Source organism: Methylobacterium sp. 22177, assembly GCF_052045615.1.
Classification (GTDB): Bacteria; Pseudomonadota; Alphaproteobacteria; order Rhizobiales; family Beijerinckiaceae; genus Methylobacterium; species Methylobacterium radiotolerans.
On the sequence record NZ_JBQEPK010000016.1, the window covers coordinates 1 to 56,176 of the forward strand.

Annotated in this window: 48 protein-coding genes and 2 pseudogenes (1 of these 50 cut by a window edge); 29 read left to right on the forward strand and 21 right to left on the reverse strand. The window is 66.9% G+C overall.

Annotation, left to right across the window (positions count from 1 at the left end; translation table 11 throughout):
* Window positions 1-88: 88 nt before the first annotated feature.
* Window positions 89-505, reverse strand: a complete 417-nt coding sequence (gene tnpA, locus ACTJK8_RS15910; RefSeq protein ID WP_070998920.1) for an IS66-like element accessory protein TnpA — start codon at window positions 503-505, stop codon at window positions 89-91.
* Window positions 506-607: 102 nt separating this feature from the next.
* Between tnpA and ACTJK8_RS15915 the strand changes: the two are divergent.
* From ACTJK8_RS15915 to ACTJK8_RS15925, 3 genes and pseudogenes are all read left to right on the forward strand, one after another.
* Window positions 608-1,123, forward strand: a pseudogene (locus ACTJK8_RS15915) (recombinase family protein); the annotation flags it as partial.
* A gap of 100 nt (window positions 1,124-1,223) precedes the next feature.
* Window positions 1,224-3,152: an ATP-binding protein gene (locus tag ACTJK8_RS15920; protein WP_440762170.1), complete on the forward strand. Its 1,929-nt coding sequence runs from the start codon at window positions 1,224-1,226 to the stop codon at window positions 3,150-3,152.
* Window positions 3,153-3,304: 152 nt separating this feature from the next.
* Complete coding sequence (locus ACTJK8_RS15925) at window positions 3,305-3,655, forward strand: hypothetical protein (RefSeq protein ID WP_440762171.1); 351 nt, start codon at window positions 3,305-3,307, stop codon at window positions 3,653-3,655.
* A gap of 12 nt (window positions 3,656-3,667) precedes the next feature.
* Here ACTJK8_RS15925 and ACTJK8_RS15930 read toward each other — a convergent pair whose 3' ends face one another.
* On the reverse strand, window positions 3,668-4,171 hold the full coding sequence (locus ACTJK8_RS15930; protein WP_440762172.1) for a hypothetical protein: 504 nt from the start codon (window positions 4,169-4,171) through the stop codon (window positions 3,668-3,670).
* 49 nt (window positions 4,172-4,220) lie between these two features.
* On the reverse strand, window positions 4,221-4,616 hold the full coding sequence (locus tag ACTJK8_RS15935) for a hypothetical protein (protein ID WP_440762173.1): 396 nt from the start codon (window positions 4,614-4,616) through the stop codon (window positions 4,221-4,223).
* A 138-nt stretch (window positions 4,617-4,754) separates the two neighbouring features.
* On the opposite strand from ACTJK8_RS15935, the gene ACTJK8_RS15940 reads away from it, so the two are divergent.
* The 7 genes from ACTJK8_RS15940 to ACTJK8_RS15970 all read left to right on the forward strand — a co-directional run bounded on the left by ACTJK8_RS15940 (window position 4,755) and on the right by ACTJK8_RS15970 (window position 11,360).
* Window positions 4,755-5,567 carry a hypothetical protein gene (locus ACTJK8_RS15940; protein ID WP_440762174.1) on the forward strand — a complete coding sequence of 271 codons (813 nt, stop codon included), beginning with the start codon at window positions 4,755-4,757 and terminating at the stop codon, window positions 5,565-5,567.
* An 11-nt stretch (window positions 5,568-5,578) separates the two neighbouring features.
* Window positions 5,579-5,911, forward strand: a complete 333-nt coding sequence (locus tag ACTJK8_RS15945; protein WP_440762175.1) for a hypothetical protein — start codon at window positions 5,579-5,581, stop codon at window positions 5,909-5,911.
* Window positions 5,912-5,958: 47 nt separating this feature from the next.
* Window positions 5,959-6,285, forward strand: a complete 327-nt coding sequence (locus ACTJK8_RS15950; RefSeq protein ID WP_440762176.1) for a hypothetical protein — start codon at window positions 5,959-5,961, stop codon at window positions 6,283-6,285.
* Complete coding sequence (locus ACTJK8_RS15955) at window positions 6,282-6,509, forward strand: hypothetical protein (RefSeq protein WP_440762177.1); 228 nt, start codon at window positions 6,282-6,284, stop codon at window positions 6,507-6,509. Before ACTJK8_RS15950 ends, ACTJK8_RS15955 begins: the two co-directional genes overlap by 4 nt.
* Window positions 6,506-9,154 carry a transglycosylase SLT domain-containing protein gene (locus ACTJK8_RS15960; RefSeq protein ID WP_440762178.1) on the forward strand — a complete coding sequence of 883 codons (2,649 nt, stop codon included), beginning with the start codon at window positions 6,506-6,508 and terminating at the stop codon, window positions 9,152-9,154. Before ACTJK8_RS15955 ends, ACTJK8_RS15960 begins: the two co-directional genes overlap by 4 nt.
* A gap of 91 nt (window positions 9,155-9,245) precedes the next feature.
* The gene (locus tag ACTJK8_RS15965; protein WP_440762179.1) at window positions 9,246-10,784 is read left to right on the forward strand and encodes a hypothetical protein; all 1,539 of its coding nucleotides are present in this window, start codon (window positions 9,246-9,248) and stop codon (window positions 10,782-10,784) included.
* 60 nt (window positions 10,785-10,844) lie between these two features.
* The gene (locus ACTJK8_RS15970; RefSeq protein WP_440762180.1) at window positions 10,845-11,360 is read left to right on the forward strand and encodes a hypothetical protein; all 516 of its coding nucleotides are present in this window, start codon (window positions 10,845-10,847) and stop codon (window positions 11,358-11,360) included.
* 47 nt (window positions 11,361-11,407) lie between these two features.
* Here the strand turns inward: ACTJK8_RS15970 and ACTJK8_RS15975 are convergent, their stop codons facing one another.
* On the reverse strand, window positions 11,408-11,713 hold the full coding sequence (locus tag ACTJK8_RS15975; protein ID WP_440762181.1) for a helix-turn-helix transcriptional regulator: 306 nt from the start codon (window positions 11,711-11,713) through the stop codon (window positions 11,408-11,410).
* A gap of 415 nt (window positions 11,714-12,128) precedes the next feature.
* Here ACTJK8_RS15975 and ACTJK8_RS15980 point away from each other — a divergent pair, with 415 nt between their 5' ends.
* Together ACTJK8_RS15980 and ACTJK8_RS15985 are read left to right on the forward strand one after the other, a co-directional pair.
* Window positions 12,129-12,359 carry a helix-turn-helix transcriptional regulator gene (locus tag ACTJK8_RS15980; RefSeq protein WP_440762182.1) on the forward strand — a complete coding sequence of 77 codons (231 nt, stop codon included), beginning with the start codon at window positions 12,129-12,131 and terminating at the stop codon, window positions 12,357-12,359.
* Window positions 12,359-12,799 carry a helix-turn-helix transcriptional regulator gene (locus ACTJK8_RS15985; RefSeq protein ID WP_440762183.1) on the forward strand — a complete coding sequence of 147 codons (441 nt, stop codon included), beginning with the start codon at window positions 12,359-12,361 and terminating at the stop codon, window positions 12,797-12,799. The genes ACTJK8_RS15980 and ACTJK8_RS15985 overlap by 1 nt, the downstream gene beginning before the upstream one ends.
* 562 nt (window positions 12,800-13,361) lie before the next feature.
* Here the strand turns inward: ACTJK8_RS15985 and ACTJK8_RS15990 are convergent.
* On the reverse strand, window positions 13,362-14,312 hold the full coding sequence (locus ACTJK8_RS15990) for a hypothetical protein (RefSeq protein WP_440762184.1): 951 nt from the start codon (window positions 14,310-14,312) through the stop codon (window positions 13,362-13,364).
* A gap of 296 nt (window positions 14,313-14,608) precedes the next feature.
* On the opposite strand from ACTJK8_RS15990, the gene ACTJK8_RS15995 reads away from it, so the two are divergent.
* From ACTJK8_RS15995 to ACTJK8_RS16010, 4 genes are all read left to right on the forward strand, one after another.
* A complete protein-coding gene (locus ACTJK8_RS15995) occupies window positions 14,609-14,989 on the forward strand; it encodes a hypothetical protein (protein WP_440762185.1) in 381 nt (126 codons plus the stop codon).
* Window positions 14,989-16,032 (forward strand): hypothetical protein, encoded by a 1,044-nt coding sequence (locus tag ACTJK8_RS16000; protein ID WP_440762186.1) that lies wholly within the window; start codon window positions 14,989-14,991, stop codon window positions 16,030-16,032. The genes ACTJK8_RS15995 and ACTJK8_RS16000 overlap by 1 nt, the downstream gene beginning before the upstream one ends.
* Before the next feature lie 153 nt (window positions 16,033-16,185).
* A complete protein-coding gene (locus ACTJK8_RS16005; protein WP_440762187.1) occupies window positions 16,186-16,815 on the forward strand; it encodes a ParA family protein in 630 nt (209 codons plus the stop codon).
* A 149-nt stretch (window positions 16,816-16,964) separates the two neighbouring features.
* On the forward strand, window positions 16,965-17,141 hold the full coding sequence (locus ACTJK8_RS16010) for a hypothetical protein (RefSeq protein WP_440762188.1): 177 nt from the start codon (window positions 16,965-16,967) through the stop codon (window positions 17,139-17,141).
* Between the two features lie 31 nt (window positions 17,142-17,172).
* Here the strand turns inward: ACTJK8_RS16010 and ACTJK8_RS16015 are convergent, their stop codons facing one another.
* Window positions 17,173-18,387, reverse strand: a complete 1,215-nt coding sequence (locus ACTJK8_RS16015; RefSeq protein ID WP_440762189.1) for a tyrosine-type recombinase/integrase — start codon at window positions 18,385-18,387, stop codon at window positions 17,173-17,175.
* Between the two features lie 273 nt (window positions 18,388-18,660).
* Here ACTJK8_RS16015 and ACTJK8_RS16020 point away from each other — a divergent pair, with 273 nt between their 5' ends.
* Window positions 18,661-20,187 carry a DUF6538 domain-containing protein gene (locus ACTJK8_RS16020; protein ID WP_440762190.1) on the forward strand — a complete coding sequence of 509 codons (1,527 nt, stop codon included), beginning with the start codon at window positions 18,661-18,663 and terminating at the stop codon, window positions 20,185-20,187.
* A gap of 550 nt (window positions 20,188-20,737) precedes the next feature.
* Window positions 20,738-22,369, forward strand: a complete 1,632-nt coding sequence (locus tag ACTJK8_RS16025) for a hypothetical protein (RefSeq protein ID WP_440762191.1) — start codon at window positions 20,738-20,740, stop codon at window positions 22,367-22,369.
* Window positions 22,370-22,587: 218 nt separating this feature from the next.
* Here ACTJK8_RS16025 and ACTJK8_RS16030 read toward each other — a convergent pair whose 3' ends face one another.
* Window positions 22,588-23,142, reverse strand: a complete 555-nt coding sequence (locus tag ACTJK8_RS16030; protein ID WP_440762192.1) for a hypothetical protein — start codon at window positions 23,140-23,142, stop codon at window positions 22,588-22,590.
* 837 nt (window positions 23,143-23,979) lie between these two features.
* Between ACTJK8_RS16030 and ACTJK8_RS16035 the strand changes: the two genes are divergently transcribed.
* Window positions 23,980-25,794, forward strand: coding sequence for an ATP-dependent nuclease (locus tag ACTJK8_RS16035; RefSeq protein WP_440762193.1), 1,815 nt, complete (start codon window positions 23,980-23,982; stop codon window positions 25,792-25,794).
* Complete coding sequence (locus ACTJK8_RS16040; protein ID WP_440762194.1) at window positions 25,781-27,604, forward strand: ATP-dependent helicase; 1,824 nt, start codon at window positions 25,781-25,783, stop codon at window positions 27,602-27,604. The genes ACTJK8_RS16035 and ACTJK8_RS16040 overlap by 14 nt, the downstream gene beginning before the upstream one ends.
* Before the next feature lie 80 nt (window positions 27,605-27,684).
* Here ACTJK8_RS16040 and ACTJK8_RS16045 read toward each other — a convergent pair whose 3' ends face one another.
* From ACTJK8_RS16045 to ACTJK8_RS16075, 7 genes are all read right to left on the reverse strand, one after another.
* Entirely contained in the window at window positions 27,685-28,794 is a 1,110-nt protein-coding gene (locus tag ACTJK8_RS16045) for a tyrosine-type recombinase/integrase (RefSeq protein ID WP_440762195.1), read from the reverse strand.
* A gap of 1 nt (window position 28,795) precedes the next feature.
* Window positions 28,796-29,206, reverse strand: coding sequence for a helix-turn-helix domain-containing protein (locus ACTJK8_RS16050; RefSeq protein ID WP_440762196.1), 411 nt, complete (start codon window positions 29,204-29,206; stop codon window positions 28,796-28,798).
* 598 nt (window positions 29,207-29,804) lie between these two features.
* Complete coding sequence (locus tag ACTJK8_RS16055) at window positions 29,805-30,062, reverse strand: hypothetical protein (protein ID WP_440762197.1); 258 nt, start codon at window positions 30,060-30,062, stop codon at window positions 29,805-29,807.
* Complete coding sequence (locus ACTJK8_RS16060) at window positions 30,052-32,076, reverse strand: AAA family ATPase (RefSeq protein ID WP_440762198.1); 2,025 nt, start codon at window positions 32,074-32,076, stop codon at window positions 30,052-30,054. The genes ACTJK8_RS16055 and ACTJK8_RS16060 overlap by 11 nt, the downstream gene beginning before the upstream one ends.
* A gap of 498 nt (window positions 32,077-32,574) precedes the next feature.
* Window positions 32,575-34,602: a hypothetical protein gene (locus ACTJK8_RS16065; protein ID WP_440762199.1), complete on the reverse strand. Its 2,028-nt coding sequence runs from the start codon at window positions 34,600-34,602 to the stop codon at window positions 32,575-32,577.
* A complete protein-coding gene (locus ACTJK8_RS16070) occupies window positions 34,599-39,068 on the reverse strand; it encodes an AAA domain-containing protein (RefSeq protein ID WP_440762200.1) in 4,470 nt (1,489 codons plus the stop codon). The genes ACTJK8_RS16065 and ACTJK8_RS16070 overlap by 4 nt, the downstream gene beginning before the upstream one ends.
* A gap of 172 nt (window positions 39,069-39,240) precedes the next feature.
* Complete coding sequence (locus ACTJK8_RS16075; RefSeq protein ID WP_440762201.1) at window positions 39,241-39,942, reverse strand: hypothetical protein; 702 nt, start codon at window positions 39,940-39,942, stop codon at window positions 39,241-39,243.
* Window positions 39,943-40,084: 142 nt separating this feature from the next.
* On the opposite strand from ACTJK8_RS16075, the gene ACTJK8_RS16080 reads away from it, so the two are divergent.
* Window positions 40,085-40,912 (forward strand): hypothetical protein, encoded by an 828-nt coding sequence (locus ACTJK8_RS16080; RefSeq protein WP_440762202.1) that lies wholly within the window; start codon window positions 40,085-40,087, stop codon window positions 40,910-40,912.
* On the opposite strand, the gene ACTJK8_RS16085 is transcribed toward ACTJK8_RS16080, so the two are convergent.
* The 3 genes from ACTJK8_RS16085 to ACTJK8_RS16095 form a co-directional block, all read right to left on the reverse strand.
* A complete protein-coding gene (locus ACTJK8_RS16085; RefSeq protein ID WP_440762203.1) occupies window positions 40,873-41,130 on the reverse strand; it encodes a hypothetical protein in 258 nt (85 codons plus the stop codon). The genes ACTJK8_RS16080 and ACTJK8_RS16085 overlap by 40 nt on opposite strands.
* 166 nt (window positions 41,131-41,296) lie before the next feature.
* Entirely contained in the window at window positions 41,297-42,121 is an 825-nt protein-coding gene (locus tag ACTJK8_RS16090) for a metallophosphoesterase (RefSeq protein ID WP_440762204.1), read from the reverse strand.
* Complete coding sequence (locus tag ACTJK8_RS16095) at window positions 42,118-42,669, reverse strand: metallophosphoesterase family protein (protein WP_440762205.1); 552 nt, start codon at window positions 42,667-42,669, stop codon at window positions 42,118-42,120. The genes ACTJK8_RS16090 and ACTJK8_RS16095 overlap by 4 nt, the downstream gene beginning before the upstream one ends.
* A 252-nt stretch (window positions 42,670-42,921) precedes the next feature.
* Between ACTJK8_RS16095 and ACTJK8_RS16100 the strand changes: the two genes are divergently transcribed.
* Window positions 42,922-43,635 (forward strand): DNA-binding protein, encoded by a 714-nt coding sequence (locus ACTJK8_RS16100; RefSeq protein ID WP_440762206.1) that lies wholly within the window; start codon window positions 42,922-42,924, stop codon window positions 43,633-43,635.
* A gap of 327 nt (window positions 43,636-43,962) precedes the next feature.
* Here the strand turns inward: ACTJK8_RS16100 and ACTJK8_RS16105 are convergent, their stop codons facing one another.
* Both ACTJK8_RS16105 and ACTJK8_RS16110 read right to left on the reverse strand, forming a co-directional pair.
* Window positions 43,963-45,288 carry a hypothetical protein gene (locus ACTJK8_RS16105; protein WP_440762207.1) on the reverse strand — a complete coding sequence of 442 codons (1,326 nt, stop codon included), beginning with the start codon at window positions 45,286-45,288 and terminating at the stop codon, window positions 43,963-43,965.
* Window positions 45,289-45,629: 341 nt separating this feature from the next.
* Window positions 45,630-46,472 (reverse strand): hypothetical protein, encoded by an 843-nt coding sequence (locus ACTJK8_RS16110; RefSeq protein WP_440762208.1) that lies wholly within the window; start codon window positions 46,470-46,472, stop codon window positions 45,630-45,632.
* 331 nt (window positions 46,473-46,803) lie between these two features.
* Here ACTJK8_RS16110 and ACTJK8_RS16115 point away from each other — a divergent pair, with 331 nt between their 5' ends.
* The 5 genes and pseudogenes from ACTJK8_RS16115 (at window position 46,804) to ACTJK8_RS16135 (ending at window position 52,760) form a co-directional block, all read left to right on the forward strand.
* Entirely contained in the window at window positions 46,804-47,838 is a 1,035-nt protein-coding gene (locus tag ACTJK8_RS16115) for a nucleoid-associated protein (protein ID WP_440762209.1), read from the forward strand.
* Window positions 47,804-49,234, forward strand: coding sequence for a hypothetical protein (locus ACTJK8_RS16120; protein WP_440762210.1), 1,431 nt, complete (start codon window positions 47,804-47,806; stop codon window positions 49,232-49,234). The genes ACTJK8_RS16115 and ACTJK8_RS16120 overlap by 35 nt, the downstream gene beginning before the upstream one ends.
* Before the next feature lie 184 nt (window positions 49,235-49,418).
* Window positions 49,419-50,534 carry a hypothetical protein gene (locus ACTJK8_RS16125; RefSeq protein WP_440762211.1) on the forward strand — a complete coding sequence of 372 codons (1,116 nt, stop codon included), beginning with the start codon at window positions 49,419-49,421 and terminating at the stop codon, window positions 50,532-50,534.
* A gap of 223 nt (window positions 50,535-50,757) precedes the next feature.
* Window positions 50,758-50,878: pseudogene (locus ACTJK8_RS16130) on the forward strand (IS110 family transposase); the annotation flags it as partial.
* A 376-nt stretch (window positions 50,879-51,254) separates the two neighbouring features.
* Window positions 51,255-52,760: an aminotransferase-like domain-containing protein gene (locus ACTJK8_RS16135; RefSeq protein WP_024828598.1), complete on the forward strand. Its 1,506-nt coding sequence runs from the start codon at window positions 51,255-51,257 to the stop codon at window positions 52,758-52,760.
* Here the strand turns inward: ACTJK8_RS16135 and ACTJK8_RS16140 are convergent.
* Together ACTJK8_RS16140 and ACTJK8_RS16145 are read right to left on the reverse strand one after the other, a co-directional pair.
* Window positions 52,734-53,489 (reverse strand): sulfite exporter TauE/SafE family protein, encoded by a 756-nt coding sequence (locus ACTJK8_RS16140; RefSeq protein ID WP_012321668.1) that lies wholly within the window; start codon window positions 53,487-53,489, stop codon window positions 52,734-52,736. The genes ACTJK8_RS16135 and ACTJK8_RS16140 overlap by 27 nt on opposite strands.
* Window positions 53,490-53,511: 22 nt before the next feature.
* Complete coding sequence (locus tag ACTJK8_RS16145; protein WP_440762212.1) at window positions 53,512-55,032, reverse strand: aldehyde dehydrogenase family protein; 1,521 nt, start codon at window positions 55,030-55,032, stop codon at window positions 53,512-53,514.
* Between the two features lie 283 nt (window positions 55,033-55,315).
* On the opposite strand from ACTJK8_RS16145, the gene ACTJK8_RS16150 reads away from it, so the two are divergent.
* Both ACTJK8_RS16150 and ACTJK8_RS16155 read left to right on the forward strand, forming a co-directional pair.
* Window positions 55,316-55,714, forward strand: coding sequence for a nuclear transport factor 2 family protein (locus tag ACTJK8_RS16150; RefSeq protein ID WP_024828596.1), 399 nt, complete (start codon window positions 55,316-55,318; stop codon window positions 55,712-55,714).
* 12 nt (window positions 55,715-55,726) lie between these two features.
* A protein-coding gene (locus ACTJK8_RS16155; RefSeq protein WP_012321671.1) for an NAD(P)/FAD-dependent oxidoreductase crosses the window boundary here: on the forward strand, window positions 55,727-56,176 show its start. The gene runs 939 nt beyond the window's last position; the window shows 450 of its 1,389 coding nt (coding positions 1-450); its start codon is at window positions 55,727-55,729; the stop codon falls past the right edge of the window.

A 56,176-nucleotide genomic window follows, 5' to 3' on the forward strand; every position in this document is an offset into this window, starting at 1 on the left:
TGGACGATCAGGCCGAGACTGGAAAAGCCCTTGCGCATGTCGGTGTGGCCGGTGGCCAGCCAGACCCGGACATTGGCCGGCAGCGGGATCATCGGCCCTCCAGGGCATCGAGCACCCGGCGCAGCGCCGCGGCATCGACATCCCGGTCGACCTTGAGACGACGGCCGCCGCCGAGATCGATCTCGATGACACCGGTCTTGCGCCGTGCGCGACGGGGCTGGGCCGCAGCACCCGGATCATCCGACCGCGGCGCCAAAACCGCCGACGACGGCTCCGGAGTGATGGCCACGGGGACGAACACCGGAGCCTGCCCGTCCCCGCCCAGACGGCCTTGCCGAGCCTGGCGTCGCCACGTGAACAGCAGGCCCTGAGCGATCCCGTTCCGGCGGGCCACCGAACACACCGACACGCCGGCCTCGTACGAGGCTTCGACGATCCGCGCCTTGTCCTCGAACGACCAACGCCGCCGTCGTTCGATCCCCTCCAGTACCTCGACCCGCATCATCCTGACCCGCCGACCTTAACGCCAGCATTAAGGTCAGGCTTCAGCCGAGCGCGCGATGCCTCCGGGGGCGGCCTTCACCGGACGCGTACCGTCGAGGCTCAGCGCCACAGCATCGAGCAGCGGCACAAGGTCGTTGAGTGGTTCGCCGACGAGGGGGTTTCTGGTCTGGTGCGGGCCGCAGATCGGCCTGGCTTCTCCAAGCTGCTGAGCTGGGCGCGGAATGGCGACACACTCATTGTCGGCGCCGTCGATCGCCTGGGACGTGACACGCTCGACGTCCTGGCCACTGTCGAGGCTCTGCAGGCGAAGGGTGTGGCGATCATCAGCCTGCGCGAGGGGTTTGACCTGTCGACGCCGATCGGCAAGGCCATGCTCACAATGCTAGCCGCTGTCGCCGAGCTGGAGCGGGCTAACATCAGGGCGCGGCAGGTGGCCGGTATCCAGCGCGCCAAGGCTGAGGGGAAGGCTCTCGGCCGGGAGAAGGTCATAGACGACGCCACCGTGGCCGCCTGGCGCAAGGAGCACTCAGCCAGCATCGCAGCGACCGCTGCCCAGTTCGGGATCTCCACGGCCAGTGTGAAGAGGGCGTGCAGAGCGCCTTTGGCCCACTGCGGGTAGCAAAACAGCAACAGACACAGGGCGCTCCGGGAAGCCACCACAACGACGGTGGACAGCTTAGAGGCGAGAAGGTCTAACTGCAGGTAAGCGGGAGGGACCGATGGCCGAGCAGGGCGTGCTTTTCGATGAGCGTTTTTTGGAGCGGCACGCCGGCAGCATCATCAGCGACCCAGCAGTCGCGATCATCGAATTGGTGGCTAACGCGTGGGATGCCTACGCAACCAAGGTAGATATTGTTTGGCCTTCGCATGATGCTGATATTCAATTTTCTATTAAAGACAATGGAAAAGGATTGACGCCCAGCCAATTTGACCGGCGGTGGCGTGTGATCGATTACAACCGAACTATGGATGAAGGGCCAAGGGTAGAGGCGCCGCCTACCCTCAAAGATTATCCACCGCGATCGCCTTACGGACGGAATGGTCGTGGCCGGCATGCTGCATTCCGCTTTGGCGACCCGTACCGCGTCCGCACTTGGCGCGATGGGGTCGAGGCTACCTACGAAGTCCGGCGTAGTTCAAAACAGCCTTTCGACATCCGCCTGCTTACGAAACGCAACGGCGTGACGGGGCATGGAACCGAGATCAGCTCATCAGCGCCGGTGCGTATCTCGATGTCTGCTGATGAAGCGCGCGAGATCATCGGGACAAGGTTTTTGTCCGATCCGACCTTCTCAGTCGCGATCAATGGAATTAAAGTCAGTTTTGACGATATACCACCATCGCGCATGCATGAAGTCGAGATTCCTGTCGATCCGTTCGGTATCGCAACACTTATTGTGATCGACACCCAAAAAGCAGATAAGACCACTCGTCATCATGGAATCGCATGGCGGGTGAACGCCCGGTTGGTTGGAGCGCCAGGATGGATTGGGTTCGACCAAGAACGCATTCTTGACGGCCGGACGAATGAAGCAAAGCGCTTCATCTTCATTGTCAGAGCTGACTACCTTGCCGACCGCGGGGCGGTATTGCCGGACTGGACGGGTTTCCAACCAGCAAATTCCGTTTGGATAGAAACGCGCGAGGCTATACATGGAAAAATACGTGAATTTATCGCCTCAGTTACGTCCGGACGGCGAGAAGAAGCGAAGGAAAGCATTCGCGAAAACCTCATGCCTACTGTGAGCAAATTGTCTCCGGCGAGTAGGGACAAGTGGATGGCGTTTGTTGATCAAGTTGTGGATCGATGCCCATCCATAAACACGGAAGAAGCTCAACAAGTTGCAAGCGTACTTGCAAATCTTGAGCTTTCTACCAGTAAATACGGGCTAATACGGCGCCTCCACGACATGAATCCCGGCGACCTCGATGACCTTCACCAGATACTAAGCGACTGGAACGTCCGAACCGCAAAAATCGCATTAGACGAGATACAATCTCGCCTTCAGCTGATAGAGGAGTTAGACAGGAAGCTTCGCGACGAAGCGTCAGACGAAGTTAGGGATCTTCAGCCTCTGTTTGACAAAAGCTTGTGGGTCTTTGGACCGGAATTCGAGTCGATCGAATTCACCAGCAATAGAGGCATGACAGAGGTCATACGAAAAATCTTTGGTAGCGCTGAGACTGGGTCTCGGCTCAGGCCGGATTTTGTTGTTCTGCCCGATAGCTCTGTTGGCTTCTACAGCCGAGATGCGTATGACGCTGCTCATGAGGTAATCGGCGTTGCTCATCTAGTTATCGCTGAGATTAAGCGCCCGGGTGTTCCGATTGGTGGCGAACAAAAGGACCAGGCATGGAAGTACGTTAAAGAGCTGATTAAGAAGGGCCTCGTCACCGAGTCCACGAGAGTCACATGTTTCGTTCTTGGTTCTCTGGTAGAGCAGACGGAGGCCGGGGAACGTAAAGAGTGGGATGGTCGAGTTGTGATCCGTCCGATGGCCTACAACGTATTCATTAGTCGCGCTTCGGCCAGAATGTTGGGACTCCGGCAGAAGCTCAAAGACGCACCATTCATGGTAGACGCTGGCATAGATCCAGAATCGTTCATTAAAACCGCCGCCCCACTTCAAACCGTGATGGCTTTGTAAATTTTTGGCAAACAGCTTGGAGTTCAGTATCGGCGGCGCGTCAAAATCGCACCCGATACCCAGCCGAGGTGCTGTGCACAGCCGCTCCCTGGCGCACTGATGTTGCCAATTTGTTCTTGTCTGAGGACGAGCGCTGAGGCAGATTGGCCCTCATGCGCTCGCTCCTCCTTTCTCTGGTTCTGCTGACCCTCAGCTCGACCCCGAGCAGCGCAGGGCCAGATCCGATCGCGGCCCGCCTGCCGGCTCTGGAGCAGACCTGGCACACCTGCGTCCGTGATGCCTACGGCCGGCAGCCCTTCTCACACACCAAGCAGGCCGCTCAGCTCAGCGCCTTGGATGAGTGCCGCGAGCACGAGGACACCTACGTTGCGGCGCTCATGGCCGCACAGGTCGCTGAGGATGAGGCGGAGTGGCGGCAGACGCAGGTTGCGCCACCGAGTGCAGTCTCCTGGTTCTCGACGATCACTGCCTACTTCACGCCTTCGACAGAGCCGCGCCGGTAGGTCTGTGTGCCGCTACCACGACAGGCGTAGCAAGCTATCCAGCAGCGACATCGCCGGCTGGCCCAGCTGGCACGCGTCCGCCTGGCCGATGTAGGGGTTCCCGGTGTCGTGCTGCGCGCAGGCGGCTGCAGCGTTTGAGGCGTGCTCCCACGCTACCGGCGGGTGCTCACGGTGCCAGGAGAGGTACCGGCGGCGCTCCGCCATGGTGAGTTGCCAGTCATAGCGGCCGTCAGCGTACAGCGCCGCCCTGGCGATGGTGCCGCGCAGCTCTGGGCGCTCGACGGCCTCGCCCGGGTAGATCCTGAAGACACCGATCCTCAGGTGCAGGTCCTCGCGCGCCTGCTGGCTGGCGTCCTTTGGCAGTTCGACAAGGAACACCTCCTCGACACGCCCCATGATGCGCTCAGGCAGAGCGTCGGCGGCGTACAGGCGACCCGTCAGCAGCTCAGCCTCGTCGGCTTGGGCCGTGACGGTACAGAACAGCAGCGCCGCGGTGGCGCAGAAACGATGAAGCATGACGGCAATCTCGCGGTTGTGGAGCCGCTAGGTTGCCGTCACGTGGTGGTCAGTTGGCTGCGAGCTTGCAGCATGCCGCTATCTTGCTGGCGGCCAACTCCAGGGCGCCAGACCTGATGGCCTCCCGCACCGGCGAGCCATAGCCGTGGCTGACACGCTCGTTCCGGTAGAGCCAGTGCACCAGGTGCCGGGCCTGGGCTGCTGACATGGCTGCCACGCACTCCGCCGGCTGGGCGTTGATGCGATCGATGTCGAACGAGGTGCCGTCGGCCGCCAGTTCGCCATGCACCATCTCCTGCCGGTACGCCTGGCTCAGCGCCTCATCGTAGGCCGGCAGCCCGTACCAGGCGTCCAGATCCAGGCGAGCCCCATCGGCCTCAGCAGCCGCCAGCCGCTCAACCGCCTCGGCGAAGCGCTGCGCCTGCGCGTGGGTCGGCAGGGGCACATGTGCTGCTGTCGATCGCTCCATTCCTACCGCCTCGAAGTGTCGTGACGCCACCATTCAATCAACGGTGAGGCAACGGCATAGCAACGGTCCTCGCCGGTAAACACAGCAAATTCATACTATTCCGAGGCACTACAGATGTCGACGCAGATTGACCAACTGAACACCGAACTGAAGGCCGCCCAGGTAGCCTTAGATGCCGCCCTTGTCGCTGGTGAGCCAAGCCGCTCCGACCGCAACGAAGTCGCCCGTCTGGAGGCCGAGCTGGCCACCGCACAGCAGGCTGAAGCCGCCGAGAAGGCCATCATCGCCGCGCAGGAGGCCGAAGAGATCCAGGCCGCGGGGATTGCCCTGGCCGACGCCCAGCATGCCGCCATCGCCCAATCTGGTGCCGCCGTAGCTCTGGCTGAGATTGCCCCCGAGGACACTCCTATCGTTGCATACGACCCCGCCATCGAGAGCGCCGCGCAGCGTGTTGCCACCGCTCAGGCTGCCATGGACAAGGCAGCCGCCGCCCATGGCGAGCTGACGGAGGCCGCGGACAAGCTGCGCGCCACCCTGGCCGCCAAGCAGGGCGCTCTCGCCGAGCTGAAGGCCCGTCGCGCCGCCGGTACCAGTCTCCCGGAAGACGCCCTTGAGGCGCTGGGCCTGCCCGACGATATCGCCGATCTGGAGCGCCTGGTTGCCATCGCTGCCGGCAATGCTGCGAGCGCTCTTCCTACCGCCGAGCAAGCCGAGCTGGCTGCAGCGCAGAAGCTCCTGGCGGAAACCAAGACCGACGCCACCCTACGTGTCGCTCGCGAGCGAATCGCCCTGGCCGAGAGGACCTTTCTCCTCTGCTACCAGGAGCTGCGCGGCGCCGAGCAAGCCTCGGGCCGCTATCAGTTCCGCCCCAGTGGCGACTACCGCGCCTCTAGCGACCTCAAGCTCCTCGTGAGCAGGCACGGTTGAGGGACGCTGACATGACGAACTCCCAGCGCGACGCCAACGGCCGCTTCGGTCCAGGTAACCCGGGCAATCCACGCCCGCACAACGTACTTACTGCCGAGGAGAAGGCCTTCGCAGACTCAATCGATAAGGAAGTCGCCGAGGCCCTGCGCCTTAACCCGACCTTCCAGCGCCTGATCCAGGCCCGCACGCCGGCTCTGATGGTCAAGGCGTTCGACCAGGCCGAGCGCGATGACAGCGTCGTCGGTCCCCTGCTGGCGCTGCTGGCCGAGCAGCAGCGCGCTCGCAACATCGCGGCCGAGGCCCAGCTGATGACTAGCGGCTCGACCCAGACCTCCACCCACTGACCCTTTCATGAGGTCGCCGCACCGGCGAGCGGCCTCGAGGACCTAACATGTCCAAATTCCACCAGCTCGTCAGCCTGCTTCGGGCCGCGAAGGCCAAGCAGGCCGCCACCAAACCCAAGCGCCGCGTCATCCTGGCGAAATCCCAGGCCGCCGAGACGCAGGCTGCCCCCACCGCTGCAGAAGCCTGGGACCGCAAGGCGACCGCCGCCGAACTCCTCAAGCTGCGCGCTGAGCTAGACGACCTGGTTGTCCGCGGCCGGCTGACCGGCAGCGACGCGCAGGCCTTTCTGCAGGCCGTCGAGGCTGGCGTGAAGCCCGATGACGGCGACCTGGTCGTCCGCGTGGGCTCCGTCATGCAGGGGGCTCAGGCATGATTGGTAACGAGACCCGCGAGCAGCTGCGCGCCCGGCTCGCCACCAGCAAGGCTGTCCAGGCCACCGCCCACAAGGCCGCCCTGGCCAACCTGTACACCGCCCTGGAGCGCGCTGTCGCTGCCGGCCAGATCACCGGCCACGACGCTCGCGACATCCGCCAGCAGATCGCGGCCGGCGCCCCGCTGACTGACGAAATGGCTACCCTGCTGGGGGTGACGGCATGAGCGGTATCAAAATCCCCGTCAGCGCGACCCTCAACACCGGCGACGTAAACGGTCAGATCAAGCAGATCGAGGCGGCATTCAACGCCCTCGGTAAGGTCGCCGAGAAGGCCGGCCACTTCAAGTTCCAGCCCATCTCCGGCAGCAGCCTGCAGGACGTCCAGCGCATGCAGAAGGCGTTCGAGTCCATGCAGCGCCTGGGGGCGGGCCTGCGCAAGACGCTCGAAGGCGCTGGCCAGGGCGGTAAGGGCTTCCATCAGGTCGAATGGGACCGGGTCTGGACCAGCGAGAAGCAACGGGCCGGCCATGCCGCGACCATGGTGCGGATGCTCGATCCCTCGGCAATCGCTACCTCAGCGCCATCTGAGCCCACTCCTTCGGGAGCTGGCCGCGGTGCCGGCAATGGTGATGGCCGCCGCAACGGTGATGGCAAGACGCCGGCTTGGCAGAGCTACGTTATGGGAGGCGCTGCAGGTGTCGCCGGCGGTGTTGCCAGTCAGGTGGGCGGGTTGACCGGCGGCGCACTCAGCGGCGCCCTGGCAGGCTCCCGTGCTGGCCCCATCGGTGCCATCGCAGGCGGCGTCCTCGGTGCCGGTACCGCGGTGCTGGGCGGTGTCGGCGAGGCCCGCGACCTGAGCATCCAGATCGATACGCTGAAGCGTGCGCTCGGCGACCTGGGTGTCAGCTTCGACCAGCTCAAGGAGTCCAACCGGAAGCTCGGTCATGAGTACGCGCTCACCGACGAGAAATCCGCCGAACTGCAGGACAGTTACGCCCGCATCGCCGGCCACCAGGGCGACGTCGACGGCCTGCGCGATCGGGTTGGGGTCGGTGTCGGCTTCGCACGCTCCTTCGGGCTCGATCCTGCGGCCGGCAATCAGTTCTTCGGCCACATGGCGGGCCTGGGCATCACCCGCAACGTCCAGGACGATCGGCGGCTCGCAGCCATGCTGGCGGAGGCCATCACCAAGTCGGGCGGCTCCGCCAAGATGGCCGAGCTGGCCGGCGCCATGCAGGGCTATATGGAACGCAGCTCAGCCGCGAACCTGTCCGCAACCGGTGGCGAAGGCTTCCTTGGCCTGCTTTCCGGCCTGAAGAAGACCGGGCTCGCTGGCATGACGGTCGATACCGCCTCGACCATGGTCGGCACCTGGGACGCCGCGGTGCGCAGCGGCGGCAACAACGAAGCCTCGCAGAACTGGATGTTCGCCGTCCAGAACCGTGAGCGGGGCCTGGATCCCTACAACGCCCGCATAATGAACGAGGGCGGCCTGTTCGCCACCGGCGCCAGCGTGTTCGGTGAAGGCAGCGCCTATGCCCTCGCGGCCCGTCGCAACGGGGAGGCCCTGCCGGCCGCAGCCAACGACAACCGCACCAACTATGAGATCCAGATGGCGGCGATTCGGCAGGAATATGCCGGCCGGCCCATCGGCATGATGCTCGACGCCTACACCAACGTCTTCGGCGGCACCCGCCAGCAGGCCGCGGCAGGCTTGGCGATGGACGACAAGGTGGTCGGCAGCATCGGCCGCAAGCTTACTGCGTCGGGCATCGACCTGAACAAGGTCAACAGCACGGCCTGGAACACGATGGGCCAGATCGTCCAGAATGACAGCCTGAGCGACGCCGAAAAGAGCGATCTGCTGAAGCAGGTGGCTGGCCGCAACCAGGAGTCGACCGAGGCGGATGAGGCTCGCCGGGCCCAGATCGCCTCCGCCAAGGTCCTGCAGCACCTGGCCGACAACCTGATCCCGACGCTGACCAACATCCAGAACGCCGTGCTGAAGTGGACCGGCTTCGATCCGTTGGCCGAGCAGCGCGCCAAGCTCACCGATATGTCCCTGAACAAGATCAAGGAGATCGAGGCAGGCCCTGTCGGTCAGGCGTACCGGGACGCTCAGACCGAGTACGAGAAAATCACGCCCTTCGGGCCGCGTGCGACGGGCTGGGGCATGACCGATGAGCAGAGGTTCGCGAAGGATCGCCGCGATGCTGCCAAGGCCGACCTCGACGCCGAGCTGGCGAAGGTCAAGACGCACCAGGAGGACATGACCAAGCAGCTCGAGCGCGGCGCCTCGCTGAACGACGTGGTGCCGGCGGGAACGGGCAGCACCAGTTCCTATGGCCCCTTCTCGGATTCGCAGATGGCCCGCATGGCGAAGGCGGACCAGAAGCTAGGGTTTGAGCCAGGGACCACCGCCGCGATCGCCATGACCGAGTCTTCTGGGCAAGCCGGACGGGTGAGCAAGAAGGGCGCTCAGGGCTACTTCCAGATCATGCCGCAGTATATCGACGCCTACGGTGCCCCGGGCCGCCGCGATCCGAATAATTTCGATCACTCGATCGAGCTGTACGAGAAGATGATGCAGGAACGGAACAGCATCTACGGCGGCGACAAGGACTCGGTGATCCGCTCCTACCATGGCGGCTATGACCGGTCGCAGTGGGGTCGGGAGAACGCTGACTATCTGCCGACGATCGAGAAGTACAAGCGCGAGATCGCCGCCCAGCAGGCGCAGCAGGCCCAGCGGGTCGACGTGCACGTCACCCACGACCCGCTGGTGATCACCGACGCCAACGGCAATCAGATCGCCAGCCCGTCGGTGCCCACCAGCACGGTGCGCCAGTCTGTAAGCGGGGCTAGGTAGCCCTCGGGCGCGGGTTGGCACTTGCTGACCCGCTGCCGCGGTCGTGAAGCGATCCTTGCTCTCAACGCCATGACCTTGAGAGCATCGACCTATGGACGTCGCAGTCCACACACCCAAGTACCAAGTCCTCCTGCACAAGACCATCCGCCGCGATACGGTCGACGGTGTTGAGATGACCTCCAACCGGTTCCGTGGAACAGGGTCGGTCATCGATATGACCCCCTGGTTCGGCGACGGCACCTCGATCGCCACGCGCAAGAGCGTTCACGAGCCGGCCGGCGGCTTCGCGCTGCTGCTGCTGGATCGGCCATACGAGGTCGTCGGTATTGGGATGGACAGCGCCTACGGTCACATCGAGCCAATGGACCGCATCGAGATCCGATTGCGACATGGGGTGGGCGAGCCCGGCGCCAAGCTGCCTCTGGTCATGTGGGGCATCGTCACCGATGTTCGCCGGCAGCAGGGCGTTGATCCGAATGGCCGCCCTCAGCGTCGCGTCTCAATCACTGGTCTGGATTTCGGCGCGCTGCTGCAGTGGTACCGCCTGTTCTTCATGAGCCAATGGCTGATCGGTGATAGCTACCTGTCCACCTTCAAGATCTTCGAGCGCTACCAGGTCGAGAACACGCTAACGAACGTCGCCTTCGTGAAGGCATTGATCGATGAGGTGATCAACCCCTTCGTCGTGGGCATGAGCGAAGTCCCCGAAGCGGGCTTCCCCAACAAGATCGGCGTGCGCACCGATATGGCTCGCCCGGGCTGCGTCGCACTCCAGGCCTTCGAGGGCACCGATGACGACGTCTATTCGTTGATGACGCGCTATCTCGACATCGGCCCCTGGCACGAGCTGTTCGTGGACGATGACGAGACCGGGCCGACCCTGATCTACCGCAGCAATCCAGCCCTGGACCTAACTGGTGAGCCGATTGAGGGCGGATTCGTCAAGCGTCCGAGCAAGCCTGGCGCAATCTACAAGGCTGGCGACCTAGTGATCCATGACCTGCCGGACGCCGACATCGTCAACCTGGACATCGGCCGATCAGCCCGTGGCGTTGCGAACTACTACTGGGTGGATGCACCCTCGTTCAACCTGAACAGCGATTACGCCTCTCGTCAGGCAGGGCTAGGAAGTCCAACTGAGCGGGCCTCAATCGACCTGAGCGGATACACCAACTCGAAGAAGAGCCTGTACGGGCCGCGCATGATGCGCGTCTCTACCAGGACTGGCAGCCCAGATATCAAGAAGACTGGCAGTGGCCTGCCTGCTGACGAGCATGCGACCCGCGACGGCCAGATCTACGAGTGGATCAAAGTTCGCCGTCAATCGCTGGTCGCGCAGAACAAGGACAACGCCATCCTGGAGAGTGGCAGTGCCACGATCCGTGGGCGCGAGGAGATCCGGGCGGGCCACTATGTCAGGATCAAGCGCGGCGAGATTCTCGCCGTGTACTACGTCTCCGACGTAGCCCACTCCCTGCAGCCGTTCCGAGCTTTCACCAGCACCTTGACGCTTGAGCGCGGCACCGGTTTCGCGGAGCGGATCAAGCTCGCTGGCGGCGTCAGCAGCCCTTACCTGGCGGAGCAGGTAGCTCGCAAACAATCAGCTGCCCCGCGAACGCCGGTGTTCTAGGTCGGGACATCACCATGGCGCATGGCTGGCCATTCCGGCCGGCGCCATTGGAGCATCCCCATGCGTATCACCCACACCTACACGGCCACCGGTACCGTGACCGGCGACGTCTTGGTCCAGCTGCCTGACGACTTTGCCGACCACCTCCAGATCGACTTGGAGCCTACGACCCCGCAGGGCCTCGGGTCTAGCGGCTATGTCCTCGTGTTCTTCCGCACCCCGGGCATGAGCCGGCTGAAAGCGCTGCGTGGCGCCGACGGCAAGCCGGTCTCCATCCCGCTGAACGATCCCTACCCGACGTCACTGGACGGGCTCGCCATCGAGTCTCTGGTGTTCCGGCCCGTCAGCGCCCTCGTCGGCTACAAGATTGCCGTCACTCGGTCGTTCACGGATACCGCCATTGGCCCGCAGATCGATGACCTCGAGGACCTGGCGGACATCCAGGGCGCCACGCCCCAGCAGCTGGCTTGGCTGACAGAGCTGCGGGGTTACCGGCTGGCCTGTAGCCGTCTGGTACGGAAGGGTGTCACGGATCCCAAGGCATACCCGCCTCGCCCTGTCTTGGGCGGCGCCTAACTGCGGCGGGCCGCTCCTCACCAGGATGCGGCCCGCGCCGGCAGCTTTCAGGGCTCCTTCGCGCTCTTGGTCGAGATGGCCAGCACCTTGCCTTCGCAGGCGATCCGTTTCGCCGGACTGGTGAGCGCAGGAGCTGGCCGGTACTGGCCGGTACCCGAGGCCATGTGGTGCTCTTCCCACGCGACCACCTGGGCAACCGGGTATAGAACTCGCCCACCAATTTTGGCGTACTTCGGCCCGCGGCCCCTGGAGCGCCAGTTTGCTAGGGTCGTTACTCCAATGGTGCCGGACCAGCGGCTGGACAACTCCAGCGGGGTGAGGAAGCGTTGGGCCTGGTCCTGGTACTGCTGCATTTCTTTCGCTGATCCTTGCTGAGTCCTGATGGACTTCGGTGATAAAGGCCAGCCGCCGACGCAGGGTCAATACGCGCTCTGACACCCAGATTTGCTATCTGGGTTTCAAATTCGCCAGTTGGCCGCGCATGTGCTTGAAAGACTGGGCAGGCGCGGATCTCAGAAAAATTTAGTGCAAGCCAGGGGCGCACCAGGGGCGCAAACGACCATGCGGCTGCTGTGCTCGTCTGGCGAGGCCCTGTGGATAGTGCGCCCCCGGAAAAATCTGCTTTCACTAAGCTGTTCCAGCGACTCAATTTTCCGACTCTGACACCCAGACTACGTGCAGATTTCTGGCTCACCGCTCTTGCATTGAGGTCATTTCGACGCTGGACGCTTTTGGCGGCCTCACTCCGGATGCCGCGGAGGTATCCCGATGTCACTGCAGAAGACCCAGCCCATCATGCTCAGCCCCGAGCAGCTATCCGACCGCTGGGGGAACGCCGTCGGGGTACCGACCCTGGCGAACTGGCGGGTGAAGGGCAAAGGTCCCCGGTATGTGAAGGTGGGCGGCCGAGTTCGGTACCCCATCGCCGACGTGGAGCAATGGGAAGCGAAGCGCCGGGCGGCGAGCACCGCCGAGTACGACCGCGTCGACTTCGACTGATGGCGGCCCCCGTCTTCCTCACCACCGAGGCGCTGGCGGAGCGCTGGAAGATGAGCGCTCACACGCTGATCCAGTGGCGGCAACAGGCTCGAGGCCCGGTCTTCACGAAAATCGGCGGCAAGGTACGGTACGAGCTGGCCATCGTGGAGGCCTGGGAACGCGCCCGGGCCGTCCAAAGCCCGGCCGACTACGGCAGCATCGAGCGCCGGCGAGAGGCCGCCAAGCCCTTCCGCTACAGCGAGGTTCGGGCGCTGGCGGAAAACTACCGGGCGATCACGCGTCTGGTGCCGTTGCGACCGATCCAGACTGCCGAGCAAGAAGCCGCCGCCGAGGCCGCTAGGCTGGTGCTGATGGCCTCCGGTGCCCAGAGCGCAGATCACCCGCTGGCGGAGCTTCTGGGCCTGCTCGAAGCTCGGATTGCAGTTTTCCAGTTGAGGTAAAGGCCGTGCTTCGAAACGGGTCACTTCATGGCGCGGCAAGGGATTCGCACACATGACGTCACGCGGTGTAATCGAGCCGCCAAGCACGATCACATTGCAGAGCGCAGCGCCACTCGAGGCCCCAAGGTGGGGATGAATTATTTGACGACAGCCTTGTCGCTCGCGAGTATGGGATCGTTGGGTTGACACGGACCAGCTGGGTTGGCGGTGTAAACGTGGAAACATCTAGCGCCATCGCCATATCTCGCACGCGTTGTCTTTCCGGGATCAACATAAACGATGCAGATCTCGCCCCTTTTGTAGGGAGGTCCCCACTCCTTATCTCGGTTATCTCTCGAGAAAATTTCAGCCTCATCCGGAAGGAGAGTTGCGTTAGGATCTAACTGTTCGGCGCATGTCGTCGTGCATTTCCATTTACTTGCTTGAGCCGCTGCAATCGTCATGGGGATACGAGCCCCCAAAATGCAGCTGTAATCGTTTGCCAGTGCGCCTGACAAGTTGCTAGCTATCATAGCGAGCGCGGCAAATCCGTTTCTGAGTACCCTAATCATTGCAATTCCCTTTAGAAGCCAGGTCTTGGTGAACTAAATATATTTTTGAGCCTTTCTACAAAGAAAGACTGGTCGAGTTCGGACGAGCCGCTTAAGGCGCCTAGCACGCGGACCCGACCACCTTTCACAAGCTTCCTCGTACCTAGTTCAGATGGCCCCAGCGTGATTAGGAGGTCGTCGTACGTCGTGCGATTGGCTCCTAAAAAGCTTCCAGAGGTGTTGGCTGTAATTTTTACGAATTTCCAAGTTGGCGTAACAGTCGCGCCAGCGATGACGGTAAAATTGACATGATGGGAAATTGTGTCGAAAGGTCCGCCTTGAACAACATCAGACAGCGAGTAAAAGTTGTCTGAGGCCGTGAACGCGGCTGCCATTGTTTGCTCGATGCCGAGGTCCCCCCCGATAGGGGCAAAGCCATCGTCGGCGCTCTGACAAGGCATTGGCAGCTTCGAAATAGGATCCAGAGCCAGCTGCCCGTCAGGTTCCCGTTCTGCGAGCAACTCCTGCACCGTTAGGAAGTATGTCATCGTCATTTCGCGGGTTGCATCCGCTTTGTAAGAACCGGTCGCCCCGATTGAAAAAATTGTACTGGGAATCCCGGTCACGCTAGGGTTTGCCGTTCCCTCGTCCATCGCCTTAAGGTTCAGCGCAATCTTGGCCGACCAATTTTTCAATATCGCCAATCGTTTTGGATTGTTGAGTGTATTAGCCTTCAGCGCTCGCCGCAGCTCGCAGCGGACATGATAGACGACGTTCTGTACAAAATCGTTGAAATCGCCCGGATCTGGGTGCCTCACATCCATGATTGGCAACGTCGTACCGCATGCTGACACCGCGAGAGAGCACGCAAGACCGATAAGGATCCGAAAATTTCGATCAGCCACGTCGTCCTCCGTGGGTTGATCGAGATTTTTATTGGTGGCCAGCGAGCGCTCGCAATAGTCATTTTTGATTCCGAACAAACGGTCGCCAATAGTGCCTAATCTACAACACGCCGCCGCGATCGGGCGCGAGAGTGGTGCTGAATGGGTGATATCAGTAAGTTCGACTTAGTTTTTGGCGGCCCTGTAAGATCGAGAATCGGATCGGATCTTTAGAGCTGAAAAGAAAGACGTTGATTAGTGCCAAATCTAACCCGACAGACTTTCGTCAACACTGACAATCCGTCAGCAAGGACGTTCCGTGAGAACTGACGGGCCGTAATCGCTGACAATCAGTCGTGAAGCCAATGTGCACTCCATCACAACTGGAGTGCACCATGGCCAAATCCGGAAAGCAACGGCAGAGCGACTACAACGACCGCCTCAAAACGGCCGGCAGGGCTCGCGTCACCATCACCCTGAGTGACCGCCTGGCTGGGCTGCTTCGCGACCTGGCTGTGCGCCACGGCAAGACGCACGGCGACGTGGTGGAGCTGGGCATCCTGGCCGCCAACAAGGCACTGGCAGCTGTGGAGACCGTGCCAGCGAGCAGCGGCTCCTCCCCTGCCCTGACCCGCCCCGCTACCGCCTTGGCCAACCTGCAGGCGCAGGTGGCCGAGCTGCAGGCCGCTGAGCAGGAGGACGACGCACCACCACCCATGCGTGCTGCTGAGCGCCGCGCCCTGGAGCTGGGCCTAGCTGGCGAGGTGCGCCAGTGATGCGCGCCGTCAGCCCCGAGATCGACGCCTCGGCTCACGGCATCATCTATCGCGAGATGATGGCGGGCCTGGGCCTCACGCACTTCGAGTGCACCAAGATCAAGGCCAGCGCCCTGTCGATCGACACTTGCGTCAACCGCTACCGGACCGCCAAGGACCGGGACGAGGTTGCCTGCTCAGCCTGCCGCGGGTGTGTCGTGGGGCGCATCCACGCCGGCGAGGGCGACCCGCTCAAGGAGGTCGAACAGACGGAAGGTCAGACCCGGGCCATCGTAGCGCTCGCCGACGAGCAGCGGACCTGCTGTCGGCGCGGCCGGGGCGGCATGCGCCTGATCCGCTGTCCAACAATGCAGGCCAGGCACATGTCGCGCACTGCGAGCAAGCCTGCGGCGGTCCTCTGCGTGAGCTGTTTCAATCGGGAGGCTGAGCACCGCCGCGGCCGCGACGCCAAGGGCAAGCCGCCTGCGAATTACATCGAGCCGACCGATCGCCTCCTTGGCGTGCTGGTCGATGGCGAGCCCGCCTGGCAGATGGTGCGCGGCCAGAACCACGCCGAGCCGATCGCGCGCGCCATCCGTGCCTCTGAGGGCTCCATCCGGTTCCACAGCCAGCAACCTGGCATCAGCACCTGGTCATACGAGCGCGAGCAGTTTGAGTACCGCACGCCCGATGGCGAGGTGCTGCTCGAGGTGCGGTACGGTGACGAGATCAGCTACCTACCGGTCGATCCCGAAACACTGCGTTGGGGTGAGCATCCCGTGACACCGAAGATGCCAACGCAGGTCTCTGGCGTGGGGTTTGTGGCTGAGTGGCTGGCTCAGATCGAGGATGACGGCGATACCGAGCGCCCTGGTCCGGAGTGGCGGGGCACAAGCTTCGTCTGTCGCGCCTGCAACAGCGGCCAAGTCCACGCGCGGCGCCAATCCGGCAAGGTACACGCTCGTTGCCCGGCCTGCCTGGACACCACTGAGATGCGCGGCGGTAGTGCGGGGCCTGCTTTACCCTACAGTGAAAGCAGAGGTCGGATTCTTGTAAGGTACTGAGGATGCGCGTCGGCAATAGCCGATGCTCATACCTCATTGTGTTCATTAATCAAATTTTGGTAGCATGCTGCAAGCTCGCAGACATCTTGCGAGCACGTGGCAGCATGCTGTCAGCTTGCTGCAATCCTACGATCCAGACGGAGGCAAGCATGTATGGCCGTGACGGTCGCGTTCGTGAGTCAGAAGGGAGGTCCGGGTAAAAGCACCCTTGCCAGAGCGCTTTCGCGGGAAGCGGCGACGAATGGACTTCGAGTGAAGCTGGCAGACCTGGACCTGCAGCAGGGGACGTCGCTTGAGTGGAACCGGACGCGGCTCCAGGCGGGTATCGAGCCGAGCATCAGCGTCGAATCATTCCCTACAGCAGCGAAGGCGCTGGCAGTCGCTGGCGAGTACGACCTGCTGGTGATCGATGGCCCAGCCCGGGCAAGCGCCGGCACGCTGGAGATCGCCAGGGCCAGCGATCTGGTCGTTCAACCAAGCGGCGCTGCGCTCGACGATCTGCGCCCGGCGGTGAAGCTGTTCCATGAACTGACCCGGGCAGGCATTCCAAGTGAGCGCTTGGTCATGGCCCTCAATCACGTGGCAACTGAGGCTGAGGAAGCCGACGCACGCGCTTACGTCGAGCAGGCCGGCTACAGCGTACTCGCCAGCAGCTTGGTGGAGCGTCCGTTGTACCGGCAGGCCCAGAATGCCGGCCTCGCAGTGACTGAGGCGAAGCATGCCCGGTTGCGCGAGCGCGCAGACGCCCTGGTCCAGTCCATCGTCAACCGGATCGAGGGCTGAGCAGGATGGCCGACCTATCGAACATCAGATCCCGATCGAAGCTCGGAGCTCCACCTGGTCTTGATGAGGCGTCGCAGAACACAACAGCGCCGGAGACTGCACCAGCCAACCCCGTCCAGGTGCCAACCCCATCGCGCCCGCGGCGAGATATGCGCTCGGCCCGCCGTACAAATCGCACCCTGCCGTTCGCCACGCGGGTGTCGCCGGAGTTCGATGAACGCCTTCGGGACATCGCCGAACGCGATGGCCTGATGCTGTGCGAGCTGCTGGAGCACGCACTGGAGGCCTACGAGCTGCGGAAGAACAGCCAGCCTGCTGCAAGATAGCAGCATGCTGGCTGCTGCGCCGGTGCGCCGATCAGGCCGCGAGCTGATCAGCCTCGGCAGCGCTGGCAAATCTCGGCGCGATATGGTCAGACCAGGCTTCCATGAGGGCTCGCCGCTTCTCGAATAGGTCCCCGCGGCGGTAGGCAGCTTCGACCCGATTCTCGATCGCGTGCGCCAGCGCCATCTCGCATACGTCCCGCGGGAACATCGTGCACTCGGCCGACCAGTCGCGGAACGTCGACCGGAAGCCGTGGGGCACGAAGTGGCCGAGGTCGGCGTCGCGCATCACCTTGACCATGGCCATGTTGCTGAAGGGCCGCCCTTCCCGCCATCCTGGGAACACCCAGGTTTCGTCGTGGCCGCGCTGCAGCTCCAGCACCTCCAGCATGGCGTCCGTCAGAGGCACACGGTGAGGCTTGTTGGCCTTCATCCGCTCGCCCGGGATCGTCCAAACGCGCGCCTTCAGATCGAACTCGGCCCAGGTCGCGTGAAGGACTTCGGTGGAGCGGCACGCCGTCAAGATCGTAAACCGCAACGCGCGCGCCGCGCCGCTCCTCCTGCCTGTGAGCAGCGTCATGAAGGCTGGCACGTCGTCCCAGGGCATGGCAGGGCGATGCCTCACCGCTTGCGCCTGCGAGCGCTTCGGCAGCAGCTTGTCCAGGTGGCCACGCCACTGCGCCGGGTTCTCACCTAAGCGCAGGCCCTGGGCACGGGCGGCGTCCAGCACCAGCTCGATCCGGTTCCGCACCCGGGATGCGGTCTCGGCCTTAGTCATCCAGATCGGCTTGAGGATGGCCAGCACGTCGGCGGTGCTTACCTCCTGCACGGGCTTCGCACCGATCGCCGGGTAGGCATACGTCGTCAGCGTGTTCGGCCACTGCTGCCGATGCTTCGCGTTCTTCCAGGAGGGGCTGTGCGCGGCGATGTACTCCTTGGCGCATTCCTCGAACGTGCGAACCTTGGCCTGCTCCATCCGTTCGGTTTCCTCCGCCGCCTGCCTGGCTGCCAGCGGATCCACCCGCCGACTCAGCTGCACTCGCACCGCGGCGGCTGCGTCTCGGGCTCCCTTTAGGCTCACGCCTGGATATGCCCCGAGTCCCATCTCCCGGCGTCGACCTTCGAACTGGTACCGGAGGATGAAGCGCTTGTTGCTGTTCTTATCGACCAGGAGCCGCAACCCCTCTCCGTCCTCGTATTTGCCGGCCTCGCCGATGTTCTCGACCTGTTTGGCTGTCAGCTTTCCCACGTGGTGATCCTTGTTGCGCCCCCCACCGCGTCCCCCACTCATCCCCCAGAACTGGGGATCGCAGGCCAGACAACGCTGGACGGTCGAGATCGCATAACGTGAGCAAATTCAGAGACTTGATCGCGTGAGAAAGAGTGATCTGGATCACTGCTTCACGGACCCCCTCTCCGCCAATCGACCTGAAAAGCTTTATTTTTCAGAGATACCCAAGGGAAACAGCGACTTCGCGGCCGTCCGGTGGTACACACGGGTGGTACACACGTGGTTCTGGCGATGTCGCGTCCCTGGCCCCATCCGAAGACCGGCGTCTTCTGGTTCCGCAGGCGCGTCCCGAAGGACCTCTTGGCGCTCGTCGGCCGGCGCGAGGAGAAGGCGAGCCTCGGGACGAAAGACGTCGGCGAGGCCAAGCGCCGCCATGCCGTCCACGCTGCGAAGGTCGACGCCCGTTGGGCCAACCTGCGGGCCGGCGTGCGGCGGTTCAACCTGCTTGAGGTCAATGCCATCGCGGGCGAGGTCTACGACGACCTGGTCGCCCGGTACCGGGCGGGCGAGTTCTCGCCGTTCCAGAGCCTCACGACGGCCGGCATCATCGAGCGGTTCATCGCGGATCGCACCCCGGAGAGCCGCGACGCGTTCCTGCGCTTCTACGGTCCGGAGATCGACGCCCACTTGGCGCACCGGGGCCTGCGCGTCGATCCGGACACGCGGGGCGCGCTCGATTACGCGATCGCCAAGGCGATCCTCCAGGCCGTCGAGCAGAGCCTGAAGTATCTCGACGGGGATTTCAGCCCCGACCCGCTGGCCGGGCGCTTCCCCAAGGCGCCCGCCGAGAAGCCGGTGGCGGTCGTCCTGCCCCTGGACGTGTGGTTCGCGAAATACGCCGACGAGTCGAAGCTCGCGGCCTCCACCCGGAAGCGGTGGCGTCCGGCCTTGGAGACGTTGGCGACGTCCGTCGGTCACGACGACCTCGCCCGCGTCACGCCGGACGACGTCTCGGATTGGGTCGACGCGCTTCAATCGGAGGGGCGCGGCAACAAGACCATCCGCGACGTCTACGTGGCCTCGGCGAAGGCGCTGTTCGGCTGGCTCAAGGGCAAGCGCAAAGTTGCGATCAACCCCTGCGCGGACATCCGGGTGAAGGTGGTCGAGGGGCAGGTCACGCGGGACCGCGACTTCACCGATGCCGAGGCCTCCACCATCCTCGCGGCGGCGCTCGCGCCGCACGGGAGACGCCTCAGCCCCGAGCACGCGGCGGCGCGGCGATGGGTCCCTTGGCTGTGCGCCTATTCCGGGGCGCGGGTCGGCGAGATCACCCAGTTGCGTCGCGAGGACATCCGCCACGAGAAGGGCGTGCCCGTCTTCCGCATCACCCCTGAGGCGGGAACGGTCAAGACGAAGCGGTTTCGGGACGTGCCGATCCATCCGCACCTCGTCGAGATGGGCTTCCTCGACTACGTCGCCACGCGGACGGGACCCCTGTTCTACGACCCCGCGCGCGGACGCGGCGGCTCGGATGCCAACCCGCTGTCGAAGAAGGTCGGGGAACGGCTGGCGGCGTGGGTCCGCAAGCTCGGGATCGACGACACCGGCGTCGACCCAAACCACGGTTGGCGCCACAGCTTCAAGACGCGCGGCCGAACCGGCGGGATGCGGGATTCGGTCCTAGACGCCATTCAGGGGCATGCGCCGCAGACGGAGGGCCGCAAGTACGGCGGGTTCACGGTCGACGCGATGGCACGCGAGATGGAGCTGTTCCCTCGCTACGACCTCCGCCCGCAAGCCTACGAGGCCGCCGCGTAGCCTGGACGATCCCCCGTCAAACCACCGGCGCCTCCCTCTGCGACGCAAGGGCGCGCGGGGACGATCGACATCGACCTGCGCGCCAGGCTACCGCACGCTGCCGCCTTTCGTTGGGCAAGGGCAGCCTGCGGCGCGTCATCGGCGAGACCCTGCTAGCGATCCAGATCCGACGCTGGGTACCCGCAACGAGCGGCCGTTTTCGACCCAGGCTGTGTGAAAACGCAGGCGCGATCCAAGATTGTAGAATAATCTTCGATCCGACAGCCTAGCTGGCTTATTGAATGGCCAATCCGCTGCCTCTAAGGCGCCCGTTCCAGCGCTTTCTTGGGTCGCACGAAAAAATCCTTCTATCGCCTCTGCGTTTTCACACACCCTCGACCCAAAGCTGCCCTTCGAAAGGCGTGCTTTCGGGCGGTTCATTTGGCAGTCGATGGAAGACCCTGGATTTTTCTGAAGAATGGCACATGTCTGGAATGTCAGCCGCGCAGGGGCATGTTTTGACCTGCGGATTAGGTGCAGCCTGTTCACGGAATGATGTAAGGAACCTCACTTGGCCGCTTTGCTAACTGGAACTTGGGCTGACCATGGGTACGGAAAGGTCGGGCCTAATATTCCCGGAAACCCTAAGGAAACTGAAAACGCACGCAAAATTGCAGAGGCTTTCAGAGTTAGGACGAGCTTCGACGTACAGGATGACTCGACAGGTGTCTGGATACGAGATCCAGCTCGTGTCCAAGGGAGCAATCTGCAGCCTGCAGCCCAGGTTGTCGAAATCATCAGCCAAGGAAATTTTGGAACAGCAACTTCATTTAGCTCAGTGGCTCGTGTAGCTGCATCAGCCTACGGCCGTTTTGGAGCAGCAACAGCGTCGCCTAGATCGGATTGCAACATCGATGCGTTCAAATCCGACCACAAGTCTGCGAAGGGCATTTATGATCTGACTTACGCCGTCTCTAGCTGTCAAGCTCAGCAGCTGCAAGATCTTTTAAGAGAAGACATTGCCCCAGAGTTTTTTCGCCTATTCCCTAGTGGGAAAATTGTTGTAATTTCAACAAATTACGAGTTTGAAAAACGCTACGGCGGAATAAGACTTGGCTATACGCTGTCGCAATATGACGCAAGCACATTGCCATCCACGCCCGATCTAAAAGCATTGCAAGCTTGGCAGATGCTCACGCCAATGCACCAACTTCGCACCGTTCTAGATTTAGGTATGCTTGCGCTTTATCCTGTACTTGCGTATTTTCAAGCCGCACGTCCTGGGATGAACATTATATTTATACCGGGCGAGCTAGTCGAAATTCAACAGCCAGACTTTCCCGCGAGTTGGCTCGACATATACCGTAGTCGCTGGGATTTCGCTCGTGGGCCGTCAGGCTCCAGCTTCACCAAGGTACATTCGTTAAAGCAACCATTCATTGCGCAACGGCGGTATCTACAAACGAATGGATTTGACTCAAATCAAGTTGTACAGTGGTTGGAATGGTTAGTAAATAAATATAACGATCTCGCTGTGCGCATGACTGATCCGACAATACATGAATCAGGCGCAATGATCGACTTCGTAGATTCTTTTGAGCATGCTCTTTCTGTGGACCGTTTGCTGCGCAAGGCAATGAGTTGCCAAGTTTCTTCCGAGATCGCGGTTAGAAAATATGCATTATTTGAAGTTGCAGATATATTAGATGAGTTGTATGGTCATTGGGCTACTGCACCTTTCCAGAAAACTGAGCGGTTTAAGCTGCTTTTCAATCCATCTGCCGGTAGAGCTATGGTTCTTAGTTGTCTATCATCAGTGCCGGCGCCTATCAGATCAATTCTGAGCAATGGCGCCAATGCGGTGTACGACGACCTAAGAGACACGATATACAAATCAGTGTTCGTCCCCTCCAAATTAACCTCTAATGGCGGCGTTATGGTGAGAGATCGTCACTTAGGACCTGAAGTCGAAGAGGACAAAGATACATTTGTTGCGAACATTATTAGAGCTCTTCGGAATACACATCACGGCTATATGACTGCTGGTGACAAGCAAAACCGCCCGTCTAGATACCTCGCGTTAGTTTCTGGTGAAACACCGGACACGATGACCCACATTGGCGTCTTGTTAGGACTTGCAGTATTGGGTGATCCGACATCCATGCTCGGCGTTCCAATATATCCGAAGCATGCATTTGTGTGATGATAGTACAGAAAACCTCGTCGCAATGAGCCGAAGGGAGTGGTCGGATAGGCACCAAGCCGGATGTCCAATTCTCTCCAGGCGGCCAACTTCGGCTCACCACCCCCAAGGGTCATGCATACGGCCAAGCTAGCCTGGGCGGGGCCTTAGCACTGGCATCCGGCTCGTAAAGCCAATATGACTTCATCACCCCACACCGGTTGTGGCGCGCTTGAGCATCACGCTTTTCTCCTTGAGGACACTCCCTCTAGCACCCAGTTGTCCCTCGCCCGCCTCAGGATATCCCGCTGGTGCAAGGCGGAGAGGGCTTTCCGACGGGGCCCGAGCGTGATGCTCATCGCATCAAGATGACGCTTGATGCTGGCGGCGGACGCTCCTTTGATCCCGCCCGCGCAGACCATTTCGAGGATGATCCTCTCGATCTTGGTGAACTCGCCTTCCGGCATGTCGAGTGGTGCCGGTGCAAAGGCCGTCTTCAATGACGCCAGTTGCTCCTGGATCGCCCGGAGGGCTGCCGCATGCTCGTCCAGGGTCTTCTCGATCACGGCCAGAGCGGGTGAGGCGACGATGTCTTCCGCGGCCGTCGCGTCCGCCGTCGGCTCTCGCGAAGTGATCTTGACCCCCAGCTTCGGAAGGTACGCCCGCAAAGCGGCCTCGACCAAGCTGCTTGCTGACGAGCCCTTCTCGGCGGCCGCCACCTTCAGGACGGCGCGCAACCCCGGTTCTAGGTAAACCGTGGCCTGCTCGCCCTTCGGCCTCTTCTCTTTCTTCATGCGCGGACCTGACCATGCCGTCCCGCGTGCAGTCATGAAGTCATGAAGTTAACGAACCGGGCTGCCGCAGAATGAGGTTTTGACGTTAAGACGTCACAAGAATCGACGATTGAGCGAGCAGCTTTGACTGCTTGACGTCTAACGGCTCGGCGCGGCGCGGCCATCGATCCGTGACTGTTAGACGTCATCAATGCCAAATTGTAGGCTCGGCAAGCGTGCTTCGCTCGCCTCGGAGGGTTCGAGCTTGGTCCGGGGGGTATCCTGGGGCGGCCTTGCGAGAATTTTGAGATTGTGGGTTCCGAAACCCGCATTTCGGTGCCGTTGGAGCGCGGGCGAAGGTTCGGTGGCCGGCCGACGATCAGCAATCGGATATCTGACTTAAGCGAAGCAAACCAACGACTTAGCTGGCAACCGGAGCCACCTTTCAAGGGCGTCGAAAAAGGGCCCGGATCGCAACCAATGTTCCATCCCTAAACAATGGACTCAAATTGCTTCCGTGGCTTAGCGGGACTTTTGAGGGAAACCTTGCGAGACGGCCCTTCACATGCCTGGCCCTCGGGCCGGCGAACGGGAAACGACTACCGTCACCGTCCTATATAGGGGATCCGAAGCCTGCTGTCATTTCCGCCGGAGGCAATCGGTTCGAGCACAACACCCGACCGCCGGGAGATCGCGGCCGGCATTCCCACCCGGCGTGTTGCCGGGCGGGTACGCGCCCGCGCCAACCGCGATGATACCCCTTCGGCAAGTTCAGCAGCCCGCGACGGTTCAGACACGTCCCCCGCCTTGGCGAAGGCATGGCGGGGCTCGGGCGCCAGGGTCGGGAAGGGTTCTCAGGTGCGGATCTCGAAAATCAGAATCCGGAATTTCGCGAACTTCGCCGACTTCGAGATCGAGACCGGCCAGAACGTGGTGGTGGTAGGGGAGAACAAGGTCGGCAAGAGCAACCTTCTCTTCGCGCTGCAGCTGATCCTGGATCCGGGCCTGTCCGAGCGCGACCGGCGGCTCGGCCTGGAGCACTTCTGGGACGGGCTCGGGGACGACAAGCTCGGTGCGACCATCGAGATCTCCGTCGAGTTCACCGACTTCGATGCCGACACGCGCCTCATGGCGCATCTCGCCGATTGCCTGGTCGATCCCGGACCGCCCATGGTCGCGCGCCTCACCTACCGCTTCCAGCCGAAGGCCTCAGCGGGAGGAACTCCGGCAAGCCTCGCCGACTACGAGTACGTCGTGTTCGGGGGAGACGATCCGGATAACGCCGTCGGAGCCGGCCTGCGCCGCATGTTGCCGCTGGACCTGCTTCCGGCTCTGCGGGATGCCGAGAAGGATCTCGCCAACTGGCGCAGGTCGCCGTTGAGACCCCTGATCGAGAACCTCGCCGGCACGCTGGCCGACGCCGACCGCGAGGCGATCCAGGCCGCGGTCGACGATGCCCAGCGGGCGCTGTCGGGACGTCCCGAGGTCGGCGGCGTGGCCCAAACCATCAGCGATCGCCTGGCGGGCATGGTGGGGCCCGCGCACGCCACGTCGGTCGCCCTCGGACTGGCGCCGACGCGACTGGACGCACTGCTGCGCGCCCTGCGCCTGCTCATCGACCAAGGCGCGCGCGGCGTCGCGGACGCTAGCCTGGGAACCGCCAACCTCGTCTTCCTCGCCCTCAAGAGCCTGGAACTCGACCGGCTGATCGAGGAGGACGAGCGCGACTTCACCTTCCTGGCGGTCGAGGAGCCCGAGGCGCATCTCCACCCGCATGTCCAGCGGTTGGTCTACAGGCACTTCCTGAAAGCCGCGGAGCCCACCGAAGAGGAAGACGATGATCCCCATCCGGACGAGGACCCCGTGATCGGGCGCCACGTCACGATCCTGACCACGCACTCCCCCCATATCGCGAGCATCGCGCCGTTGCGGTCGATCGTGTTGCTCAGGCGCCAGGCCGATGGCAGCACGAGCGGCGTCTCGACGGCAAACGTCGCGCTGAGCGACACCGAGGTTGATGACCTGCAACGATACATCGACGTCACGCGCGGCGAGCTGTTCTTCGCCCGAGGCGTGATCCTCGTGGAAGGCGATGCCGAACGCTTCCTGATCCCGGCTTTCGCCGAGGCCCTCGGCATCCATCTCGACGAGCTCGGCATCTCGGTGTGCTCAGTCAGCGGCACCAATTTCGGGCCATACGTCAAGCTGCTCGGGCACGACGGGCTGAAGATCCCGTATGTCGTGCTGACGGATCGCGACGAACTCGCCAACGGGACCGTGCTCGGTCGTGGTCGCGTCGCCAGGCTGTTGCAAATCGTGCGACCGGGGCCGGACTACACGGAGATGGACGAGGCCGAGATATTCCGGCGGGGAGAACGCCGAGGCATCTTCGTGAACGCCAACACCCTTGAGCCGGAACTCTTCTCGACGGGCATGCGGAGCAGGATGGTGAGGGTCCTCAAGGCCGATCTGAACCTGACGCAGGAGAGAAGTGACCAACTCGACGGTTGGCAAGCCGACCCGTCGACCCTCGACGTCGCCAAGCTCATCTCGCTGATCGAGCGCATCGGCAAAGGACGCTTCGCGCAGCGTATCGCTCCTGCCGCCACCATGCGGCGATGCCCCGCCTACATCCGCGCCGCCCTGGAGCGCATCCGCGATGCGGTCGCGTAGCACGAGCGCCGCCTACCTCCGGCACGCGGGCGAACTCGCCGGAAATCCCGGTCAGCAGGCGGCGTACGATTCCGAAGGGCATTGCGTGGTCCTCGCCGGCCCGGGTTCCGGCAAGACGAAGACGCTCGTCCTGAAGCTGGCGCGCATGCTCGCCGAGGACGTGCGCGCCCCGCAGGGCGTCGCCTGCATCACCTACAGCACGGAATGCGCCCGTGAGCTCAAGCGCCGTCTAGAGCGGCTCGGCCTCAGGGAAGCGCCGAACCTCTTTGTCGGGACGGTACACGGGTTCTGCCTCCGCCACGTCCTGATGCCCTACGGCCGTCTCGCCGGCCTCGGCCTTCCGCATCCCCTGGTCCTCGCGACGACGGGTCAGGTCAGGGATACCTTCAGGCGCGTGGCCGAGGCGCTGTTCGGCATCGGCCAGCCCCACAAGCTGGAGGAGATGGGCAAGTACCGTCGCGTCCACCTTGACCGGGACGCCCCGGGGTGGCGCGCCGATCCCGACCTCGCCCGTCTGTGCGAAGGGTACGAGGCAGCGCTGCGCCGGCAGGGCCTGATCGACTACGACGACATGGTCGTCTGCGCCAACCGCCTGGTCGGCGCGCATGATTGGGTCCTGCCGGCGATCGCCGCCCGCTGGCCGATCCTCGCCGTCGACGAGTACCAGGATCTCGGCGTGGCCTTGCATCGCATCGTGATGCGGCTCGCCTTCGAGGGAGGGGTCCGGCTGTTCGCCGTGGGCGACGCGGACCAGGCGATCTACGGTTTCACCGGCACCGACGGCGGCCTGCTCCATCACCTGGCGGAGCGCGTCGACGTCGAGACGGTTCGCCTGGAGCTCAACTACCGGTCCGGCGGCGGCATCATCGAGGCTTCGGAATACGCGCTCGGCGAGGCGCGCGGCTACCGTCCGCACGACACGGAGCGGCTCGCGACGGTGCGGTTCGTGGAGCGTCCCGGCGGCCTTGAGGATCAGGCCGCCCACATCGTCGAGACGCTGATCCCGGAGGCGCTGGCGGCGAAGCCGGGCCGCGTTCCCGGCGACATCGCGATCCTGTATCGCGCGGCCACCGTCGGCGACGTGTTCGCGGACGCGCTCGCGGCGGCTGGCATGGACTTCGTCCGGATCGACACCGCGGCTCCTTACAAGAAGGTCGAGCTGACGAGCTGGGTCGAGGATTGCGCGGCCTGGTGCTCGGGCGGTTGGCGGCATGCCCGGCCGCAACTGGGCGGCCTGCTGTCCCGCTGGATCGGCTTCCGCGCAGGACGCGCGAGCGAGCGGGAGGCGAACCGGACAAGGCGCGCGGTCACGGCCTTCCTGATGGCGCATCGCCGAGATGATGGTCCCGCCGCCCCGTTCATCGCGGCGATCCGTCAGTCCCTCCTGGACCCGCTGGGACAGGCAGAACCGAGCTTGGCGGACCAGATCGAGCAGGTTCAGCGGATGAGCGTGGCCGTGGCGCCCGGCGGCAAGCTCGAAGGACTGGATCTGGTCAGCCTCGGCGGCCGGGACGGCTCGCCCTCGCACGTCAACTTGCTGACGCTGCACTCCTCGAAAGGCTGCGAGTACGACGTGGTCATCATGGTCGGGATGGATCAGGGCATGATGCCCTGGACAAACGAGAGCGAGGCGCAGCTCCTGGAAAGCCGCCGCCTCTTCTACGTCGGGCTGACCCGCGCGCGCGACGCCGTCCACATGCTCTATTCCGGTTGGACGCGAGACCGGTACAAAAAGGTCCGCGCGCTCGGTCGATCGACCTTCGTTGAGGAGTTGGAGGCGCGCCTACGCGCCGTCGGGCCGGCGCGGTAGGCGCCAGGCGCCCTGCCAACGCCGCGAGGAGGGCCGCCCCGTCGGGCGGCCCTCCCCGCGATCGGGCGAGACCGACGTCGTCAGTGGAGGGTCTCGTTGGCCAGCGCCTTGGCGACCAGGTCCCCGTGCGCCGCCTCCGCCGCCCTCATGGCGATCGAGACGTCGTCGGGCAGGATGTGGACGTAGTGCTTCATGGTGATCACCACGCTGGCGTGGCCGAGGAACTTGGACACGGCCGCGATATTCCCGGTGGCACGGTACATCCGCGCCCCAGCCGTCCGCCGCAGGTCGTGGACCACGAGGTCCGCGATCCCGGCCCGCGCGGCCGCCGCCTTGAACGCCCCGAAGAACCCGCTCGACGTGATCGGCATCGCCACGACCCCGTTCTTCGTCCTCTTCCGGTAGGTGAAGACGAAGTCCGTCGGGTTGTCGATGTTGGCCCGGATGATCCTGTCGATCGCCGGGGTGATCGGGATCTCCAGCAGCTTCTTGTTCCTTTTGGCCTTCACCCACACCTTAATGCGCCCCTCCTCCAGGAACACCTCGCTCTTCCTGATCAACGCGCTCTCGCGCCGGAGGCCGGACCGGAGGATGAACTCCACCAGGTCCCGGTAGTCCCTGCACTCCGGCAGGAGCGCGAGCTCCTCCCGGATCGACAGCTCCCGGGTCCGGGCGTAGGGCTCCCCGAAATACATCGAGAGCTTCGGCATGTCCGGGAGCGGGATCTTCCAGACGTCGATGGCCCGGTTCCGGAGCGCCGAGAGGGGGCGGAGCACGCTCTGGGTGATGGTTCCCCCCCTGACCGCGCCGTACTTAGGATCGTCCCACCGACACATCTGCCTCCGCTTCTCGATGACGGCGGCGATGGTGCCGGCATCGATCTCGCTCAGCTTGGTCTCTGGCCCGATATGCTCGACGAGCCAGTCCAGGTCCCGGTCGCGATACGGGGCGCGACCGTTCTGCTGGACCTTCTCCTTCGTCAGGCGATCGACCGCATCCAGCATGGTCATGTCCCGACCGTGCAGGGCGCCGTGAAGGTCGAGCTTTCTCTTCTCGGCGGCCTTCCAGCGCTTCTCGAAGGCGCGCGCGTCCCGCTCGTTCGCCAGCTTGGTCGGTCCGCTAAACCGCTGCTTCTTCACCACGAACGAGCAGTAGTAGAACGGGGATCCCTTCGGCTTCCAGACGGTCATGTCAGCGGCCCCCCTTGCGTGCGAGGCGGGCGGCGCGGCGCTCCGCGTAGCCCGGGTTCGGCCCCGACATCGGCACCGCCCGCGTGACCGGCTGCGGCCGGGCGAACGCCACGGCCGTCATTGCCGCCGTCTTCCGTCGGCGCACGAAGCCGTCGAGGTCGCCCTCCAGGACGCGGAGGTCCCGGCGCTCGTCGCCCCGGCCGACGTTGACGGCCACGAGGCTGCCGTCGTCGACGTGGGCCTGCACCTGACGCGGGGAGATGCCGAACATCTCGGCGACCTCCTTCAGGCTGTAGACCTTGCCGAACCTCAGCTCGATCTCGGCCTCGTGGGCGGAGACCTTCGGGCCGCTTCCGGCCATGACGTCTCGCTCGCGCGCCTCGTCGGGCGCGTCGTCCACGAACTCGTACATCTTGATATCCTCGCCTGAACCCCATCACGGGGCTTGTTTCGCTTCGGCCTCGGACGGGATGCCCGATCGCCGCTTGGCCGCCCCGCACGCGTCGCTTCGCCGTGAGGCGCGGGGTGGCCTTGTCGGAGGGGTTGTCCCCAGGACGGCGGCCGGCGCGTCGGGAGCGGGATTGACCCGGATTCCGAGGTGGCCTAGCCTTTGATCGTCCTTCGATTGTTTCGCTGGATCACCCGGGTCGGCGGTCGCTTCGCAACCGTGCGCCGTCCCGTGAGCCGATTGCGGCAGAAAGACCCTGTCGGGTGATGACCGACGGGGTTTTTTCTTGCGCGCCTTGTGGCCACGTCCTGGTTCGATCACTTCCTCATCGCGCCTCCTTTTGACCTGGCCGCGTCCCCGATGTCTCGGTGCGGCTTACCCTTGCTAGCTGACCCGGCCTGTCACTTGGAGTCGTTTTCATCCCCGAGGTCTCGGGTTCTACTTGAGAAGATTCAGCTTTCACTTCAGCATGTTGGCGTCCGAGGGATTTACCCGGGGCGATTCAAGCCATACCCCTCTCGAAAATATCCACATCTTCGACCTCTCGTGACCGCCGGATCGCTCAAGCGTCGCGGTCGTCCGGCCAGGGTTCGGGATCCCGACGATCGGCGTAGGCCGTGACCCGAATGGAAGACCGAGGCGGCGCCTGACGATCCGCGAGGATCCGGGCCCGGTGCTCGGCCTCGCGGTGGGCCGCGACGCCGAGCGTCTGGAGGACGTCGCGGAGCGTGCGGTCGAGCGCCGTCTCGCCGAGCTCCAGGCGCATGATCGACAGTCGTCGGAAGAGTTCGCCGACGCGGGCATCGGTGTCATCGCGCATCGTGGCCTCCCTTGATCGCGGGCACGGCCCGCCGCTGGTGGATCTGGATGAGCCGAGAAACCTCCTCCCCCGACAGGACACGCTGCTCGACGAGACGGTCGGCGACGGCCTCGATCAGCGTCCGGTGCTCCCGCACGAAGGCCTGCGCCTTCGCGTAGAGCCGTTGCAGGTCCTGCTCGACCACGCGGCGCAGGCCCGGATCCTCGCGCAGGGCGCGGGCGACTTCCTCGGGGCCGCCGCGGTGGATCAGGGTCTCGCCCAGCCCGAACGCCCCGTGCAGCGCCGCCACCTGCGAGGTCGCGCGGGAGAGGTCGGATCCGTAGGAGCCGCCCGAGCCCGAGTTCGGCGCCCCGCCGAGGGCATCCATCGCCCTGCCCGCGAGGGCGACGATCGTCAGCGTTTCCGATTGCGCCCGCGTCATGATCGTCCGGGGATGCAGGCTCGCCCGCGTCTTGCCGGCGCTGTCCCGCCCAATCGCGATCGTGACCGAGCGGACCTCGCCGGCTCCGAGCAGGTTCACGGCGCAGGCGTGCGCCCCCTCATGGCGTGCGCAGATCAGAATTTCCTCCTCTGTCCTATCGTCCGGGGGCGCGACTTCCTGGACGAGATCGGGCAGGATCATCCGCCGAGCCTCCGCCCGGGCGCGAGAGCGCGCTCCCTTCACCCAAGCCGCTACGTCCGCGCCGCTCGCGCCGGCCGCGAGGTGCGCGACCCCGGTGAGGTCGTGCTCCGCGAGGTCCGGCCCGAGCTTCTCGCGGAAGATGCCGACGAGGTCCGCGGCGGTGGGCGGCTCGATCCGGACGACGGGATGCAGTCGGCCCGGGCGGATCAGCGCCGGGTCGAGGGCATCGAGGTGGTTCGTCGCGCCGATAACGATGAGCTTCGAGGCGTAAGGCGAGGAACTGGTCTCAACAGCCGTAAGCATATAGTCGATAATGGGTGTCCAGAAATCTCTGGCTCTATTGTCCAGAGTTGCCCTGTTCGGGATCGATTCGGTCTCGTCGATGAACAGGATTGCCGGTCCCTTGGAGAATGCGCGCTGGAAAGCTTGTTCGGCGGCGCGAAGGGCGCCCCCGAGATAGCCGTCGCTGCCCTGGAACCACTCCGCGACCGAGGTGGACACAAGGGGCAGGCGCGTCGCCTTGGCGATCGCCCGCACGAGCGTGGTCTTGCCCATCCCGGGGGCCGAATGAAGTAGGAGCGCCCTGGGCACGTCCTCCCAGCGGGCCGCGTCCTGCCTCCAGGCATCGACGGCGCGGACGAGGGCCTGGGCGTGGACCATTGCCTGCCCGTAGCCGTGCAGCAGTTCCAGGGGTGGGACGTCGTTTCCGAGCGCGTCCGTGCCGTCGAGCGCCGCTTCGGCGGCACGGATCCGGGCGACGACGGCGCGCGGGGTGCTGCCGACGCGGATGCAACTCGCCAGCGTGTCGAAATCGAGCGCTCCGGCCAGCCCCGAGGGCAGGCGCCGGGGCCGCTTGCCCGTGGCTTCCCGGATGGCGGCCGCCAGGACGCGGTTCGAGGGCGGTCCGAGCCGGACGTAAAGATCGGCCGCGGCGACGAGCGTGGCCGGAAGGTAGCGCGCCGGGGCTTGGCTCACGCCGGCGACGCGCGCCCCCTCGCCGAGGAGCCGGCCCGCCCGGTCGTTGCCCTCACTCGCCTTCTCCTGCCGTGAGGCACCGGCCCTGGTGTAGATGTGAGCCCAATCGCAATACTCGCGCAGCGCCGTCTCCACGTGTGGAACCCACGCGGGATCGGGCACCTCGACGACGAGGGCGATGCCGGCGCACTCGCGCAGGCGGCGGAGGCCGGCCGCGCCGAGGGCTTCTGCCAGGGCCGCCCGGGGGAGCGTGTGGCGGGCGGGGCGCAGGCCGCCGATGCACGCCGCCGGGAGGCTCTCGTCCGTCGCGGCGTAGGTCGCCCCGTCGAGCGGGTCGAGGGGATCGAGGGGGACAGCGGGATCGACGGGCTGGCGGCGTCGGCCGGAAAGGCGCTGCTTCGGGGTATGCGTGGTCATGGCTGCCTCCATGCGCGAGGCAGCCGGCCGCGGTCGCGGGTCGGTCAGACCTCGGAGGGGATCGGGGCGGATCGGGGGGCGCGGCGCCGGACGGCTATGCCGACGGGGGCCGAGGCTCGGCGGGAACGCCGACGTATCGCCCGTTTCCGCGGGGTGCGCTGGGACATCGGGGGTGCCTCTCGGGCTGGACCGCCCGAGCGTCAGCTACGAGGGCGGCATGGGGCTTCGGCCGGTGGCGGAAGCGCTGGGAGCGCCGTCGAGGCGCAGGGAACGGATACAGAACCGATCGAATCCTCGTCAACCGCCGCGCGCAAACGGGACATGGAAATTTCCTCCGCCGGTGGAAAGCGGGGACCGTCGCGGCACGGTTAATCGAGCGGTAACCTTCGCATGGCCGTGCCCTTGCCGCCGTGCCGAGGGCAGCCGGCGACGAGCCTTCTTCACGGCAAGTTCGCGCGTGCCTCCACGGCACCGGGTCACCGCGTGCGACAGCCTTTGTCAGGCGATCGGCTCGGGGATGGCGTCCCGCTCGGCAACCGCCTCGGCTCGGGCGAACGAGGCGAGCACCCGGCCGGCATGCCCGAGGTTGGCCAGGTCGCCCGGCGTCAGGGCGTGTCCATGCTCGGCGAGGCGCGCCTGCCAGTCGCGGGAGAAGCCGTCGCCCGCGTCCTCGGCCGTGGCGGCCCGGGCGATCGGGCCCGGACCGAGCTCGCAGTGGAGCACGCAGTCCCAGGAAATCGAGTTGGCGTGCTTGTGCAGGCCGGCGCCGCCGTCGCCGAACATCGGCCATCCCTTGACCGGCCTGATGCCGGCAAGCGCGAGCGCGTCGGCGAGCGCCTCCCAACCTCGGCCGTCGAGGTTCTGGTAGGTGAACACCATCCGGGCGCCCGGCCGGCAGACCCGGACGACCTCCTGCAGCCGGAGGGCCAGCGACCGGGTGAAGGCGGCCGCGGCGGCGGCGCTGCCCTTGTTCGAGGCGAGCTGGCCCGCGGGGAAGCCGGCGAGGTGGGCGGGATCGATCAGCCCGAGCCGGACCAGCCAGGGCACGTAGAAGTGCCCAAGCTCGGAGTAAGCGATGTAGTTGAAGTACGGCGGGTCGGTGAGGACGAGGTCGACCGAGCCGGCCGGCACGTGCGCGAGGTCGCCGGCGTCGCCGCAGCGGATGTCCCAGGCGCCGGGTTCGCGCAGGGGGACCGGCACGGCGGGCCCGGCGGAGACCGGGGCCTCAAGCGAGGCCGAGAGGCTGCGCGCCGCCCGGGTGACCGCTCGGACCGCGTTCGGGAAGGTGCCGCGCCCGTTCTTCGTAAGCCAGGGATTGAGCTCGACCGGGCGGGCGATGTGCCGGTAGGCCCGGATCGCGAAGAGGGGGGCGAGCCGCCGCCAGCCGCCCGCGTAGGCGCAGAGCAGGTTGTTGGTGCCGAGATGGTCCGAGAAGGCGATGCGCAACGCCTCGCCGACGGGACCGTCGATCGCCGCGATCGCCTTGGCGAGCAGGCCGAGATGGAGGGTCTGGCGGGCGCCGTAGAGCTCGCTGTAGCGGCGATAGCCGTACTGGAGCAGGCGGTTGTCGAAGCGGTTCTCGCGCGGGATACCGCCGTCCACCAGGAAGCCCGGGTCGGCAGCGAGCTCGGCGGCGAGGCGCGCCTCGGCCGCGGCATGGATCTCGCGATCGTGCTCCGAGGCCGTGCGGATGCGCCGGTCCCCACCCACGAAGCGTCGCTCGGGCCCGGCCGGGATCGTCTCGACGGCGAACAGGCGAAACTCCGGGGGCCGACCGGTCCGGGCGGAGAGGTCGATCAGGCGCTCGCGGTGGCCGCAGCACGGGCAGACGGCGGTGCCTGCGTCGAGGTTGCCCTCGCGCGCCTTGGTGGTGGTGCCGCACTCGCAACGGATGGTGGCCCGGGCGGTCGAGACCTCCTGCACCCGGCTGCAGCCGCGGCAGGCGACCCATTGCCTGCGCGCGGCGTCGTTCCAGGCAAGCCGGAAGCTCGGATGGGCCTCGAAGCCGTGGCCGCAGCCGCCGCAGGTGACCCGCTGGACCCAGAAGGCGTGGAGGAGGCGCTCCTCCGTGCCGGCCTCGTCGCGGGCGGCATAGAACGGCGCGAGCTCGGCACCGACGGTCGCGATCAGCCCGTCGAGGGCGGGACCGAGGTCGGGCAGGCGCGCGAGGCGGCCCTGGAAGTCCGAGACCGCGGCGGCGACCGGCTCCACGTCGACCCCGTGGACGTCGGCGCCGAGGCGCGAGGCTTCCAGCAGCATGACGCCGCCGCCCATGAAGGGGTCGAGCACGCGCAGGCCGGCGCAGTCGGCCTCGCCGTAATAGGCCGACCAGAAGTTCCCGCCGGCCGGCGTGCTGGCGGCGACGAGCAGGGAGCGCGCGGTCGCCGCCAGGCGGCGGGCGAACCACTTGTGCGCCTGGTAGGCGTCGCGCGGCCGGACGCTCTCGCGCGTGGCCATCCGCGCGATCTCGCCGACCGGCAGGATCCCGGCGTCGAGCAGGGATCGCTCCGGCAGTCCCCCCGTCATCGCAACTTGATCTCGCACGCCCCGAGGCCCGGGATCGAGGCTGGCACGACCCGCGGCAAGTATCCATCGGCGAAGTGCTTCAGGAGCCGGGAGGCGCGAAGCACCTGGGGATCGCGCGGCAGGTGGTCGACGAGGCGGCGCGACATGATGACGATGAGCTTGGCCTTGGCCCGCGAGGCGATGACGTTGAAGCGGTTGAGGCTGTAGAGGAACTCCTCCTCGGCGCCGATCTGGTCGCGGTCGCCGAGGCCGAAGCTTGCGATCATCACGTCGCGTTCCTGACCCTGGAAGCGCTCGACCGTGTCGACCGATGCCATCATCGCGGCGCGGTCGGCAGGCTTCGGGAGGAGGCGCGAGAGCCGATCGACGATCGCGGCCTGCTGGGCCCGATGGGGCGTGACCACGCCGACGCCGTACGTGAAGAGTTCCGCCGCGGAGTATGTGATCTCCAGGTTGGGTTCGGCGAGGCGGCCCATCATCGACCGGACGAGGCCGGCCACGAGGTCGGCCTCGTTGTCGTTGCGCTGGCTCGAATACGGGTCGGGGTGGATCACCGCGACGAGGGGCTCCTCCGGATCGAGGATGCGGGCGAGGTGCCCGTGCCAGTGCAGGTCCTCCGGCCAGTCAGCCGGCCGCCCCTCGGGCAAGGGCTTGTTCAACCGGATCCGGAGGCCGGGGTCGTTCGAGCCGAGATCGGAGCGGTAGCCGGCGAGCCGGACGAAGTCGACGATCTCGGCGTTCGAGCGGTAGCTCCGGTCGAGCATGATCCTGGCGATGGCCGGGGGCTCCTCCGGTTCCGGACGGCGCTCGCCCCGGCGGTAGTGCCGATAGAAGTCGTAGATCGACCCGACGAGGTGGCTCGCCCCGTCGGGGGGCTCGACCTCCTGGATCGGGGGCATCTGCAGGTCGTCGCCGACGACCGTGATCCCGGCCCTCTCGTCGAGGGTGGCGAAGGCCACCACGGCCTGGGAGACGGGCAACTGCGACGCCTCGTCGACGAGCATGAAGTCGAACAGGCCCAGCATCGGCGTCCTGGTGCCGTTGCCGGCCACCTTGTGCGACGCGAGCGCGTTCAGCTGGTGGGCCGTCGAGGCGACGATGGTGACGGAGGCGCGATCGTTCAGGCGCTCGCGCAACATGTCCATCGATTCGGTGTCGTCGGTGCGCAGGACGTAATCCCGCAGTTCGGGCGGGATGGCCCCGGGATCGGATCGGCCGGAGGCGAGCCGCACCAGGGGCGGGTCGTCGAAGCCGAGCTCCCTCAGGATCGGCGGCAGCTTCTTGGCCACCGTCTCGATGGAGACCCAGGTCGGGCCGGTGATGGCCAGGCGCAGGCCGGTGCCGCGCTCCGCCGCGTCGGCGAGCAGCCCGCGGATGATCGCGACGACGGTGAAGGTCTTGCCGGTGCCGGGCGGCCCCCAGAGAAGGCAGAGGCGGTTCTCGATCGAGGCGACCATGGCGTCGCGCTGGCGCGGCGTCAGCCGGGTCCCGTCCGGATCGACCCGCGCGAGGCCCGGGGCGCTCGACCGGCCGGAGCCTTCCGTCGCGAGGGCGTCGGCGTCCCAGATGAAGCGCGTGATCGGCGGATCCTCCTTGAGGAGGCGCGGCTTTGTGAGGTTCAGCCGCGTCAGGGACTTGTCGCGGAACAGCGGCCGTTCGGCCGAGAGCGCCGGTGCCCGGATCGCCTTCAGGACCGGTCTCAGCCGGTGGCCGACGAAGAAGTCCACGACGAGGGGGTCGAGGACCGCGTAATCGACCTCGCCGTCGGATCGGCGTCCCACCGCGAAGTCGAGGATCCCGGCCTGGACGAGGGGCCGCATCTGCCCGCCGGCCCGCAGGACGACGACGCGGGACAGGCGGTCGAAGACCTCGACCCCAACCTTGCAGGCGTCGCGCAGCGTGACGTGGAAGTCGGAATCCTCGGCGGGCGCGATCCGCTCGTAGGCGGGGAACTTCGCCTTGAGCGAGGCGAGGCTGCGGTGCTGAAGGTTGAGCGACTTCTCCGGCAGCAGGGTCGTCAGGAAGTCGCCCTTCTCGATCTTCGACTGCGTCGAGCGCGGCGACATCCGGAAGACGAGGACGTCGGGATTTGCGTCCTCGTGGGCGAGGCCGTGGGTGGCGAGCGCCTCGGCCCGCGCGGCCCCTTCGAGGCGCTCGTGGAGCCTGGCGCTCTCGAAGGTCGCCTCTCGCTGATGCGGCGGCAGCGCCATCAGCAGGTCGTTCTTCATCCGCGCGGCAGCGGCTATGAGGCGGGCGTGCTGGTAGAGGATCTCGAAGTCCTGCGCGACGGCGCCGAGGGGTTTCGTCTGCTCTAGGATCGACTTGACGCTCGGCGCGCTGGCGGAGAGGTCACCCTTCAAGTCGTCCACGAGGCGATCGGCGACGGCATGGATCGCATCGAGCCGGATGCGGACGGCCCGCTTGAGGCTCTCCTCGTAGGTCTGGGGATCCTCGTCCTCGAAGGGCGAGGTCTCGGCCCAGACCTCGTGGCCGCGCTCGGACGGGATCTGATCGGACAGCGGGTCGAGGAAGAAGGAGTGCAGGCGGAAGGGAAGACCTTCCAGGCCGCGTTCGGCCCGATACGCGTCGAGCCGCCCGGAGCGGTAGGCGTTCGCGATCCCGATCAGCGAGTAGTGATGGGGGACGTCCGCCGCGAGCATCGCCTGGATCGCGTCGGACAGGATGGTGATCGGCGAGTTCACCGAGGTGAAGTCGGCGTCCTGGATCAGCTGCTCGGCCGGGAACAGCCAGGCCATGGGAGCCGTGGGGGCCTTCTCGTCCTTGTCCTTCAGGTCGGGCGCGATCAGGGACGTGAGGTGGCGGCCCGTGACGCGGCAGACGTGATCGAAGGTCAGCCTGTCCCAGAGATAGATCTGCAGGTCGGCCTTGCGGCCCTGCTCCTTCTTGCCGGCCCCCAGCCTAGTATAGGCGGCCTCGATCCCGTCGGCGGCCTCCCGCAACTCGCGCACGAGATGCGTCATGAACAACTTGACGACGCCCTGCTCGGCCTCCTGGGACTGCCGGCGGACGAGGATGACGCGGGCCTTGAGGCGCTTGCCCTCGAACTTGAAGCGCCCGTCGCCGTCCTTGGCCGGCCCCGTCCTCTCCTTGGGCGTGTTTACGATGAGCTGGTAGCCGAGGGCGAAGGTGAGGCCGCTGCCGACGTCGAAATCGGCCGTCAGGGCGACCTTGATGTGGCTCCAGGCCGGGATGACGGAGGACGTGCCGGCGCGGGGCGGGATCTCGGCCGGGATCTTCCTGGAGAGGGCCTCGGACCGGGCGCGTACCAGGGTGCGGGTCGCCATCAGTTTCTGGTGGTCGTCGAAGGCCGGGTCGCGGGGGTCGAGGGCCGCGAGGTCCGCGATGCTCTCGATCGCCCGGCCCTTGAGCTTGCCGCAGGCGCCTCGGGTCAGGCCGATGATCCGGCTCAGATGCCCCAGGGCCTCGGCCTGGTTCCAGCAGTACCGCTCCCGCCGCGCCGCGCGCTTGATCTTGGGCCCGTCCTCGGCGTTGCTCTTCCAATCGTAGCCCAGGAAGTCGCAGCCGGAGCAGCCGGTGTCGACGTGCCAGGGCAGCTCGTGCCAGTGCTCGGCCGAGAGCACCTCGCGGAGATCCACGGCAAGGAACCTGCGGACCCGGCCGAGCACGACCTCGGCGGGAAGGGTTTCGAGGTCCTGCCCGAGCGCTTCGAGGTAACGGGTGAGATCCCGTCCGACGATGCCGAGTTGGTTGTCACGCGCTTCGAGCCGCAGGATTTCCGAGGCTTGGTGCTTGCCCGGCCAGATGGCGGCGTCCTTCAGCACGACGAAGCGGTTGGATCGGCCCGTCTCCACCAGCCAGGCCGCGAGGACCATTCCGTAGAAGGCGAGCTCGGCGAAGTGGGCAGGCGACGGCTCGCCCGACAGCTTCACGTCGATGATCCGCAAGCCGAGGCGGGGATCGCCCGGGGTGACGGGCTCGATCTCGCCGCCGATCGTGATCGCCTCGCGGGCCCGTCCGTCGGCCGGGACGACATGAAGGATGTCCGGGCGGACGTGGCCGGACGAGATCTGGCCGCTCCGCTTGGGTCGGGTGGTGCCGGCCTTGAGATCTTCGAGGCCGTGGGCGCGGAAGAAGGTGTCGCTGATCGGGTAGGCCGCCTCGATCAGGAAGCGATGATCGGAGCAGCGGTCGATATGATCCGCCAGGAGGATCTCCGCGAAGGCGCGCTCGCCGTCCTCCTCCGTCGGCAGGTCCGCGCCGCGGATGACGCGATCGGCGAACACGCTGGCGAGATCGTGGAAGACCCGACGCTCGAAGGTTCGACCCTGACGCGCCAGGAGCGCCAGTCCCGGCCTGCCCGGATCCTTAATCGGGGCACCGGCATTCTCGCGTGCGGCGTCGTTCTCGTAGAGGTCGAGGCGCAGCCGGCGCTGGCACTCGCCGCCGACGTAGTGCGACAAAGCTTTCTTATTGAGTGCGAACACGTCGTTTCCCCGCCTGGCCGATCGATCTTGCACGGCTGGGCTGGCGACGCCCAGGTGCGCGGGGCCACGGTCCACCGGCAACCTGAGGCTGTTGCAGGCCGGCATCGGTCGAGGGGAGGACTGTCGCCCGGCGCGATGTTAGGCGATTCGGTCGCAGCGTGGCGGCGGGGTTTCACGCGCGGCCCCTGCCCGGTGCCGTCTTGCCCCGGCGCAGCTCCCGCAGCCACCGCTCGCGCGGCCAGCTCGCGTCGAGGTAGGGACAGAAGTAGGCCGGACCGACGTGCTCGCGTCGCGCGTCTTCGAAGAACCCCCAGGCGGCCTCGTGGAACTCCTCCGGCATGACGAGGAAGGCGACGTCCTCGGGGGAGAAGCGGAGGTCGCCGACGTGGCGCCACTCGCGCTCCCACTCGAAGAAGTATGAGCCGCCCCCTCCGGGAAGGTCGACGAACGGCGCGAGGTCCCAGATCGGATGGCTTGCCGGGTCCGGGCTGTCGCGGGCCTCGCGCATCATGCGCTGGACGGCCTCGGCCTGGGGCGTGCCGTCGTAGGCGTACATGATCGGGCCGCCGCGCCGTTCGACGAGGAAGGCCTTGGTGAAGGCGATGCCATGCCAAGCGGAGCGGTCGGGCGGCAGGCGGCGCGCGATGACGCGGCCGAGTTGATCCACCGGGATCTCGGAGAAGCAGACGCAGTGCTGCGAGACGACGTCGGGTGCGCCGGCCCGCGCCGCTCCGAAGGGCGAGCGCGCCTCAAGCCGGCCATCGGCGAGGATCGAGATGATGTTGCCGTAGGCCGCGGCGGGCGACGAGCCCCGAACCATGTGCACGACATGGGCCGACATATCGCGCCACGTGGCGTTCGAGCGACCGATCATGGGGGCCTCGGGCAGAGTATGCGGTCGGAAACGGGACCGGCCGCTTGGGACGGGGCCCCGTGCTTCGCCGTCTAGGCCGATCATCTTTACGCTTGGCTCGGAGCCGGCGACGCCGCAAGAACGAGCCATGACAGGGGGACCGATGACGCCGCCGTACGGGAGCATTCCCTCGCCGCTCGACGAGGCCATCCGGGCCCGGTTCGACCTTGGCGGCACCATCTCCTTCAAGACACCGCTCGATGACGCGGCGATGCAGTGGTGGCACGACAAGCTCGGGGCGTACGATCTCTACCCGCGTGAGCTCGCGGAGGCCCTGACAGGCGGGACGGGCTTCGATCGCACCTTCGAATTTCAGATCGGCCCGGGCCCCGAGGAGATCCGGCTCATCACTAGGGCCTACGACAATGGGGTCGAGGCATTCGTGTCTGGGCGATCCCTACTGTTCGACGAGAAGGTGATCCATCTCGACAAGACGACCGTCCAGGATGGGTACAAGGGATTGAAGGTCGGTAGCACCCTGCTGGGCAATGCCTATCGCCTTCTCCTCCGGATCGAGTTCGACCAGCTTGAACTCCTGGCCGCCTGGGACGGAGCTTATGTCTGGGCCCGGGCCGGCTTCCTGTTGTCGCCGAAGACCTGGGCGGAGAAGGACAAGCCGGATCGTCTGCGGCAACCGATCAAGGACCGCTTGGAGCAGATCGGGTGGGGGGAACTGCCGCCGGTCAAGAAGTCCGCACTGTTGAGGATCTTGGACGAGGACCACGAACCGACGATGCTTTGGCGACTGGTCGAGGTCGAGGGCAAGGTGACCTCGGCGCGGACGCCTCCCGACAAGGTCAAGCTTCCTTGGTCGCTGCTCGCGGAGACGGAGGCGTCTTGGTACGGCTACCTTCACCGGGAGGACGCCGCGGCTGTCGCGCGGCTTCAGACCTACCTGCGCAGGAACGCCGCCAAGGGTACGGGGGCGTAGGCCTCGGCATCCGCACGCGGGGCCTGGCGCTGCCCGGCCTCCTCCGGCAACACCTTGCCGTAGAGCGCCTCGACCTCCTGCGGGGAGAAGCCCTGCCTCAGGAGCTGACGCGCGGCGTCCTGACGACGCTTCAAGGCCTCCTGGGGACGAGCTTCGTCTTCCTGCTCGAAGAAGGCGGCCATCGGCACGGCAACGTCGACGAGATCGGAACGCTTCATGTCGTCGTCTCCCTTGGTTGAACCGGCCCAGGGTGCCTTTGCTCCCTCCTGAGACCCTACAGCAGGCTTCATAATATAAGAAGCGCCGTCCGAGATTCGATGGTGGTTGCCCTCTACGAGATATGACCCGTGCATCCGGGGCTGGACTCCGGCCACCTCTAGAGCCTCATCCGGCGGTCTCATATGCAAACATGATGACCTTGGCCGGATCGAAACCGGTGGACTCGTCGGCGTGGCCGCGCGGGTTGCAGACAATCCGGGTCGGTCCGACCGTGTAGTCGACGACGTGGTGGACGTGACCGTGGATCCACAGGTCGGGGCCGCGGACGTGGATAAGGTCGCGCATGTCCGAGGCATCGCACCAGCGGAGATGACCGAGCGGGTCCGGAAGGCTCGCCGGGTGCGGGGCGTGGTGGGTGACGACCACGGTCGGACCCTCGTGCGGGGTGGAGAGGGTGACGTCGAGGAAGGCGCGGGTGCGTCGGTGCAGGGTGAGGATCTCCTCGGGCTCGACGCGGTCGCGCGAGCGCGGGCCGGTGCGGATCCGGCGGTAGTCGACCATGCCCTCGCGCCCTTGTGCGGAGCGCATGCCGTGGGTGAGGCTGGTCGCGCCGAGGCGAAAATCGGTCCAGAGCGTGCCGCCCGCGAAACGGGTGCCGCCGATCGTGACCGCGTCGTCCATGAGGAGGTGGATGCCGTGGCGGGCGGCGAGCTCGTGGCCGCGGGCCATCTGGTCGGCGAGGGTGTAGCGCTCCTCGCCGCGATCCCACCAATAATCGTGGTTGCCCGCCACGTAGACGACCGGCACGCCGGGCAGTCGCTCGGCCAGCCAGTCGAGGGCGCGGGTCAGCGGCGTGTGGACGTCGCCCGCGACGACGGCCACGTCGAAGCCAGCCGGCGGCGCGTGCGCGACCGGATCCCAGGCGTTCTCGGGCCATTCCTGGTGCAGGTCGCTGAAGACCCATAGGCGATGAGCGAGGTCGGCCGTCATCGCGTGCCTCCCTCGCGAGCGGCGTTCTCGGCAAGGCGGACGCGGATCTCGGAGAGGGTCACCGGGCGGAAGTCGAAGCAGTCGACGCCGGCGTCTGTGCTCGTGGCGGTGCCGGGGAGCGTGCCGTGGGAGTGGCCATAGAGGTGGAGGTCGCCGCGGTGCTGGCGAGGCCAGACGCGGTGGGCGTAGTGGCTGCACCAGATGCCCTGGACGGTACCGTCGTGAAGCGCGACGAGGACGCGGGCAACGTCGAAGACGCCGTCCCAGGGCAGGCGCGCGCCGATCTTGTCGTGGTTGCCGCGGACGAGATAGCGCCGACGGCCGTTCAGGCGGGCGAAGATCGAGCGGGCGCGGTCCTCGGGGCAGCGGTAACAGAAGTCGCCGAGGTGCCAGACGGTGTCTTCGGACCCGACGGCGGCGTTCCAGTTCGCGATGAGGGCCTCGTCGTGCTCCTCGATCGTGGCGAAGGGGCGATTCAGGCCGAGGCGCGGTCCGAGGACGGCTTGGTGATGCCAGTGCGTGTCCGCGACAAAGTGGGTCTTGGGCATGGAAGCCTCCGGTTGCGGAGGCTCGCGATCGCGGGCTCCGGGTTTCAGCGGGATCGGGGCGGGCTCGCGCGTTTCATCGGAGGACCTTTTCGAAGGGACAGGCTCGCATCCGGAGCGGTCGCGGGCGGCACGGCGCGCGACTCCGACGGGAGCGGGTTGCGGTAGCGCTATCGTGTTACCGCTACCGCGAAGAATGCGTTTTCTTAACCGTGTCCGGGCGATGGTCGGGGCCTTATCCCCAGGAAGTGCCGGATGCCGACGCGGGAGCAGGTCGATTGGGCCGCCAGGAAGGTACTGGCGGATGGCGGGCGGGTCTCGCTGCGGACCGTGATCGCCGCGCTGAAGGCGGGGCCGGCGCGCGGGGGCTCTTTCCGGGACGTGGGGCCGCTTCTCAGGGACTGGAAGGCGGAGAGGGCCTACCGCCCGCGGCTGGTGCCGGCGGGTCTCCCGGAGCGCCTGCAGGCGGTCCTGGGCAAGGCGGCGGCCGAGATGTGGGAGGCGGCCGGGGCAGAGGCCGCAGCGGCACTCCTGGTGGAGCGGGACAAGCTGGCGGCGCGGGCCCGGGCCGGGGACGAGCTCCTGGAGGAGGCACTGGCGCGGCTCGACGTGGCGGAGGCCGAGGCGGCCCGGCTGCGCGAGCGGGTAGAAGGGTTGGAGGAGCGACAGGAGAAGGTCCGCGCGGAGGAGTTCTGGGATCGCGTGATGCGCGAGGTGTTCGAGATCCTGCCGACGGACGGCGCGATGAGCGCGGCGGAGATCCTGCCCTTGCTCAAGCGGGCCACGGTGCGCGGGGCGGCCGGGCACCGCGAGCCGCTGACGAAACGGACCCTCCGCAAGAAGATGGCCGGCCGCGCCGAGCAGGGCTGGTACTTCGTGGCCGGGATGGACGGGGCCTTCTCCCGCGGCACGTTCCCGACCATGGGCCGTAGCAAGAGGCCCGCCCTTGCCGAGGCCGATCCGGCCTAGGCCCCTGGGGGATCGGGCCAAACAGGGTTCGGGAGGCATGCATCCCGAGGCCCGGCAAGCCGGAGGTCCGGGTGTTCGTGTCCTACTGGCACGTCGGCCGGGCGTTGCGGCGAAGGCTGAGGCCGCACGGAATCAGCCGGGGCACGGGCATGGCCGGGCCGGGCCGGGCTCGAAGGCATGGCGCGGGCGGCACTCGACGTCGAGGTGAGCCGGGCGGCGGCCAGGCCCGGTTGGGCCAGGCCGAACCCGGGCCCCGCCCGGCGATGCCGCCCGACCGGGTGTCGGGCCTCCGAGACGATCGGACGGATGTCGGGGACCGGGAGGGCGTCAGGCTTCCGCGAGCTCCGCGCGGAGCGACGCGTCCAGCTCCGCCTCCTGGCGCTGGTGCCACGCCATCCTGAAGGAGGCGATCAGCCCCTCTCCGAGCACGATCGACCATTCCGCGAGCTCGGGGGTCAGGAGCCTGTCGACCCAGGGCCGGGGTGCCGCGCGGAAGGGCACCAGGCCTCGGAAGCGCTCCAGCAGCTCGTGCTCCTCCTTCCGGGCCGGGACGAGTTGCTCCTCGTTCTGGCTGCCGAAATGGACCAGGGCATTCCGAAGCTGCATCAGCCTCCTCATGTCCTCCAGGCGCGCCGCCTTGGCCCATTCCGGTCCGAGCAAGGCGTTCGCGACGGTCTCCCATCGCTGCGAGAGGGGCCCGGGGCGAAAATGGTCCTTGTCGATCGTGAGAACGGAGGCGGGGAGATCGCTGCCTTCCCAGCGCTCCTTGCGCGACCTGGCGACGAAGTAGCCGATCGCGTTCATGAACGCCTCAAGGCCGCAGGCGACCTGGAGGACGGCCGAGGAAGGCCCCTCGGTCCCATCAGGATCCTCCAGGGACATCGCCAGGGCGGTCCTGGCGGCCCGCATCGCCCGCCCGGACCAGTTGGGAAGCGTGATCAGGCTCTGGCGTCCACCCTCGACCCGGACGGCGACCCAGTTGAGGCACTCGCCCGCGGCACCCGGGTGACCCAGCACGACGTCGATGCCCGTCCGCCCCGGCGCGAGCCAGGGGTTGGCTTGCGATTCAGTCGGAGCGGCGGCGGGGCCGACGACGCGAACCTGGAACTCGGCCGGGACTTCCCCAGCCACCGCTCCGCAGCACGCGATATAGGTGCCCGGCCCGCCGCACGCGCATCCGGCGGTCAGGCTCCTCACCGGATCCTCCGCGCCGAGCTCGCCGATCCGCCGAAACAGGTCGGCCGCGCGTTCGAGGCCGGCCGGGTCGGATGAGCGGGCCGCCACGTGGGCGGCTTCCGAGGCCGCGGCGTTGGCCGGGGCGGGTTGACGGAAGGCGAGATGGACCGACGCCGCCAACAGGCATGCTTCCATGCGCTCGGGCGAGCGGGGCGACCGTTCGGAGACGAACATCAACTTGCGGAGGTAGGCCCCGGCTGCCCTCAGGTCCTGGCGCGTGAGGTAATGTCGCGTCAGGGCATCGTAGTTCTCGACGCACAGGTCCCAGGCCCCGGCCTCGCGGCGCAGTTCGGCGGCGAGCAGGTGAAGGGATGCGCGCCTTCGGGCCTCGGCCTCGTCCTCGCGATCGAGGGGCGCCTTTGCCCGCGCGGTCAGCGTCGCGGCACGCTCAAGGCTAGCCGATACCTCGGCGGACACCTGTTCCGGGCTGGTCCGAGCTTCCACGGGGGCGAAATGCGATGCCGCCAGCCATCGGTCCGCCGGCGTGTCCCGGGGATCCGACGCCCAGGGAAAACGGGACGCCTCCGCGAGCCGGCGGGGGTTGGGGAGCGCGTTTGACCCGGCCACGGAGCCATCCATCTTCCGACGCCTCGCCATGAGGTCGTCGGCTTCCAGATGAGCGCCGTCCCGTTAGGAAACCTTGACGCTACGATCCACGGGGACCTTCCGCGGTCCTCCCGCTGCGTTGATGGTTAAGCGTCGTGCCCGCCGCGGCTTCGTCCGCCGGAGCGAGCCCGACGACCGCCTCCGGCTCCTCCTCAAGGCCCGGGGGACGGCGCCGGCTCCGCCTCGTCGGGGCGCACGCCCGGCAGCAGCACGGTTCGGCCCCATCCCTCGATCTCGATCGCGCCCGTCGCCGGATCGTACGACCTGAACCCCGGGATCTGGTTCAGGAGCGGCAGGGCGGGGTCTTCCTTCCGAGGTCCGGCCAACGGCGTGGCCGGGGTGGCGACCCGCCGACCCGTGGCATCGATCAGCACGATCGGCTCCGGCGCGTGGATCGAGGACACCACGCGGCAATCGAGCGCCCTCGCCAGGGCCGCGAGATGCCCCTCGAACCGAGGGAGCCCGTCGCGCGGAGGCTCGCAGGCGACCTCCCTCACCCCCCGGTTTCTCCGGAGGTCCAGCGCGATCCAGCCCAGCCTCCCGATGGCCGCCCGGGCCTCGCCTTCGGGATCGAAGGTGCTGAAGTGCCCGTCATCGAACCGGAAGCTCGCCTTCGTACCTCCCCGCGCCTCGTGAGCGGCCAGCTCCTCCGCGTACTGCGTCCTGTAGGCGGCCTCGCATTCCGCCACGGCCTCGTCCCACGCCGCGAAGACGGCTGCCGCCTCCGGGAGTTGGCGCATGGCGTCCAGGGCCGCTCCCGATCCGTTGGCGAGGATGCGGCCGTCCCGGTTCAACCAGCCGGCACCGCTGACCGCCAAGCCGTGCACGACGGTCGCATCGGACAGGGGACCGACCGCCGGCGCGAGGACACCGCGTTGGCGGGGGAGGAAGCTGGTAAAGCGCTGCGGCTCGGGAAAGGGCTCGTGGAGCCCGCCATCGATCTCCGCCGGTTCGCGGGCAGGCCGCAGCTGTCTAAGGTCGGAAAGATCGGCCATGGTCACATCCGTCATGGGCGCATCGGGTCGCCCCAGCGTGCCAGCCCGGCTCGCAAGTCACGAACCGACGCCCGTCCGCGGCTTGCCGACCGTTGATCCCGACCGTGGCCGCCTTCGCCCCGTCGGGCGCCGCGCTCCCCGTAAGCCGTTATCGCCGGCCGGCTTGCGGAACGCATTGCAATCGAGCGGAGGCCATGAGAACATAAGGAGAACAAGCCCGATCCGGAGATTCGCGGCGGGAAAACGACCTTAGGTCGGCAACCTTGGCGGCGATCGCTCGCATCCGCCGCTATGCTGGTTCCGAAGTGGTTGCGCGGCCCAAGGGAGCGAGATGAGTTTTTTGACCGATGCGGAGAAGGATGCCCTGTCGATCAGGCGCATGATCTTCCACGTGGTCGGCAAGGATCTGGAGGAGCCGACCTTGTTGCCCGAGATCGCCCCTCCCCAGGAACCGGCCTTCTTCGTCGGACGCGTGCGCTCGGCCTTGTCGGGTAACCTCTTCGCGTTCCGCGAGGGTTCGGCCGTCGAGGCCGCGTTACGCGGTATTGCCGGCGGAGGCGACTTCACCGCCGGCACGCAGGCCTTGGCACGCGACTTCCACACGCGGCACCGCACCGGGACGAGCAACGGGGCGTTCCTCGTGTTGGAGCTCGACGTCGGTGCGGACGTCCCGATCTACGCCTTGGTGAAGTACGACCACGACGAGGTGATCCGGTATTTCCTCGGCGCCGCGCAGCCGCAGTTGGAGCGGCTGCAAGAGGCTTTCGTGAAGAAGCCCGAGGCCATGCAGAAGATCGCTCTCGTGCGGCTGGCGCCCGGCGGCGGGGGGCACGTCATGGTCCGCGACCGCAGCAAGCGGACGCACATCTCCGAGTATTTCGAGGGCTTCCTCAACGCGCGTCGGGTCAACCAGCCGGGCGACCTGTCCGGCAAGTTCGTCGAGGCCGTGAAGGCGGCCTACAAGAAGCACAAGGTCGAGCTGTCCGCGGACATGCAGGCCGGGGGCGTCAACCGGCTCTACGACGTCCTGCGGCAAGGCGGTCGGCAGTACGATCCCGAGGACCGCGAGCCGCTCTTGGCGGCGCTGTTCGGCGCCCTTCCGGAGAACGCGCCGATCCGCGGGACCATGGAGCGTGAGCTGCGGGACCGGGGGTTGGCGGAGGAATCGTTCGAGATCGATCCCGAGCGCGTGCAGAAGCCCCGTAAGCGCGTTCTGGAGACCCAGGAGGGCGTGATGGTGCTGTTCGACGAGGCGCACCGGCCGACCGAGACGGACATGCCGGATGGGCGCAAGCGGATCGAGATCCTGACGGCGGGCATCCTGAGGGACGATGTCGACACCGAAGACCGTTCACGCCGCCGTTGAGGCGAGCCGGCGCGCGCCGGACTTCGTCGTCAACGAGGATGCCGGTCGGCTGACCGTCGCCGGCACGCTGTCGCGCGAGGCGCTCGCGGCGTGGCAGGCCGTCGCCGATGCGGACGCGCCGTGGCTGACCCTCGATTGCCTCGACGCCTCGGACGACGTCGTGGCGCCGCGCGAGGTCCCGGACGGCGACCGCGCTCGCCTGACGCTGACCTACGCGACCCGGCGTGGGGCCGAGCACCTGTTCACGCCCGAAGGCTGGCGCTCGCTGCTTCTCGACGCCGACCGCGCCTGCCGCGTCCGCGTGGTGCGCCTGGCGTTCCTCGCGGCGGCGGACGGGTTCCGGACGCGCGGGCACCTCGTCGAGGCCTGGACCGATGCCCCCGCGGGCGATGCGCCGCCGGAGACGCGGTCCGAGCCGGGACCGCGGCGGGTCGTCCGCAGCCAGTCCCCCGAGCTGATGGCGCCGCCACGGATCGATCCGTACGTGGCGGCATCCACCCGGATCGAGGGGCCGGCGTCGGCCGCGTGGCGGGAGGCCGCCGGGCAAATGATCGCGTTGTCGCTCCCGAACGAGCTCTACCGGGACGGCGGCGCGGCGATGGTCCTCCTTGCCGGCCAGCCCCCGCGGAAGCTGGTGCTCGGGATTGCCGGCGCCGACGTGGGCGCGGACGCCATCGACGCGCAGCAGGCCGCGGCGGCCTGGGTGTACCTGGAGGGGACCGACGTCGAGGTGCGGCACACCTTCCTGTCGGCCGAGCTGTCGCGGGAATGGACCGCGGGGGAAGGCTTCCGGGCAGGCTTGCCGAAGCGCGTCGGCCCGGCCCTCGATTCGGCTCGGCTGCTGTACAAGGCGCACCTGCGCGCGGGCAGCAAGGACACGCTCAAGGCCCTCGCCGACCTGCGAAAGACGCTGTCAGACGAGGTGCAGAAGCTCCTCCAGCAGTCCCGCGACCTGTCCGCCGCCGTCTGGCGCGACGTGGCGGTCGCGATCGGGGTCCTGGTCGTTCGGCTCGCCGTCGACGGTGCGAAAGGCGGTGCCGGCGGTGCGGGGTTCGCCTGGCTCTACGCCGTCGTGGCGGCGTATGTCGGCATCTCCTACGGCGTCTCGCTGTCGACGAACCGCAAGTTCCTCGGGGTCGTCGAGCGATCGAGGGCGGCTTGGCGGCCAAAGCTCTACGGCTTCCTGGACGACGCGGATTACAAGGCGCTCGCCGACGAGCCCCTCGCGGAGGCCATGGCCGCCTACCGGCGCGCGGAGGGCCGGACCACCGCTATCGTCGCAGTCGTCGTCATCGCCATGCTCGTGGCCGCCGCCATGGAGGCTGGCTGCATCGACCCGAATGCGCTCCGCAGCTGGTTGGCGACGGCGAATGCCGGGGTGCCGGTCATGCCGTGAGGTTCGACGGCGCGGCACGGCGGGCTACCCCTATCCCGGCGAGCCTGGTCCCTTGCGAGAATGGCTCGCTGCCAGCCTGCGTCGCCGCTACCATCCCGTCCCGCTGAACCTCACGGAAACAAGTGACCGGTAACGTGGGCCGGCCCGTCGCCGTCGAGAGCGACCGGGGGAGCGAGCGCCGGCCGTGTCCGTCAGAAACTTCCGCCACCGTTACACGCCCGCCGGACAAGGGACCGCCGGGCAGGATCCGCTCCCGCTGACGACGACCGAGATTGCGGATGCCGCGATCCGCGAGATCGTGCAGATCTCGCTCGGCAGCGCGCCGTTCGACCTCTTCCTCGACCAGCTCCTCGTCCCGAACGTTCGCCCGTTCCGCTGGATCGCCCAGCTCGGGCAGATCCGTGAGACGCGTACGGCGCTCTCGGGCCTGTTCGGTCGGTTCGTCGCCCGTGCCTACCTGACCCGGTACTGCGGTCATCGCTACTTCGAACCCATCCGGGCCAATCTCCAGGCCCTGGGCGGATGGCCTCATTTCACGGTCCAGAAGAACCTGCCCGGCGATTTGCCGGACTGGATCGTGGCGACGGCGGCAGGAGCGAACACGTTCGCCGTCGCCGAGGCCAAGGGATCCCATAACGGATCAGGGCCCATGCCGTCGTTGTCGGCCGCGATGGCGCAGGCTCGCCGCATCGACATCCTGTCGAACGGCAGCAAGCTCAAGGTGAAGCGCTACGCCATCGCCACCCGTTGGGCCGTGCAGGGCCACGCTCGGTTGCAGGACCCTTACCTCTGGGTGGACGATCCCGAGGAGGGCGAGGTCGATCCGACCCCGAAGGACCTCCGACACATCAGACGCAGCATCGCGCTCGGCCACTACGCCGCCTTCGCGGAAGGCTTCGGACTTCCCGAAACGGCGCACGCTCTGCTGAGGGCGAAGCTGGAAGGGCCCGGTCGCCTCGACCTCCCCCGCGGGGACCAGACAATCCTGTCCGTCGCCGCGGACGAACCCTATCCGGCCATCGCGGCTGCCGTAGTGCCGAACGGCGTGATCCCGCTGCCGCGCGACGCCGACCTCGACACGTTCGGAGGGGCGCTATCGACCCTGTTCGGCGAGAGGGTCGCAATCCTCGCCGTCCGCATCGACGCGATCCTCGCCGCGGATCGTCTCGAAGAATGGGGCGGCGGTGCTTCGCCGATGCCGCCCGACCCCTCCTTCTGGCGGTTTCGCCGCGAGCAAGGCGACGGCTCCGAACAGGTTCCGCTTGCCGAAGTCAGGCTCCAGCGCCTTGTGGTCGGCTGACCTCGACGCTGCTCGTGCCAGTCCCCCGCGCCCGCCTCGGATCGATGGACGACGTGTTGGCCGGGGGCACACAACGGTGGTACACACGATGCTCGAAGACGGGCGCCGCGAGCCCCGTTTCCCTAGGGAAAGCGTGAACTGGGGTACAGTCCCCCCCTCTCCGCCACACCAGTCCCTAGAGGGATCACCCTCGGGCGCGTGCCGAATTCGCGGACCGTCGCAGCAGCTCACCCGACTGGAGACGGAGTTGCTGGCCTGGCATCGTCTCGGCGACCGCGCTGGCCGCCTCGGTGAGCGAGCCCGAGCGCTGCCGCTCCGGTCGGCAGTTCGCGGCCTCGTGCGGCACCTGCCGCGGACCTGCGGCCGCGGCCGCCTAGCAGCAGGACGAGGAGGTTCTTCCCGGTCGCGAGGACGATGAGCGTCGATGGCGCATCGGTCAGACCGGGAGCCGGGATACTCCGCGTAAGGTCTCGGACGTCGTAGCCCGCGAAGCAGAGCGGGGCCCAGCTCGCGAAGACCGTGAGGGCCAGCGGTCAACACGAGCGACTGCATGGACAGGCCGGACACAGGACTGCACCCGACCCACGCGCCAGAAGCTCTGTTCGCCAGCGGCGATGCGGGAGCCATCCACACAGGGCTCCGCGAGGAGAGGAGCCGATCCTGAAGCGCTGGCGCCATCCTTGCCTTGGGTGACCCGTCCCCGAGCAGGAGCCGGATGTCATGGCTATCACAGATCATGCCCTCGCTTGGACGCAGCTGTTTGGCGAGCTTGACCGGAGCGGCTTGGCGCTACACCTGCAGATCCGCCGGGCGATCGTGACGGCCATCGAACGGGGGCTGTTCACCGCGGAGGCCCGGCTGCCTTCGACGCGCCAGCTGGCGTCCCTGCTCGGTGTCGCCCGCAACACAGTGGTGAACGCGTATCAGCAGCTCATCGACGAGGGTTTCCTGGTCGCTCACGAGCGCAGCGGGATCTTCCTGGCGCCGGATCTGACCGTCTCCGAAACACGCGGCCCGTCCCACGGACGGACGATCGCGTGGTCGCGGCGCTTCGCGGTCCGGCCCGCGCAGCTGCGGCAGATCACCAAGCCCCGGGACTGGCTCGACTATCCCTATCCCTTCCTGTTCGGCCAGTTCGATCCGTCCCTGTTCCCGGCCAACGACTGGCGCGAGAGTGTGCGGGCAGCCTCCGGGGTGTCCGAGATCAACGCCTGGGCGGGCGACCTGATCGACGAGGACGATGCCGATCTCGTGGAGCAGCTTCGCCTGCAGGTGCTGCCGCGGCGGGGCATCTTCGCGAGCGCCGACGAGGTGATGGTCACCATCGGCTCGCAGCAGGCGCTCTCGCTGCTGATCCAGCTGCTGGTCGGCCGCGACACGCCGGTGGGCGTCGAGGACCCGAGCTATCCCGATACCCGCAACATGCTGACCCTCGCCACCGACGACCTCGCGGCGCTCGCCATCGACCGGCACGGGGTCGTGCCCGATGCCGCCTTCGCCAGCCGGAACGTGGCGTTCGTCACCGTGGGGCATCAGTGCCCGACCACCGCGGTGATGCCGCTGGAGCGGCGCCGTGCCCTCCTCGAGGCCGCGCGGCGCCACGACGTCGTCCTGGTCGAGGACGATTACGAGGCCGACCTCGCCCTGGCGGACGAGATCCCGTCCCTCAAGAGCCTCGATGCGGACGGCCGCGTGATCTATGTCGGCAGCTTCTCGAAGGTGCTCGCCCCGGGCCTGCGGGTCGGCTACGTGGTGGCGCCCCGGGCCGTGATCGCGGAGCTGCGCGTGCTGCGGCGGCTGATGCTGCGCCACCCGCCGTCGAACAATCAGCGCGCCACCGCGATGTTCGTGGCGCTCGGGCATTACCGCACGCATCTGCGCCGGACCGCCGGCGTGCTGGAGGAGCGCGCCGTCCGGATCGCCGGTCTGCTGCCCCGCCTCTTGCCCGCGTTCCGCTGGCGGCGCGACCCGGGGGCCACGAGCTTCTGGGTGGAGGGGCCTGCCGACCTCGATGCCCGGGATCTCAGCGTGCGCGCCCGCGCCCGCGGCGTCCTGATCGAGCCGGGCGATATCTTCTACGCCGATCCGGAGGCCGGCCGGGCCTGCTTCCGCCTGGGCTTCGCCTCGATCCGCACCGACCGGATCGAGGCGGGCCTCACCCGCCTCGCGGAGCTGGTCACGCCGGCCGGAATCCCCGCGTCACAGGGGATGGCCGAGCAGGTCTGAGACCGCCTGCACCGCGCTCGTGACGGCGACGGTGCAGAGCAGCAGGATCGACAGGGCTCGATGACCCCGTCCGGCACCGAGCCTGAGAACCGCTTCGCCGAGCCGGCTGCCGGCGACGATGAGCGGGATGCCGACCATCACCGGGAGCACCAGGGAGGCCCCGAAGAGCCCGGCGGTCGCGAGGCTGACGGCGCTGGCGATCGACGTCGCCAGGAAGAATACCAGCAGCGAGGCGCGCCCCTGCTGCGGCGAGAGCGGCGTCGCGAGATAGTAGGCGACCACGGGCGGACCCGGCATCGCCGCGAGCCCGTTGCACAGGCCGGCGGCCAGCCCGACCGCCAGGGTCGCGCCGCCGCGCGGGAGCCCGGCGAAGCGAAAGCCGCGCAGGAGAGCGACGGTCCCGCAGCCGCAGACCAGCGCGATGCCGAGCCGGGCGACGTCCGGGCTCGCCGCAGCCAGCGCGGCGACGCCGAGCGGCGATCCGACCACCGTGCCGGCGACGAGCCAGCCGAGCGACGGCCAATGGCAGGTTCGGCGCGCCCGCGGCAGGTCGGACAGGCTCGCGCAGAACTGGAGGGCGACGGCGAGCGGGACGCACTGGCTCGGCGGCAGCGTGAAGCCGAGCAGCGGCACGGCAGCCAGGGCGAACCCGAAGCCCGTGAAGCCGCGGATGAGCGCCGCGGCGAAGATTGCGGCGGCGATCGCGATCAGGGTTGCCGGTTCAGCCATCGGTAGAGCGGGCGCCACCGCCCTAGCGCATGTCGACCACGATGGTCTTCTTGCGGGTGAAGTGCTCCAGCATCGACTCCAGGGAGGCCTCCTTGCCGAGGCCAGACTTCTTGAATCCGCCGTAGCTGAGGTTCGGCTGGATCGTCAGGTTCTGGTTGACTTGCACATAGCCGGCATCCAGCGCGTGCGACACCCGCAGCGCCCGGCGCAGGTCCCGGGTCCACACCGTCGCGGCGAGGCCGAATTCCCCCGCATTCGCGGCCTCCAGGACGTCGTCCTCGTCGGAGAACGGGACGATGCAGGCGACCGGTCCGAAGATCTCGTCGCGCATGAGCGGGCTGTCCTCGGTCAGACCGGTGAACAGGACCGGCTCGACGAACAGGCCCGCGGCGAGATCCGGCGCGGCCGGCAGGTGCCCGCAGCGCACGGCCCGCGCGCCCGGCGTCGCCTCGCCCCGGGCGATGTAGTCCATGATCTTGGCGCGCTGCCGGGCGTTGATCACGGTGCCGATGTCGGTGGCCTCCTCCAGGGGATCGCCCATCCGGAGATTCGAGACGGCGGCGGCCAGCCGCTCGACGAACCGGTCGTGCAGCTCAGCGTCGACGTAGATCCGGCTCGAGGCGGTGCAGCTCTGGCCCTGTCGGGTGAAGCGCATCCCGGCCACCGCGCCCGCGACGGCCCGGTCGAGGTCCGCGTCCGCGAAGACCAGCATCGGGCTCTTGCCGCCGAGTTCCAGGCTCACCGGGATCAGCTTGTCGGCGGCCTCGCGGTAGATCGCCTCGCCCACCGCCTGCGAGCCCGTGAAGGTGACCTTGGCGACGTCGGGGTGCCGGACCAGCGGCGCCCCGCAGGCGGGACCGGTGCCGCAGATCACGTTGAGGACTCCGGGCGGCAGGAGATCGGCCAGGAGGCGCGCCGCCTCGATCGTCGCGAAGGGAGCCTCCTCGGAGGCCTTCACCACCACGGTATTCCCGGCGACCAGGGCCGGACCGATCTTGAGCGCCATCAGCACGAGGGGCACGTTCCAAGGCAGGATCGCCGCCACCACGCCCAGGGGCTCGCGCGTGGTCAGCGCGAGCATGTCAGGGCTGAAGGGCAGCGTCTCGCCCTTCAGCTCCGTGGCGAGACCGCCGAACATCGCGAGGATATCGGCCGCGGTGGCGATCTCGGGGCGACACTCGGTGCGGATCGCCTTGCCGGTCTCGGCGGCGAGCAGGGGGGCGAGATCCGGAGACGCCGCCGCGATCCGGCGCCCGCCCTCGGCCACCAACCGCCCGCGCTCGCGGGCCGGAACCCGCGCCCAGGCCTGTCCGGCAGCACGGGCGGCCGCGACCGCCGTCTGGACGTCCGCCGGGCCGGCCGCGGGCGCCTGGGCCAGGGCGCGCCCGGTGGCCGGATCGAGGACGGTGAGGCAGGCTCCGTCCACCGGGCCGACCAGCGCGTTCCCGACGAGGTGGCGCCCGGCGAGGGCGGCCAGGAGGTCACGCACGCCCTGGGGGAGGCGCGCGCGGCCACCCGCCAGGCTCTCGGATTCATTCGACATGGGCGGCTCGCTCGCGGTCGGACTGGGGCGTCCGGGCGTCGATACGAGCGCCCCGGGCGTCGCGACAGGTCCAGGCGGTGGCGAGTGAGCGGGCCAGGCGCAGCCCGGTGTCCTCGGGCTCCGGCCGACCGGACCCGCTCCGCCGCTCCTGTCGGGCGCCTCGGCTGACCCGCCAACTGGATGCGTCGTTGGCCTCCGTCTGGACCTCGTCGGGCGGACGGCGGCGGCGCTAGGTCGTGGCGGACGATGGCCGCCTGCGGGCGCGCAAGGGGAGCGCAGTGCGATGACTGAAGCGACGACCGAGGCGGAGCGCCACGCCCTCCTGGAGCGCCTGTTCGCGGCCTTCAACCGCCACGACGCCGACGGCGTCATGGCCTGCTTCACGCCGGGGGTCGTGTTCGACACGGCAGCCGGACCGGAGGCGCACGGCCGCCGGCTGACCGGCCAGGACGCGGTTCGGGCGGCCTTCGTGGCGGTGTGGACCGACATGCCGGACGTGGCCTGGACGGTGTCGCGCCACACGCTGGCCGGGGAGCGGGCCACGTCGGAATGGCTGTTCACCGGCACCCGGGCCGACGGTGGCCGGGTGGCCGTGGAGGGCGTCGACCTGTTCGTGTTCGAGGGCCGGCTGATCGCCCGCAAGAGCGCCTTCCGCAAGGACCGCCCGGTCCAGGCGGCCTGAGGGAGGCGGATCGTGAGCCTGACCCCCGATCCCGTTCCGAGCCCGACCGGCGCGCCCTACGATCCGACCTACGACCCGCTGACCAGCGTCACCCCGGGGACGGACCGCGCCTACGCGCCGACCTACTGGGTGGCCACCGCCGGCCCGCCGCCGGCGGATGACGGCCCGATCACGGGGGACGTCGACGCGGACGTGGTGATCGTCGGCTCGGGCTTCACCGGCCTGTCCTGCGCCCTCAGCCTCGCCCGGGACCACGGCATCAAGGCCACCGTGCTGGAGGCCAACCGGGTCGCCTGGGGCTGCAGCACCCGCAATGGCGGCCAGGGCCAGAACGCCTCGGGCCGGCTCAGCCGCTCGCAGTGGATCGCCCGCTACGGCCGCGAGACCGCGCTCCGGCTCCACGCCGAGATCCTGGAGGGCTTCGCGTATTTCACCGGCCTCGTGCGCGAATTCGACCCCGAT

Excerpts from the sequence above, each read along its gene's own strand:
- tnpA (WP_070998920.1), bottom strand. The coding sequence starts at position 505 with ATGATGCGGGTCGAGGTACTGGAGGGGATCGAACGACGGCGGCGTTGG.
- ACTJK8_RS15920 (WP_440762170.1), top strand. The coding sequence starts at position 1,224 with ATGGCCGAGCAGGGCGTGCTTTTCGATGAGCGTTTTTTGGAGCGGCAC.
- ACTJK8_RS15925 (WP_440762171.1), top strand. The coding sequence starts at position 3,305 with ATGCGCTCGCTCCTCCTTTCTCTGGTTCTGCTGACCCTCAGCTCGACC.
- ACTJK8_RS15930 (WP_440762172.1), bottom strand. The coding sequence starts at position 4,171 with ATGCTTCATCGTTTCTGCGCCACCGCGGCGCTGCTGTTCTGTACCGTC.
- ACTJK8_RS15940 (WP_440762174.1), top strand. The coding sequence starts at position 4,755 with ATGTCGACGCAGATTGACCAACTGAACACCGAACTGAAGGCCGCCCAG.
- ACTJK8_RS15945 (WP_440762175.1), top strand. The coding sequence starts at position 5,579 with ATGACGAACTCCCAGCGCGACGCCAACGGCCGCTTCGGTCCAGGTAAC.
- ACTJK8_RS15950 (WP_440762176.1), top strand. The coding sequence starts at position 5,959 with ATGTCCAAATTCCACCAGCTCGTCAGCCTGCTTCGGGCCGCGAAGGCC.
- ACTJK8_RS15955 (WP_440762177.1), top strand. The coding sequence starts at position 6,282 with ATGATTGGTAACGAGACCCGCGAGCAGCTGCGCGCCCGGCTCGCCACC.
- ACTJK8_RS15960 (WP_440762178.1), top strand. The coding sequence starts at position 6,506 with ATGAGCGGTATCAAAATCCCCGTCAGCGCGACCCTCAACACCGGCGAC.
- ACTJK8_RS15965 (WP_440762179.1), top strand. The coding sequence starts at position 9,246 with ATGGACGTCGCAGTCCACACACCCAAGTACCAAGTCCTCCTGCACAAG.
- ACTJK8_RS15970 (WP_440762180.1), top strand. The coding sequence starts at position 10,845 with ATGCGTATCACCCACACCTACACGGCCACCGGTACCGTGACCGGCGAC.
- ACTJK8_RS15975 (WP_440762181.1), bottom strand. The coding sequence starts at position 11,713 with ATGCAGCAGTACCAGGACCAGGCCCAACGCTTCCTCACCCCGCTGGAG.
- ACTJK8_RS15980 (WP_440762182.1), top strand. The coding sequence starts at position 12,129 with ATGTCACTGCAGAAGACCCAGCCCATCATGCTCAGCCCCGAGCAGCTA.
- ACTJK8_RS15985 (WP_440762183.1), top strand. The coding sequence starts at position 12,359 with ATGGCGGCCCCCGTCTTCCTCACCACCGAGGCGCTGGCGGAGCGCTGG.
- ACTJK8_RS15995 (WP_440762185.1), top strand. The coding sequence starts at position 14,609 with ATGGCCAAATCCGGAAAGCAACGGCAGAGCGACTACAACGACCGCCTC.
- ACTJK8_RS16000 (WP_440762186.1), top strand. The coding sequence starts at position 14,989 with ATGCGCGCCGTCAGCCCCGAGATCGACGCCTCGGCTCACGGCATCATC.
- ACTJK8_RS16005 (WP_440762187.1), top strand. The coding sequence starts at position 16,186 with ATGGCCGTGACGGTCGCGTTCGTGAGTCAGAAGGGAGGTCCGGGTAAA.
- ACTJK8_RS16010 (WP_440762188.1), top strand. The coding sequence starts at position 16,965 with ATGCGCTCGGCCCGCCGTACAAATCGCACCCTGCCGTTCGCCACGCGG.
- ACTJK8_RS16020 (WP_440762190.1), top strand. The coding sequence starts at position 18,661 with ATGTCGCGTCCCTGGCCCCATCCGAAGACCGGCGTCTTCTGGTTCCGC.
- ACTJK8_RS16030 (WP_440762192.1), bottom strand. The coding sequence starts at position 23,142 with ATGAAGAAAGAGAAGAGGCCGAAGGGCGAGCAGGCCACGGTTTACCTA.
- ACTJK8_RS16040 (WP_440762194.1), top strand. The coding sequence starts at position 25,781 with ATGCGGTCGCGTAGCACGAGCGCCGCCTACCTCCGGCACGCGGGCGAA.
- ACTJK8_RS16045 (WP_440762195.1), bottom strand. The coding sequence starts at position 28,794 with ATGACCGTCTGGAAGCCGAAGGGATCCCCGTTCTACTACTGCTCGTTC.
- ACTJK8_RS16050 (WP_440762196.1), bottom strand. The coding sequence starts at position 29,206 with ATGTACGAGTTCGTGGACGACGCGCCCGACGAGGCGCGCGAGCGAGAC.
- ACTJK8_RS16055 (WP_440762197.1), bottom strand. The coding sequence starts at position 30,062 with ATGCGCGATGACACCGATGCCCGCGTCGGCGAACTCTTCCGACGACTG.
- ACTJK8_RS16060 (WP_440762198.1), bottom strand. The coding sequence starts at position 32,076 with ATGACCACGCATACCCCGAAGCAGCGCCTTTCCGGCCGACGCCGCCAG.
- ACTJK8_RS16065 (WP_440762199.1), bottom strand. The coding sequence starts at position 34,602 with ATGACGGGGGGACTGCCGGAGCGATCCCTGCTCGACGCCGGGATCCTG.
- ACTJK8_RS16075 (WP_440762201.1), bottom strand. The coding sequence starts at position 39,942 with ATGATCGGTCGCTCGAACGCCACGTGGCGCGATATGTCGGCCCATGTC.
- ACTJK8_RS16080 (WP_440762202.1), top strand. The coding sequence starts at position 40,085 with ATGACGCCGCCGTACGGGAGCATTCCCTCGCCGCTCGACGAGGCCATC.
- ACTJK8_RS16085 (WP_440762203.1), bottom strand. The coding sequence starts at position 41,130 with ATGAAGCGTTCCGATCTCGTCGACGTTGCCGTGCCGATGGCCGCCTTC.
- ACTJK8_RS16090 (WP_440762204.1), bottom strand. The coding sequence starts at position 42,121 with ATGACGGCCGACCTCGCTCATCGCCTATGGGTCTTCAGCGACCTGCAC.
- ACTJK8_RS16095 (WP_440762205.1), bottom strand. The coding sequence starts at position 42,669 with ATGCCCAAGACCCACTTTGTCGCGGACACGCACTGGCATCACCAAGCC.
- ACTJK8_RS16100 (WP_440762206.1), top strand. The coding sequence starts at position 42,922 with ATGCCGACGCGGGAGCAGGTCGATTGGGCCGCCAGGAAGGTACTGGCG.
- ACTJK8_RS16110 (WP_440762208.1), bottom strand. The coding sequence starts at position 46,472 with ATGGCCGATCTTTCCGACCTTAGACAGCTGCGGCCTGCCCGCGAACCG.
- ACTJK8_RS16115 (WP_440762209.1), top strand. The coding sequence starts at position 46,804 with ATGAGTTTTTTGACCGATGCGGAGAAGGATGCCCTGTCGATCAGGCGC.
- ACTJK8_RS16120 (WP_440762210.1), top strand. The coding sequence starts at position 47,804 with ATGTCGACACCGAAGACCGTTCACGCCGCCGTTGAGGCGAGCCGGCGC.
- ACTJK8_RS16135 (WP_024828598.1), top strand. The coding sequence starts at position 51,255 with ATGGCTATCACAGATCATGCCCTCGCTTGGACGCAGCTGTTTGGCGAG.
- ACTJK8_RS16140 (WP_012321668.1), bottom strand. The coding sequence starts at position 53,489 with ATGGCTGAACCGGCAACCCTGATCGCGATCGCCGCCGCAATCTTCGCC.
- ACTJK8_RS16145 (WP_440762212.1), bottom strand. The coding sequence starts at position 55,032 with ATGTCGAATGAATCCGAGAGCCTGGCGGGTGGCCGCGCGCGCCTCCCC.
- ACTJK8_RS16150 (WP_024828596.1), top strand. The coding sequence starts at position 55,316 with ATGACTGAAGCGACGACCGAGGCGGAGCGCCACGCCCTCCTGGAGCGC.